The following is a 57671-nucleotide window of genomic DNA, read 5'->3' as shown; positions in this document are numbered from 1 at the left end:
GGGTCGCACGCGATGGCCATGGCGATGACCACGCGCTGCCGCTGACCGCCGGAGAGCTCGTGCGGGTACTGCTTGAGCCGGCGCTCCGGCTCGGGGATGCCGACCATGGCGAGCAGCTCCGCGGCGCGCGCGGTGGCCTGCTTGCCGAACGCGATGCCGTGCAGCTGCAGGCCCTCGGTGAGCTGGTCCCCGATGGTGAGCACGGGGTTGAGCGCGGTCATGGGCTCCTGGAAGACCATGGCCACGTCGTTGCCGCGCATGTTGCGCAGCCCCCTGCCGTCGAGGCCGCCCACCACCTTGTCGCCCACGCGGATGGTGCCGCTGACCCGCGCGTTGCTGGGCAGCAGACCCAGCGCGGTCATCGAGGTGACGGACTTGCCAGAGCCGGACTCGCCCACGAGCGCCACTACCTCGCCGGGGCGCACCTCCAGGTCGATGCCCTTGACCGCGTGCACGTCGCCGAACTCCGTCTTGAACGTGACGCTGAGGCCCTCGAAGGAGAGGACCGCGTCGCCGGCCGCCGCGACGGGACCGGGAGAGCTGATGTCGAGAGTTGTCATGCTCAGTCCTTGGTCCGGTTCTGGCGGGGGTCGAACGCGTCGCGGAGGCCGTCGCCGATGAAGTTCACGCACAGGGCGATGGTCAGGATCATCAGGCCGGGCCACCAGAACAGCCAGGGCCGGGTGGCGAAGGCGGACTGGTACTCGTCGATGAGCGTGCCGAGCGACGTGTCGGGCGCCTGCACGCCGAAGCCGAGGTAGCTCAGCGCGGTCTCGAGGAGGATGGCCCCGGCGATCGCCAGCGTCGCGGACACGATGATCACGCCCACCGAGTTGGGCAGCACGTGCCGGGTGATGATGCGCCACGAGCTCGTACCGACCGCCCGCGCGGCGACCACGAAGTCGCGCTCGCGCAGCGAGAGCACCTCGCCGCGCACCAGGCGGGCCAGGCCGGTCCAGGTGACCAGGCCGAGCACGAGGGCAAGGCCCCAGATCCCCCAACCCGTCGCCGTCTTGCCGAGCACGGCCGCGACGACCAGCAGCGGGATGACGATGAAGACGTCGGTGAGCCGCATGAGGACCGACTCGACCCAGCCGCGGTAGAAGCCGGCCAGCGCCCCGATCAGCGTGCCGACGATGGTGGAGATGATGCCGACGGCGAACGCGATGATCAGCGAGAACTGCGTGCCGCGCATCACGAGGGCGAAGTAGTCCTTGCCGCCCGTGTCCTGGCCGAACGGGTACGCCCAGGTGGGCGCTCCGTCACCGATCTTGTCGTACTGGAGCGTGTAGTCCTTGGGCCACCAGCCCGGGATGGGGCCGGTGCCGATGGAGGTGAACGCCACGACGATGATGAGGCCGAGCACGATCATCGAGGTGAGCGCGGCCTTGTGCCGGAAGAAGCGGCGTGCCACGAGCTGGCCCTGGCTGTACGACTTGTCCTCGCCGGGCAGCGGGTCGGCCGAGCCGCCGGCCGCGAGACCGACCGCGTCGGTGCCGGTCGCCGAGATCTGCGGCTCGTAGTCCTCGCCGCCGGGGGTGCTGTTCCTGATGTCACTCATGTCTGTGTCTCCTGCCGTGGCCCGCGCTCAGCGCCGGATCCGAGGGTCGAGGGCCGCGTAGGCCAGGTCTGCCACCAGGTTCATCAACACGGCAGCAACACCCGTGACGAGGAAGAACGCCATGACCGGCGCGGGGTCGACGGCGTTCAGGCCGTCCTGGAACAGCGCACCCATGCCCTTCCAGCCGAACACCTGCTCCGTGATGACCGCGCCGCCGATGATGCCCGCGAAGTCGAACGCGACGATCGTCGTGATCGGGATCAGCGCGTTGCGGAACGCGTGCTTCACGATGACCTCGCGCTCGGACAGGCCCTTCGACCGCGCGGTGCGCACGTAGTCCTGGTTCAGCGTCTCGAGCATGGACGACCGCGTGTAGCGGGAGTAGCTCGCCACCGAGACCAGAGTGAGCAGGATGGTCGGCAGCAGGATCTGCGTGCCCATGTCGAGCGTCCGCTCCCAGAACTCGCCGGTGAAGTTCGGCGTCTGCGACCCGATGGTCGAGATGGGGCGCGACTTGAGGCTCAGGAAGCTGGCCCAGTGCGAGATGAGGATGTCGACCACGACCATGATGCTGGTGATGGTGCCCGTGATGCCGGCGACGAGCATCGCCTGCTTACGGGCGTGACCGCCCCAGACGGCACCGATCGCCACCGAGACCACCAGGGTGACCACGAACAGCCCGATGAGCAGCGGCCACGACGGCGCCCGCAGCAGCGGAGCGAGGGCGAGGTAGGCGATCGCGCCGACGACGGCGGTGGTCAGCGCCGCGTAGAGCGCCCGCCGGTTGCGGAGCCCGGCGGCCAGCGCGGTGACCAGCACACCCGCGGCGGCCGAGACCAGCAGGACACCGCCGATCCCGAACATCGGGTTGCGCCACCAGTCGAGCGCGTTGAAGATGAAGAGCAGCACCGTGACGAAGGCGAACACCGTCGCTGCAGTGATCAGCCGGCGCTTCCTGGTCCCGCCGAGCACGGCCTGGAGCAGGAACCCCGCCACGATCGCGACGATCACTATGGTCCATGGCGCGTACTGCCCCACTGCCATCCAGTTGTTGTACTGGATGGCCGCGTACTCCTTCAGCAGGGTGGCGGCCCAGAAGACCGGCAGCGAGAAGAAGAGGAACGCGCCGAACGTCACCGTGTAGTCGAAGCCGGAGTACTGACGGATCGCGGTGAGGATACCGAGCGCTACACCGACGACTATGGCGAGCAGCGTGGCCAGGGTGACGAGCCGCAGCGTCGAGGTGGCCGCCTGCTGGGTGAGGCCCAGCACGTCGACGCCGTTGACGTTGACGCCGAGGTCACAGTTACCGGTGAAGCACCCGCCGACGCCGCTGAGCCAGTCCCAGTATCTCGCCCAGTCCGAGTCGTCGAGCCGCATCCGCTCGGTGCGCTCGGCGATGAGCTGCGCGCGGTTCGGGTCGTTCGACTCCCGGAGATCCTTGAGGGGGTCACCTGAGTTGACGGTCAGGACGAACATGAGTAAAGAGGCGCCGAGCAGGACGAGCGCCGAGACGCTGATGCGTCGGAGGATGAACTTGAGCACGGGTTGGCCCTTCGAGGCGGACGCAGCACGGCGTCTGCTGGGGAAAGCGATCAGCGTGTCACTATAGGACACCGGATGAAAATTGCCGTCATCGCCCCAGGTCAGGGATGGAAATAATCCTGGATGGCGGTAGACAGCCCTGCGGGGAAGGGAACAGGAGCTCCCTTCCCCGCAGTCAGTGCGTCAGGCTCGCGTCAGGAGGCACGAACCCACTGCTCGGCGTTCCACAGCACGCCGGTCTGGGAAGCAGAGTTCTGCACGTTCTCCAGACTCGAGCTGTAGGCGATCACGCCCGGGTGTGCGAACAGCGGGATGCCGTAGAGCGTGTCCCACAGCTGCTTCTCGATGATCGGTATCTGCGCGGCGTGCACCTCTTCGTCGACCGACGAGGACAGCGTCTTCCACGCCTCGTCGACGGTCTCGTCGGAGTACCCGCCGTAGTTCTGCGTACCGGGCGTCGAGTAGATGTTCTCGCCCGAGGCGATCTGGCCCGAGCCGGCCCAGGCGAACAGCGCCACCTCGTAGTCGCCGTTCGGCAGCGTCTTGTCGAAGAACTCCGGCGAGGCGGTGTCGACGATGTCGAAGCCCACCTGGTCGCACGAGGACTTGATGGCCTCGACCTCGGCGGCACGACGCGGGTTCGGTGCGGAGTAGCCGATCCGGACCTCCTCGCCCTCCTTGAGGCCGGCTGCGGCGAACTTCTCCTTGGCGGCGTCCAGGTCGACCTCGTCGTACCGGCCGTCGTAGGACTCGGACACGACCGCCTCGTAGTTCTCCTGGAACGGGAAGACCTCGCGGGCGTTCATGACGACGGCCTCGGGGTCGATCGGCTTGATCAGGTCGTCCACGATCTTCTGGCGCGGCACGCAGAGCGCGAACGCCTCACGGGCCTCCAGGCTGTCCGCGAAGATGCCGGACTTGAAGTTGAAGTCCAGGTGCTCCCAGGTCAGGTTCTGGTTGGTGTCCACCTTGACGGCATCGCCGAGCGACTGGAGCTGCGTCACCGTGTCGACGGTGGGTCCGCTCGGGCTGATGACGTCGAGCTCACCGTTGGCGAGTGCCTGGATCTGAGCGTCGGCCCCGACGAAGCGGAACGTGAGGTTCTTCGTGGCCGCGGGGGTGCCCCAGTACTCCGAGTTCGCCTCGAGGGTGATGTACTGGCCTGCCTCCCAACCGTCGGCCTTCAGGTCGTACGGGCCGGTGACGGGAGCGAGCGCCGGGTCCGGAACCTCGCCCGGCTGCGTGATCCAGCCCTTGTTCCAGAACTCGGCCGCCTTCTTCAGGACCGGCAGGTCGAGCTCCTCGATGGCGGTGACGAGCTCCTCGGTGGAGACGCCGGCCTGCTCGGCGACGACGTGCGCCGGGAGGGGCGGGTAGGCCTGGATCTTCCAGTCGGCGTACACGCGCTCGTAGTCGTACGTGAAGGTCTTGGCGTCAGCGGAGTCCGCCTGCGGGCCCTCGGGCACGTAGTCACCGAACGTCAGGCCGTCGATGTGGTTGAAGAGGGCCTTCTCCGTCGCGTCCTTCGTCACCTTGCCGTCCGCGGTGATCGCCCGGGCCGCCCAGTCGAGCGCGTAGTCCGCGTACGTGACCGGCGTGCCGTCCGACCATGTCGCCTCGTCGTTGAGGGTGTACTGGACCTGCAGCGGGTCCTCGGAGATGGCCTCGTAGGTGCCATAGGCCTCGTCGGTGCAGATCGTGCCGTCGGTGCCGAAGTACCAGAAGTTGCTGAACAGCTGGCCATCGACCGCGCTGTTGTACACGGAGTAGGTCTCAGGGGTCAGTCCGTTGTAGCTGAGGAACTCGTCCTCGATCGACATCTTGATCTCGCCGTCGGCGGTCTCGATGTCACCGAGGTCGGGCTTACAGGTCACCTCGGCCGCCGGGGCCGCAGTGGACTCGTCGTCCGCCGGATTGTCGCCGCCCGCCGGGCTGGTGCACGCAGAGAACAGCAACGCGCTCGTGGCGGTCACCGCCACAGCGGCGCTCAGTCGCCTGATCTTCAATGTTCCTCCTCAAGGGGATGCCGGTATCGGACTTCCTGGCGGCGCGCCGCAGCGCGCGCCGGGGTGAGACGTCCGTCACCGTCATGGTTTCCGCTCACGCTACTCACGCGATGGGAGGGTTTGCCCTACTTCGCCGTTTGTTGGACTTGATCGTTACCGACCTGATATCGCCCCGTAGCGGTACCGTCCCCGCGCATCAGAGACGGAAACAGGGCGTTAACACCCCGAACCGGCGTCAGACCCAGCCGTGCGAGCGCGCGACCGCGACGAACGCACCCCGGGTGGCGAGGACCTGCTCCGCGGTGAGGGTCGGCACCCCCGCGAGAAGAACCTCGGTGACCTCGACGGCGAGCTCCCGTTCGGACGGCGCCTCGCCGTCGGGCCGGGAGGCGGCGTCGGGCAGCGGGGGGAGGAAAGCCGGGACGGGCGCGGTGTGAGCTACCGCGGAGACGGCGGACGCCGCCAGCGCCGGGGCGGGCGCTACCAGGGTGACGGTCGAGGCCTTCAGACCCCGGTCGCCGTCCTCCACCGCGAAGTCCACCACTGCGCCGACCGCGAGGTGGCGCTTGTCGAACTCGAGATCGTTGACGTGGATGAACACGTCGTCGCCGCCCGTGTCCGGCGCAACGAACCCGTAGCCGCGAACCTCATCGAACCTGATGACCTTGCCTTGAACCACGACACACACTCCGCCTCGTAAGGATCCCTGCAGATCCGAGTCTAGGACGCTTGTCCAACTCGGGCTGTCCAACGCGCGCCGTGTCGGCCGGGTTTCGGCGCGGATGGGCGAATCGGGTGGCGAGGCGTAACGTCTACCGCGTTTTGTGCGGCACGACCGTCGAGGAGATCACCCCCTGAGCGCCGAGGTCTGGTACGTGAGCTACGGGTCCAACATGGCCCGGGCCCGGCTCGCCTGCTATCTGACCGGCGGACGCCCACCGGGGGCGCGGCGGCACTACCCGGGCGCGCGTGACCGGACCCTCCCGAGCGAGGACCGCGCGGTCCACCTCCCCGGACGCCTCTGGTTCGCGGGCGAGTCGACGGTGTGGGGCGGCGGCATGGCGTTCTACGACCACTACGCCGTCGGCCCGACGGCGGCCCGCGCGTACCGCATCACCACCGCCCAGCTCGCCGACGTCGCCGCGCAGGAGATGCACCGCGCGCCCGCGCCGGACGACCCGCTGGAGGCCGCGCTCCTCGCCGGCATCGAGGGGCGGCACGCCGCGGGGCCCGGCCGGTACGAGACGCTGGTCGCCGTCGGGCGGCTGGACGGGCTGCCGATGCTCACGTTCACCGCGCCGCACGGGTACGCGGAGGTGCCCCATACCGCACCGTCGACCGCCTACCTGGCGATGATCGGGGCGGGGCTGCGCGAGGCGCACGGCTGGTCCGACGCCGAGGTCGCGGCCTATCTGGCCGCCGTGCTCCCCCGGCGACCTTCCCGCGACGAAACCGCTCGCCGGCGTTAGCGTGCCGACATGACGATCCGCACGCTGGAGACCTCTGAGGTGCTGCGGCGCGCGGACGAGATCGCCGACATCTTCCAGCGGGCGTTCGGCTACTCCGACGAACGTCGTGACCACTTCCGGGACACCCGGCTCGCCTACCTCCCGCTGTACGACGGAGCGCTGGCCCTCGGGGCGTTCGAGGGCGCCGACCTCGTGGGGTTCGTGTACGGGTTCGACTACCAGCCTGAGCACTGGTGGCCGCAGCAGGTGGGCCCCGCGCTGGCGCAGGCCGGCCATGCGGCCTGGGCAGAGGACGCGTTCGAGCTCAACGAGCTGGAGATCCTGCCGGAGCACCAGGGCCGGGGGCTCGGGACGGCGCTGCTGAGCGGGCTGTTCGACCGGATCACCCACCGGCACACCCTGCTGTCCACGACCGCCGACCCCGCCGACCGCGCCAAGGTGCTCTACGGCCGGCTCGGGTTCGTCGACCTGGTACCCGGGTTCCGGTACGCGGGCGTCACCGAGCCGGCCAACATCATGGGCCGACGGCGGCCGGGGTGACGCTCAGCGCTCCCAGACGTACGGCGTCGTCGTGGAGACCTTGACGAAGCCGTAGCGCTCGAGGATCGGGCGCGAGTACTCGGTGGAGTCGCTGTGGATCAGCGTCTTGCCCAGCGCGAGGGCCGAGCGCGCGCGGGCCGCCGTCAGCGCGCGGTAGATGCCACGCCCGCGCCACTCGGGCCGGGTGCTGCCGCCCCAGATTCCCGCGACCTCGGTGTCCGCCACCGGCTCCAGCCGGCCCGCGGTGACGATCTGCCCCTCGGCCTCCGCGACCCAGAGCTCCATGCCGTCGCCCAGCGCCTGCCTGCGCAGTATCGCGTTCGCCGTACTGTCGGACACCGGGGCGCCGAAGACCTCGTCCTGCATCGCGCACATCGCGCGGACGTCGGACTCCTCGGTAACCTGGCGCAGGGTGACGCCGTCGGGCAGCGGGACGTCCGCCGCGAGCGCCGCCGCGTCGCCGATCATGATCGACTCCGGGTCCTCCGGGACGAACCCGTGCTCGAGCAGCGCGTCGTGCAGACCCGGGGCGTGGTCGTGGCCGCGGGTCTTCCACTCGACCTTCGTGATGCCGCCGTCAGCACGGAAGTGGGCGATGGCGTCGGCGACGAGCTCGCGCACCTCGGGCCCGTCGGCCCCGCCGAGGTCGCGGTAGGTGACGAAGCCACGTCCGCCCAGGAAGGTCACGAGGCGCAACGGCCCCAGGCGGGTCACCGAGATGGCGCTGGGCGTCTCGGCGTCGGTACGGAGCTGCTCGTCGTACGCCTGGAGCAGGCGGGAGGGGTCGGTCATGGGTACACCGTCCGTTGCCGGGCCGTAGCCCGGCAACGGATTATCGGCTACTCCTTGACCGCGACGCCGCCCTCGGTCACGGCCGGCACGCCGTTCTCCGGGGTGATCGGCGTGTCGTCCGGGTCCGCCTCGGCGGGCGACGCCGAGGTAGCGAGCTCGAACGGCTCGCCGTCGTGCTTCTCGACGCCGGTGTCCACGGTCTCGGCCAGCACCTGGACCGCCAGCTCCTGCTTGAGGACCAGCGGGTCGCGCGAGAGGTCCTTCCACAGGGCGACACAGAGCACGAGCATCACCACGACGAACGGCAGCGCCGAGACGATGGTGATGTTCTTGAGGCCGTTCAGGGCGCTGGCGGGGTCGTCGCCGCCGGCCAGCAGCATCGCCGCGGCCACCGCACCGGTGCTCACGCCCCAGAACACCACCGACCTGCGGCTGGGGTGCTCGGCACCGTTCTCGGAGAGGCCGCCCATGATGATCGACGCGGAGTCCGCACCGGTGACGAAGAAGATCGCGACGAGCACGACCGCCAGGCCCATCAGAGCCAGGCCCACCCAGCCGGGCACCGGCAGCGCGCCGAGCGTCTGGAACAGGATGAGGTCGAAGTTGATGTCGGCCCCTGCCTCGCCGATCGCGGCGAGCGCCGAGCCTGCGTCCTGTGCCTGCTCGGCCCGCTCCTGCAGGCCGATGGCGCCGCCGCCGAAGATCGCGAACCACAGGGTCGAGACGATGGAGGGAACGAGCAGCACGCCGACGACGAACTGGCGCACCGTGCGACCACGCGAGATGCGCGCGATGAACGGGCCGACGAACGGCGTCCAGGACACCCACCAGGCCCAGTAGAAGATCGTCCACGTGCCCATCCAGTCGGACAGGGACTGGTCGCCGGAGGCCGCGGTGCGCGAGGCCATCTCGGGCAGGTTGCCGACGAACGCGCCGAGCGACGCGGGCAGCACGTTGAGGATGAAGAGCGTGGGGCCACCGATGAAGACGATGATCGCGAGCACCAGCGCGAGCCACATGTTGGCGTTGGACAGCCACTGGATGCCGCGCTCGATGCCGGAGACGGCCGAGACGACGAACAGCGCTGTCAGGATCGCGATGATGACCACGAGCCCCGCGGTGCCGATCTTGGCCAGGAAGCCGGAGTGCTGCAGGCCGCCGCCGATCTGCAGGGCGCCGAGGCCCAGCGAGCAGGCGGAGCCGAAGAGCGTCGCGAGGATCGCGAGGATGTTGATGACCCGGCCGCCGACACCGTTGACGGCCTTGTGCCCGAACAGCGACGTGAACATCGAGCTGAACAGCTGGGCGCGACCCAGGCGGTAGGTGCCGTAGGCCATACCGAGGCCGACGATCGCGTACATGGCCCACGGGTACAGCGTCCAGTGGAACAGCGTGGTACCCATGGCGGTGGCCGCGGCCTCGGGGGTGGAGCCCTCGACGGTGCCGGGCGGCGGCGACATGTAGAAGTAGAGCGGCTCACCGACGCCGTAGAACATGAGGCCGATGCCCATCCCGGTCGCGAACATCATCGCGATCCACGAGGAGGTCTTGAACTGCGGCTTCTCGCCGTCCTGGCCCAGGGTGATCTTGCCGAACCGGCCCCCCGCGACGACGAGCACGAAGATGGTGAAGGCGGTGGCGGCGATCACGAACAGCCAGCCGAAGTTCTGGAGCACACCCGCGAGGGCGGCGTCGGACACCGTGCCGAGGCTGTCGGGGCTCACGAAGCCCCACACGATGAAGCCGACGGCGATCAGGCCCGCGACGCCGAAGACGACCTTGTCGGTACCGACACGCTGTTCGGCGGGGCCGCGCCCCGCGCGCTCGACCCGGCGAGCGGCGCGTTGGACCTGGCCCAGCAGGGACTTTGTGGATTCTGAAGTACTCATCACAGCGGCTCCCCTCCCGCCCGGGCTACCGGGCTGTCACACCGGGGCGCCAGAACTCCTTTACATATGACGCGGCGAATACAGAGCGCTTCACGCTAGCATCACATCGAAATTTCACCCGCCCTGGAGGGTGGGCCCCACGGCCGCGCCCGACGTCCCGCCTCCAGCCTCGCTCCGGCCACCCGAACCGGCCACCCGAGATGGCCACCCGAACTGGCCACCCGAGATGGCAGGGCCACCGGGTTCGGGTGGCCGGGCAGCGGGGCGGGGACGCCGGGTCAGGCGGGTTCGCCGACTGCTGGTTCGAGCGGGCCGTGCGCTTCCGCCGAGAGGTCCTGCCAGTCGGCCCACGTCTTGAGGCGGTCCAGCGGGATCCGTCAGTCGTACCGACGTATCAGGCCCGCACAAGGTAACCACCCGTCCCAAGGCAACCACCGACGTCGTCAGCCGGTGCCGCTCAGTCCTTGCGCCCACCGTGCGGCTAGTGGAGATTGAGGCAGAACGGGTGGCCCGCCGGGTCGGCGTAGACCCGCCAGTTGGCCCCAGGGCGCAGCTGGTCGGTGCGCTCCAGCACCGTCGCGCCCAGCTCCAGCACGCGCTGCTCGTCCGCCTCAAGATCGTCGACGTCGAAGTCGAGGTGCATCTGCTGCGGCGACTCCTGTCCGGGCCACTGCGGCGGCCGGTAGCCCTCCACCCGCTGGAAGGCCAACGGCGTGCCGTCGAACCCGCGGAGCTCCACCCAGTCCGGGTCCTGCGCGTCCACCTCGACCTGACCGCCCAGCAGCTCGGCGTAGAACTCGGCGAGCAGGACGGGGTCCGCGCAGTCGATCGCGACGGCCTGCAGCTTGCGGATCATCCCTGGTTCTCCTCACCCTCGTTTCGTACGCGGTCCCATGCTCTGCGATGCCCAACCTATCGGCGGCCGGAACGTGTACGTTGTGCTGGACCGCGACACCGTCGAAGGAGGTGAGACCCATGAACGCAGGACCGATCTGGGTGCTCCCCCTTCTGCGAGGATCGGGCGACTGACGTAGGCGTCGCCGGGAGTGCCCTCCGAGCTGGGCACCCCGAAAGGCAACACCTATGCATTCATCACTCATCTCCGACGCCCACCCCGCGCCCCTCACGTTCGACGTGATCATCGCCGGGTGCGGGCCGACCGGCGCGCTGCTGGCCGCCGAGCTCCGGCTGCACGGCGTGCAGGTGCTCGTCCTGGAGAAGGAGACCGAGCCCGCGTCGTCCGTCCGCATCGTCGGTCTGCACATCCGCAGCCTCGAACAGCTGGCGATGCGCGGACTGCTGGATCGCCTGCTCGAGCACGGGCGACGGCGTCCGGCCGCCGGCTTCTTCGCCGCCATCGACAAGCCGGTGCCCGAGGGCCTGGACAGCGCGCACGCCTTCCTGCTGGGTATCCAGCAGCCGGTGATCGTCCGCCTGCTCGAAGAGCATGCGATCAGCTTGGGTGCGCAGGTCCGGCGCGACTCCGCGGTGGTCGGCCTCGAACAGGACGAGGACGGCGTGACGGTCGAGCTGTCCGACGGCGAACGGCTTCGTGCGCGCCACCTCGTCGGCTGCGACGGCGCGCGCAGCACCGTGCGCAAGCTGCTCGGCGTCGGCTTCCCCGGCGAACCCGCACGGACCGAGACCCTGATGGGCGAGATGCGGGTCGGTGCCCCCCAGGAGGAGATCGCCGCCAAGGTGGCCGAGATCAGCGCTACCACCAGGCAGTTCTGGCTCAGGCCCTTCGGGGAAGGGGCCTATCAGGTGGTCGTCCCCGCCGCGGGAGTCAGCCCGGACCGGACGCAACCACCCACCCTCGAGGACTTCAGGCAACAGCTGCGCGCCGTCGCCGGTACCGACTTCGGCGTGCACTCGCCACGCTGGCTGTCTCGGTTCGGGGACGCCACCCGACTGGCCGAGCACTACCGGGTCGGTCGGGTGCTGCTGGCCGGCGACGCGGCACACATCCATCCGCCCATCGGCGGGCAGGGGCTCAACCTCGGCCTCCAGGACGCGTTCAACCTCGGCTGGAAGCTGGCCGCGCACGTCCGCGGCTGGGCGCCGGATGCCCTGCTGGACACCTATCAGGCCGAGCGCCGTCCGGTCGCGGAGGACGTGCTGGACAACACGCGCGCCCAGCTCGCGCTGCAGTCCACCGAACCGGGCCCGCTGGCCGTGCGGAGGCTGCTCGCGGAGCTGATGGACCTCAACGAGGTGAACCGACGTCTGATCGGGAAGATCGCGGCGATCGACCTCCGGTACGACCTGGGTTCGGAGCATGACCTGGTCGGCCGCCGCCTGCGCGATCTCGACGTGAAGCACGGCCGCCTCTACGAGCTGCTGCGGAACGGTCGCGGTCTGCTGCTGGACCGCACCGAACGCCTGACCGTCGGCGGCTGGTCCGATCGGGTCGACCACATCGCGGATCCGACCGCAGCGCTGGACGCCCCGTGCCTCCTGCTCCGACCCGACGGCTACGTGGCCTGGGTCGGCGACGACCAGCAGGACCTGGACGCCCACCTCGCGCGCTGGTTCGGTAAGGCGGCCGGCTGACTGAGGGCGCCACAGCTCGCCCGCGCCCTGACGGACCGGCAGGGCGCGGGCGAGCTCCTGGACCAGGGCCTCCGCAAGCCCCACCTGTTCTCCGACCCGGCGACGTGGCATCCGTTGACGTGCGCCGAGACCGCCACCTAGCCTCCGGGTGGTTGGTGATGCGCTCGCGCGGGCCGACCCCTTGGCCCTGGACAAAGGAGTTCTGCCATGCGGACAGAGATCACCCGCCGCGCCCTGATCGTCTCAGGCGCCACCGTCGGCGCCTCGGCGCTGCTGGGCACACCGACTGCGAGCGCCGACATGAAGACTGCTGGGAGTGGGCACCGCGAAGCGCTGGTGACACCGATCGCCGAGGTTCTCGACGGCGGCGAGCAGGTGACGTCGCTCGCCGTCTCCTCGCCCGCCCTGCACCGCGCGGAACGGTCGTCGCTCACCTCGTCGACGTTCGCCGTGCACGTCACCGCCACCAACCCGCTCACGGGCGAGGTGGCCTACGCGCGGGATCGTGTGGTCACCGCGGCGTCGTGGTCACGCCGTGGTGAGATCACGCTGGAGCTCGAGCACGGGTGGGGCGTCGACGGCGGCGGCACCCTGCAGTACATGGGTGAGCACGGCCGCAACGTCCTCCTGGATCTCGACTACGCGGTCACGCAGGTCGAGCCGCTGCGCGGGCGGGGTCCGGGCGGCGCCGTAGTGCTCGACTCCTTCCGTCAGGGCCGGGTGTCCGACCCGGAGGTCGACGCGTTCGCCCACCATGCGACGGCGTCGGGCCTGAACTACCGGCTGTTCTCCCCTGCGCGCCGGAGCGGTCGGCGCGGTGCGGCGCTCGTCGTCTGGCTGCACGGCGCCGGCGAGGGCGGCCTGCTGACCGGCGGGTACGACTACTACGACAACGAGGCGCAGCTACGGGCCAACCGGGGCGCGCTCGGCTTCGCCACCCCGGAGGCGCAGGACCTGTTCGGCGGCGCGTACGTGCTCGCGCCGCAGGCGACGTCGGCCTGGATGCTCGACGGCGACGGTTTCGCGCCGCTCGTCCTGGAGGCGATCGCGGAGGTCACCCGGGCGCACCGGATCGACGCGAGCCGGATCCACGTCGTCGGCTGCTCCAACGGCGGGTACATGTCGCTGAAGATGGTCGCCGACTACCCCGAGACGTTCGCGACCTCCGTACCGATCTGCTGCGGCATCGGCGCCCGCGACGGCTCCGACACCTACTTCATATCGGACGACGAGCTCACGGCGATGACGACGCCGACGTGGCTCGTGCACTCGGCCGACGACACGACTCTGGATGCCCAGGCCAACACCGTCTACGCCCACGAACGCATCGGCGGCTCGATCATGAGCCTGTACGACAACGTCACCTGGGACGGGATCACCTATCCCGGGCACTGGTCGTGGATCTACGTCGCGCGCAACGACCCGCACCACGACGGCGCGAGCGTCTGGGAGTGGATGGCGACGACGAAGCGCTGAGCAGCGGCTCAGGGACCTACGGGCGAGTCCTGGCTGAACGTGTTCCACCAGCGGCCGTCGCGTTCGACCCACAGCGAGCTGATAAACATCGACTCCGTCTCGTCCTGGCCGGACGGCTGGTGGTCGGCGCGGTAGCAGAGCAGCACCGAGTCCTCGGAGACCTCGATCAGCCGCGCGTCCACGATGGAGTACGACGTGGTGATCGGGCCGTCCGAGAGCTGTTCGGCGTGCTCTTCCCTGGTCGCGAACCCGGAGGGGTACACGCCGAGGAAGTCCGCGGACAGCAGCTCGAGCTGCGCGTGCGGGTCACCGCTGACCTGCGTGTCCCAGACCCCTGACTCGAGGTCGACGAAGAACTGCGTGGTGTGCGTCGGCATCCGGCCATCCTCACATCTCCGGGGCTGCGACCCACATCAGCTCTCCCGCAGGATCACCTCGACGACCAGCAGGTCACCGGAGTCCGCGCCGTCCACCGCCTCGACGCGGAACACCGTCTCGCCCGGGGCGCCCACCTCGCGTACGGCGTCCGTGAGGTCGTACTCGTGCTCGGCCAGGCCCTGGCCGTCGGCAGGCGCCGTCAGCGTCCGTGACGGACCGACCTCGAGGCCGTTGAGTAGGATCCGGCGTCGGCTGGCGGGGTGGTCGACAAAACGCGTCCGCACCAGGGCCGCGTCGTCCGGGCAGCGGAGGCGGTACTCGAACCACCCTGTCGTGCTGCGCCAGTGCACCCCGCCTTCGCCGCCCGCCCGGGTCCTCTCCCCCATGAACCCGTGGTCCACCTCCGGCTGCTGCTCGCCGGCTGTCACCCTGTCGAAGACGGCCGCTGCGGCGTCGGCGTCGTCGAGGGTCCGGAGCGTGGCCAGGGCGCGGGACGGGTCGGCGTCGGCCGGGAAGTAGATGCTGTAGCGCTCGTCGTGGATGGCGGCGAAGGGCTCCAGCAGGACGGCGCCGGGGACGAGCTCGCCGGACCGCTCCCGGAGCACCGCGAGCTCGAACGTCAGCGTCGACGTGTCGACGGGCGCCACCGCCGACTCCGGAGGCTCGGCAACGACGATGGGGCTCTGCCGCATCGGCACCATCTGGCCGTGGGCGACGTGCGCCATCCGGTCCGGCCCCGCCACGAGCCCCGTGAGCTTGCCGGCGCCCGCGCGTGACGCGAGCACGACGGGGCCGTAGCGGAACGCGACCCAGCCGGACCCGTCGGGCAGTGGCTCCGCGACGAGCCGGGGTGCGAGGCGGATCGTGACCGCCGTCGTCCCGCTCCAGGTCCCCACGATCTCTGCATAACCGTCGACGACGGCGGCGTCGACCGGCTCGTCGTCGACCCTCAGATCCACGAGCTCAGCCCAGGACGGCACGCGGAGGCGCAGCGCGCGCGCCCGAGGCGTCTCAGAGGTGACCTCGATCCTGGCCCGGTCGCGGAACGGCAGCTCGGTCGACAGCTCGACCCGCACACCCTCCTCCGGCCAGTCGAGGACCGACGGCGTGTAGAGCTCGACGCGGAGGTCGGGCCCGTCGTGGGTGTAGACGAGCTCGTTGTACCGCGTGTGGCCCTCAAGGCCCGAGCCGACGCAGCACCACATGGACAGGTGCGGCCTCGAGTACACGCGGTAGTGGGCCGGGCGCATCGGCGTGAAGTAGACGAAGCCGCCGCGCCCGGGGTGGACGGACGAGACCACGTGGTTGAAGAGCGCCCGCTCGGCAAACTCCACGGTGGCGCCGTCGTGCCCGCGGTCGAGCCGCAGGCGCGCCAGCTCCAGCATGTTGTGGGTGTTGCACGTCTCCGGCCCCTCGCGGTCCGTCAGCACGTCGGTGAAGTCCGACGACGGGTGGAAGTGCTCGCGCACGCTGTTCCCGCCGATCGCCAGCGTGCGGCGCTCGACCACCGAGGACCAGAAGGCGTCGGCCGCTGCGGCGAACCGCCCGGTCTTCGGGTCGGCGTCGGGGTCGCCGTCTCGCGCCAGGCCGGCCAGCCGCTGGTAGCCCAGCACCTTGGGGATCTGCGTGTTGGCGTGGAGCCCGTCGAGCGGGTCGCCGCCGTCGGCCAGCGGGTCCAGCAGCTTGCGGTGGGCCAGCCGCCGCCCCTCGGCGACGAGGTCTTCCCGGCCGGTGAGTGCGCCGAGCTCCACGAACGCCTCGTTGAGCCCGCCGAACTCCGCGGTGAGGATCTGCTCGACCTGCTCGTCGGTGAGGGCCTTCGTAACCGACAGCCACCAGTCGGCCCAGCGCGTCGCCATGGTCAGCGCGCGCTCGGACCGCCCGTGGGTCGCCGCGTCGATGAGGCCGGCGAGCGTCTTGTGCAGGTTGTAGACCGGCACCCACCGGCCGTTGAGGCTGAACAGGTCGGCGTCGATGCGCCCCGTGGCGAGCTCCTCGCCCAGGGCCGGCCCGTCCGGTACCCCGCCGACGTAGCCGGTGCCTACCGCGTCCTGGCAGCGCTCGAGCACGTCGAGCAGGTGCTCCATGCGGTCGTGCAGCACGTCCTGGCCGGTCACCGCCCACAGCTTCGCGTGCGCGGACAGGGCGTGACCGCCGATGTGGCCGTCGAGTCCCCCGCTCTCCCAGTCGCCGTACGGCTCGGCCGGGCTGTCGAGTCCCGCCGCGACGAGGAACGGGGCGAGGAGCCGGTCCAGGTCGATGTCGAGCACCGCCTCCAGCGCGCGCTGCTGGGCGGTCGCGAACGGTCCGGGGCCGAGCCGGACGGCCCCGAGCGGGAAGGTCCGGCCGGTGGTCGCGGGCCGTGCGGTACTCATGGACAACGGGGCTCCTTGGAAGATCGCACGGCTCCGTCGCCGTGCTGGGGCGCAGGTTCGCTGAAGTTACCTCAACCGGTCCGCTCATGGATCCAGGCGAGGTGCTCCCGCAGCTCCTGCGGCCCGTGCAGCACGAAGTGGCAGTCCAGCGCGAGCAACCGCCTCGCCAGCCACTCGACGGTGTCGGCCGAGCTCCGCCACCGGGTGTCGTCTCCTTCTGGTGTGATCTCGCCGTCACCGAGGTGATCGCGCAACCGCGCCCGGGCCGTGTCGAACGGCAGTCGTAGGGTCACGTCCGCGCGGTGCGTCGGTGCCATCGCGCGCTCGGCGTGCTCAAGATGAGCGAGCACGTCTTCATCCGGCATGAGTTCCCGCGCTCTCGCGCCGGTGGCACGAGGGGCCGAGATCCGATCCGCCCGGAAGTGACGCCAGTCGTCGCGGTCGAGGTCGAACGCGACGAGATACCACCGCTGGCGGACGGCGACCAGGCGCTGGGGTTCGACGTGCCGAGCACTGACCACGCCGCTGCGATCCTCGTACGCCATGCGCACGCGTTCCCGGTTCGCGGTGGCAGCGGCGAGCACCGTGAGGATGTCGGGATCCACTGACGTCTCAGGCCCTGGCCTGCGGGTCATCGCGGCAGCACCCAGCGTGCGCACCCGATGCCGCAGCCGGGAAGGAAGGGACTGGCTCAGCTTGGTGAGCGCCCGGAGGCCGGCGTCCTCGAGCTCCGGCAGTCCCTGGACGGCGACCGTCCGCAGCCCGAGCGCGACGGCGATGGCCTCGTCGTCCTCCAGGAGCAGCGGCGGCATGGAGGTGCCTGCCACCAGGCGGTAGCCGCCGTGGGCACCGAGGTCGGCGTCGATGGGATAGCCCATCTCACGCAACCTGTCGATGTCCCGGCGCACGGTGCGGTGCGTGACGTCCAGCCGCTCGGCGAGCTCGCTGCCCGACCACGTGCGCGAGGTCTGTAGCAGCGAGAGCAGGGTGAGCAAGCGCGAGGTGGGTCCGGCCATCTTCCGATTCTCTCCTCATCTAGGACCAGAACCGTCCTAGTTGGCTCCTAGCGTTGCCGACATCAGCCAGAAGAGCCCGAGAGGAACCGAACATGTCCCAGCAGCAGACCTCCGCCCCGGCCGGCTACACGAGCGTCGCCCCCTGGGTCGTCACCGACGACACCGGAGCCTTCCTTGACTTCGTCACCCAGGTCCTCGACGGAGAGGAGCTCGGCCGCGTGGCGACCGAGGGCGGCGCGATCGGCCACGGAGAGATCAGGATCGGCGACACCGTCGTGCTGGCCTTCGACCGCGCCCCGGAGTGGCCCATGATGCCGAGCCTCCTGCGGGTGTGGGTGCCGGACGCGGACGCTGTCTTCGAGAAGGCGGTCGCTGCCGGCGCGAAGGTCGTGACCGCGGTCGCTGACAGCGCCTTCGGTCAGCGTGGCGGACGGATCAAGGACCCGTTCGGCAACATCTGGTGGGTCGTGACCCAGGTCGAAGACGTTCCGGAGGACGTGATGTGGGCGCGGCTGCAGGAGCCGGTGTACGCGGAGCAGATGCGGGTGGCACAGGAGACGTTCGACGCGGAGATGACCGGGCGGACTCAGGGGCGGAGTAGTGCGCCGGTGCGCTGAACGTCGTTCGTGCCCACATCCCGCGCGGGATCAGTCCGCGCGGGACGACACGCCTGGGCCTACCGGTGGGCATAGAGAACATATGTCACATGTCTCTTGAGTTCGAGGCGGAGATCGGATGTACTACGCATAACGGCTGAAGCGAGTGAGCCCGAGGGCACCCCCAAACAACGACGTTCGGAGGAACTCAGATGAATCGCACGCCTCGGGGTCTCATGACCGCGCTCGCGGCCATGGCACTGGTATGGGCATCGGCGCTCGTGAGTCCGGCTCCCGCGTCCGCCGCAACCACCACCTACTACGCCTCGCCCGGTGGCACCGGAACCGGCTGCACCTCGAGCGCGCCATGCTCGATCTCGCAGGTCAAGACCGCGGTCAGGCAGAACCAGAGCTCCGCGTCCCCGACCGACGTGGTGGTCGTGCTCGCCGGGGGCCGCTACGAGCTCTCCTCGCCGTTGAGCTTCACGGCTGCCGACGGCGGGCGCACCACGACGACCGTGCGCTGGACGGCCGCCCCGGGTGCGACCCCCGTCCTGACGGGCTCGACGCCCGTCACGGGGTGGAGCTCGCACGACTCGGCGAAGAACATCTGGGTCGCTTCGACGCCCGTCGGGCTGGACACCCGTGACCTCTTCGTCAACGGTGTCGCGTCGCCCCGCGCGTCGGTGACCATCGCTCGCAGCGACATCCAGATGACTGCCACCGGATTCAACATCAGGAACTCGGCGCTCAACTACCTCTCGAACCTGCCGCAGAAGAACCGGCTCGAGCTGCGCTCCATCGGGCACTTCACCGATCGCTACTCGCCGGTCTCGACCATCAACGGCACCACGGCGACGATGACCCAGCCTGCGTGGAACAACAACCTCTGGGGGTACGACACCATGCAGGCCCCGATCTTCGGCGGACACGGGCTGAGCATCGAGAACTCTCTCTCGTTCATCTCCCAGCCGGGTCACTGGTACATCGATCCCTCAGCCGGACGCCTGTATCTGAAGCCCGCGAACGGCGTGAACCCGTCGTCACTGGATGTGCAGCTGCCGCGGCTCGAGAGGCTCATCGACATCAGCGGCAGCTACTCCAGCCCGGTACGAAACCTCAGCTTCGAGGGCCTCCAGTTCTCGGGAACCAGCTGGTTGGCCCCCTCGGGACCGAACGGCTACGCCGTGCAGCAGACCGGGGCATACCTCGCCGGGTCCTATTCGTACTACCCGTCCGACGCCATCACGAGCTGCTCCCAGGGCTGCGCCGCGTTCGAGCGAGCCCGTACGACGTGGAACCAGTCGCCGGCGGCCGTCCAGGTCTCCGCGGCGACGGGAGTCTCGTTCATCGGCAACAAGTTCGTGAACCTCGGCCAGACCGCGCTCGGAATCGGTAACGACGCCAACGCTCACGCGAGCGGTGTGGGTCTGGGCGCGTCCAACATCGACGTCGTCGGGAACGTGTTCACCCAGCTCGGCGGAGGAGCCGTCGTCGCCGGCGGGATCCGGGCCGATGCCCACCACCCCAGCGATCCGGCCATGACCAACTCGGACATCCTCGTCCAGGCCAACACCGTCACGAAGACCTCCTTCACCTACCGGGAGAACTCCGGCTTCCTCTCGACCTATGTCGACAATGCGCGCATCCTGCAGAACGAGGTGTTCGACCTTCCCTACGACGCGATCGACATCGGGTTCGGCTGGGGCATGAACGACGCGGGCGGATCCCGGGACTACGTCGACCGCGGGTACTACCAGTACAACCCCATGTACTCGACCCCGACGACGTTCCGGAACAACGTCGTGGCGAACAACATGGTGCACGACACCAAGAGGATCTTCAGTGACGGTGGCGGCATCTACTCGCTCTCCGCCTCACCGGGCACGGTGATCCGCGAGAACTACATGTACAACCTGCGCAACACGGTCGGGCTGTACCTGGACGAAGGATCGCGGTACATCACCGCGACGAACAACGTGATCCGCGACTCCAGCCCCTGGGTCTTCGCCAACACGGGCGGAACGCGCAACACGAAGGACAACACCGTCGACAACACCTGGCACATGGGTGGGGCCGTACAGGGCGACTTCTCCACGGCAACGAACAACCGCATCACGAACGACCACCCGGTGACCGGTTCGACGTGGCCCGCGGCGGCACAGACGATCATCTGCAACGCGGGTGTGCCTGCTCAGTACCGCACGCCGCTCAACGCACCCGGATGCGCGACGCAGGGCGGCACGCAGATCGTCGGAGGGTCGTCCGGGCGCTGCATGGAGGTCCCCGGTTCGAGCACCAGCAACGGCGCACAGACGCAGCTGTGGGACTGCACCGGCGGAACCAGCCAGAGCTGGACCTACACCGCGAACAAGCAGCTGGTGGTGTACGGCAACAAGTGTCTGGACGCGAGCGGTCAGGGCACCAGCAACGGTACGGCCGCGGTGATCTGGGACTGCAACGGCCAGACCAACCAGCAATGGAACCTCAACACGAACGGCACGATCACCGGCGTCCAGTCCGGGCTGTGCCTCGACGCCAGCGGACAAGGCACCGCCAACGGCACCAAGATCCACTTGTGGGCCTGCCACGGCGGAACCAACCAGCAATGGGCCCGTAGGTGAGGCAGTTCTGAGCTCGTCAGCGTCGCAGTCGGGTCGGCTCGCCCGGCACGGCTGCGACGCGCTCAGATGTTGAAGCGTGCCATGTGGTCCTCCCCGGCGCACCCGCCTCCTGCCGCCTCGCGACTTGTGCGTTATATCGATGACTGTCAACATAGAGACACATCGATGCACCAGGAGGTCGACGATGACGGCTCTCACCCCGGCGAGCGCCCGCGGGCCGGAGTCCCATGCGATCGGCATGGACGCCGCGACCACTGTGGCCCTGACGCTCAAGGCCCTCGCCGAACCCCTCCGCCTGCGGATGCTGTCGGCGATCGCCTCCAGCCCCGAGGGTGAGGTGACGGTCGGTGAGCTCGCGACTCTCACCGACGTCTCCCAGCCCACGGTGTCCCACCATCTCAAGGTCTTGCGAGACGTCGGCCTCCTCACCGCCGACCGGCGCGGCACCTCCGTCTGGTACCGGATCAAGCCCGCCTATCGCGGCGCGGTGAACACCCTCCTGGACAGGTTCGCGCCGGCGGCCATCGACGTGATGGAGACCCCGCACCTGACCGGCCTGCGCAGCGTGGATCCCGCCCTGGACCGCATGGCCGCATCCCTCGCCGAGCGGTTCCCCGGCACACCGTCCCGCGAGTGCGTCCGGGTGGTCCGCGAGTCGTACGCCGCACTGGTGCGCCGCGGCGGCGAGGCCGCCTACCTGGTCCCGCTCACTGAGCACTTCGCGCGGCAGCGGATCATCGACGCAGAGAAGGCCCACGCGCAGGAGACCGGCTCGGTCGGTACCGCACACCTCCCGCAGGTCCTGTTCGTGTGCGTGGCCAACGCCGGACGCTCACAGCTCGCCGCGGCCCTGATGCGGCACTACGCGGGCGATCGTGTCGTCGTCCGCTCTGCCGGATCGGCGCCCGCCGCAGAGGTGCACGCCGGCGTACGCGCGCTGCTGACTGAGCTGGGCGACGCCACCGCGGCTGACGAGGTGGACGACGTGACCCGCTTCTACCCCAAGCCCCTGACCGACGACGCCGTCCGCGCCGCCGACGTCGTCGTCACCATGGGCTGCGGAGACGTGTGCCCGATCCTGCCAGGCAAGCGGTACGAGGACTGGATGGTCGGCGACCCGGCCCTGGCCTCGCCCGCCGGCGTCGCGGCGATCCGCGACGAGCTCGACCAGCGGGTACGCGCCCTGCTCGCCGACCTGGTACCCGAGACCACCTGACCACAGCCCCCATGAACCGGAGAACCTGATGAGCACCACCGAGCCCACCACCGAGTCCAAGCCCTCTGCCCTGTTCGTCTGCGTGCACAACGCGGGCCGCTCCCAGATGGCCGCCGGGTTCCTGCGGACCCTGTCCGGGGGCGCCGTCGAGGTGCGTTCGGCCGGGTCGATGCCCGCCGAGATGATCAACCCGACCGCGGTGGAGGCCATGCTCGAGAAGGGCATCGACATCCGCGCCGAGAAGCCCAAGGTGCTGACCAACGAGGCCGTGGAGGCCTCCGACGTGGTGATCACCATGGGCTGCGGCGACGCCTGCCCGTTCTACCCCGGCAAGCGCTACGAGGACTGGGAGCTGGAGGACCCGGCCGGTCAGGGCATCGAGTCGGTCCGCCCGATCCGCGACGACATCGAGAAGCGCGTCCGGAAGCTGCTGGCCGAGCTGGGTGTGGAGCCCACCGCGTGACGTCCCCCGAGGTGACCGCTCTGGACGCGCATGCCGCCCCAGGGACACCCGCACGCGCTCCGGCGCTATGGCGTCGCGCGGTCGCCGAGGGACTGGGCACGGGCCTGCTGGTCGCGATCGTGGTCGGGTCCGGGATCGCGGCGCAGAGCCTGTCGCCGGACGACGTCGGGCTGCAGCTCCTGGAGAACAGCCTCGCCACGACGCTGGGGCTGGCCGTGCTGATCGCGGTGCTCGGCCCGGTCAGCGGCGCGCACTTCAACCCAGTGGTGACGCTCGTCGACTGGTTCACCGGCCGGCGCGACGGTTCCGGGGTGCGCGCGGGTGACGGTGCCGTCTACATCGCGGTGCAGGTCGGCGGGGCCATCGGCGGAGCGCTGCTGGCCAACGCCATGTTCGACGTCCCGGCAGGCCTGTCGACCACCGAGCGGGCGACCGGCCCGCACCTCCTGGCCGAGGTCGTCGCGACGGCCGGGCTGGTCCTGGTGATCCTCGGTCTGCTGCGATCCGGGCGAGCCGCCTGGATCCCGGCGTCCGTCGGCGCGTACATCGGCGCGGCCTACTGGTTCACCTCTTCGACGTCGTTCGCCAACCCGGCCGTCACGGTCGGGAGGATCTTCAGCGACACGTTCGCCGGGATCGCGCCCGCATCCGTGCTGCCGTTCGTCGGGGCTCAGGTCGTCGGCGGCGCGCTGGGCATGCTGGTCGCCGCAGCCCTGTACCCACGGACACCAGCACGGCAGATCGGCCCTGACCGGCCGAACGTCACCCATCGACCGGAGGTAACCCCGTGAGCACGTCCTCTCCACTGAAGATCGTCGTCGTCGGCTCGGTAGCGGCAGGCACCTCTGCCGCTGCCAAGGCCCGGCGCAACACCGAGACCGCCCGCATCACCGTGTACGAGCGCGACCACGACATCTCCTACTCCGGGTGCGGGCTGCCGTACTTCGTCGGCGGCGAGGTCGAGACCATCGACGAGCTCACCCCGCGCAACGCCGCCTGGTTCAAGGACCGCTACGACGTCGACGTCCGCACGGGCCACGAGGTCGTCACCGTGGACGCCGCGGCACGGACCGTCACCGTGCGCGACCTCGCCACGGGGAACACGTTCGATGACACCTACGACGAGCTGATCCTGGCCACCGGCGTACGCAGCGTGGTCCCGCCCCTGCCCGGAGTGGACCTGCCTGGAGTGTTCAGGGTCCGCACCCCGTCCGACGCGCGAGCGATCCGAGCGTGGGTGGAGGAGCGTCCGGTGCACCGTGCGGTCGTGATCGGCGCCGGATACATCGGGCTGGAGATGACCGAGCAGCTCACCGAGCGCGGCATCGACGTGACCGTGGTCGAGGCGCTCGAGCACGCCATGCCGCGCATGGATGCGGACATGTCCGCGCGGGTGGACGCCGAGCTCCGCAAGCACGACGTCGACCTGCGCCTGGGTGCACGCGTCGCCGCGATCGAGGGCGGCGAGGCCGGAGTGACCGGCGTGCGCGTCGGCTCGGCGGACGACGGCGACACCGTTCCCGCCGACCTGGTGATCGTCTCGGTGGGCGTACGGCCCAATCTGGAGCTCGCCCAGCACGCCGGAGTGACGATCGGCCAGACGGGTGCGATCGCCGTGGACCGGCAGGGGCGCACCGATGTGGCGCACGTGTGGGCGGTCGGGGACGTGGCCGAGTCGTTCAACCTGATCACCGGCGAGCCGGCCTGGGTGCCGCTGGGGTCGACGGCGAACAAGATGGGCCGCATCACCGGTGACGCGATCACAGGCGGCACGCTGGAGCACCGGGGAATCCTCGGCACGTCGATCGTCCGGGTCTTCGACGTGGCGGTGGCCCAGACCGGGCTGACGGAAGACCAGGCACGCGCAGCCGGGTACGACGTCGAGGTGCTGCACAACATCAAGCCGGACCGGCCCGAGTACCTGGGCGGCGAGTCGCTGCTGATCAAGGCTGTCGCCGACCGGGCCTCCGGACGGCTGCTCGGCGCGCAGGCGATCGGCGCGTCCGGGGCGGACAAGCGCATCGACGTCCTCGCCACAGCCATCACCTACGGGGCCGACGTCGCCGACCTGTTCCACCTGGACCTGGCCTACTCCCCCACCTACTCCACGACCAAGGACCCGGTGCACTACACGGGCATGGCGCTGGACAACGCGATCCGCGGCACGGCACGGCTCATCACGCCGGCGGAGCTGCACCGGCACCGGGCCGACGGCGAGAAGGTCCAGGTCGTCGACGTCCGCTCGGCGAAGGATCGGGACAAGGGCTTCGTGGAGGACTCGCTGCACATCCCGCTGGCCGAGCTGCGCGCCCGGGCCGGTGAGCTGGACCCGGCCGCGCTGACCGTGACGTACTGCAACAAGGGCGTGACCGGGAACGCAGGACAGAACATGCTGCGCAACCTCGGCTTCGAGCAGGTCTTCAACCTCTCGGGCGGCAACAAGAACTTCCAGGCCTGGGCCTCGACCCAGCACCCTTCCGCGAAGTAGAGCGCCCGTCCGAGTCTCCCTGCCGGCACCAGGGAGACTCGGACAGACGCTCTTCGCGGAAGCGTTCCGTCACTCGTCGCCGGAGCGGCCGTGCTCGATCCCGGTCGTGAAGCCGACCTTCACCGGCTCGGGCTCGGCCGTCCCGCATCCGGCGGGTGCGCCCAGTCCGAGCGTGACCGCCTGCGGGCCCGACGGCGCAGCGCAGCATCCGCCGCTGGTCGCACCGGCCAGGGCCTCGGCGGAGACCACGCCGTCCGCGTCGGCGGCGAACGCCAGGTCCGAGGAGCAGACGCCGGTCTGCGGCAGGTTCAGCTCGACGGCGTCGGCCGCGGCCCGGTCCCCGGCGAGGGCCGCGACCACGGACCGCACCTGCTCGTACCCCGTGGCCAGCAGGAACGTGGGCGCCCGGCCGTAGGACTTCATGCCCACCAGGTAGAACCCGTCGTCCGGGTGGTTCAGCTCGGACTCGCCGTGCGCGGGCACGGTGCCGCACGAGTGGTGGTTGGGGTCGATGAGCGGGGCGATCTGACGCGGCGCCTCGACGACGGGGTCCAGGTCGAGCCGGACCTCGCGCAGCATGTTCAGGTCGGGCCGGAAGCCGGTCGCGTTGACGATCGTGTCGACGGCCAGGTCGAGCCCGCCGTCGGTGCCGTCCTTGCGTGCCGTGCCCAGCACACGCACGGTGCCTGAGGCCTCGGGCTCCAGGCGTTCGATCGCGACGCGGGTCAGCAGCTCGACGCGCCCACCCTCGACGGCGTCGCGCAGGCGTGTGCCGAGCAGACCGCGGGCGGGCAGCTCGTCGTCGCTACCGCCGCCGTACAGGCGGCGCGCCGAGCCCCCGCGGATGGCCCAGACGATACGCGTGGTCGGCTCGTCCTTGGCCAGCTCGACCAGGCTGAGCAGGGTGTTCGCGGCGGAGTGACCCATGCCGACCACGAGGGTGGCCCGTCCTGCGAACCGCTCCCGGTCGGACCCCAGCACGTCCGGCAGAGCCCCGCTCAGGTGCTCTGCGGCGCGCTCCTCGCCGATCGCGGGCAGGCCCGAGAGCCCGAGCGGGTTGGGCGTGCCGTAGGTACCCGAGGCGTCGATGACCGCGCCGGCGCGGGTCTCGTGAATCTCTCCCCCCGCGGTGTACCGCACCAGGTACGGCCGACGCTCGCGGCCGAGGGACCGGGACCGGTCCGCTCCGTCCCTGGCGACGTCGGAGACCCGCGCGCCGTAGCGGACGTGGTCGCCCAGGACCGCGGCCAGCGGTGCCAGGTAGTCCTCGACCAGGTCGTTGCCGGTGGGCAGCGCGTCCGGGTTCGGCTCGCTCCAGCCGGTCCCGGCGAGCAGACGGCGGGCGGCGGCGTCGATGTCGTACTGCCACGGAGAGAACAGTCGGACGTGGCCCCAGGAGGCGACGGCGGCGGCCGGGCCGTTCCCGGCTTCCAGCACCAGGGGCTCGAGGCCGCGTTCGAGCAGGTGCGCCGCGGCGGCAAGGCCGACCGGCCCGGCGCCGATGACGACGACGGGCAGGTTCTCGCGGGACGTCTCGGTCATGACCGACTCCTCAGATCGAAGGTCTTCGATGGATTAACGAGAGCAACGTATCCACATTCTTCAATGCGTGGCAAGATGGAGTCCATGACCACGACCCTCGCCCTGGCCGACCCGCCGCGCACCGTCCCGGTGTCAGCGTCCGGTGCCTGCTGTGCGCCGCTGGTCCGCGAGGCGGCCGATCCGCAGACCGCCGTCGAGATCGCTCATGTGTTCAAGGCACTGAGCGACCCCACCCGCGTGCGGCTGCTCTCGATCGTCGCCGCGCACGAGGGCGGCGAGGCGTGCGTGTGCGACCTCACCGAACCGGTCGGGCTGTCCCAGCCCACGGTGAGCCACCACCTCAAGCTGCTCGTCGAGGCCGGCCTGCTCACCCGTGAGCAGCGCGGGAAGTGGGGCTACTACTCGGTGGTGCCGGGTGCGTTGAACCGGCTCGGGGTACTGCTCACGGAGGCGACGGTCACCACGCCGGAGCACTGAGCGGGGTCCGTGGGTGTTGACGGACTAAAGATCAGATGATTACGCTCGGATGCGGGCCAGAATCGGTCCGCTGCTGAGGTTGGGGACATATTTGTCTGATCAGACCGCGCCTTGGTCGCCGACCCCCTGCACGTCTCCGACGCAAGCGCACCCATCTGAGGGCTCCGACCGGTCCGACCGCCGTCCGTCTCGAATCGTCCGATCCCACCCCTTGGGGAGTGCAACCCGTGCCACTCGATCTCGACGCCCTGCCCGACCCGGTCGATGTCTCCGACAACCGTGATGAGCTGCGTCGCGTGGATGAGGTCGTCGCACGCGGGCCCTATTCCGCCGACTGGGAATCGCTCCAGGGCTATCAGCCGCCTCGCTGGTACGAGGACGCCAAGTTCGGGATCTTCCTCCACTGGGGCGTCTACTCGGTACCGGCCTACGGCTCCGAGTGGTATCCGCGCACTGCGTACACGGAGGGGTCCCGCGAGTTCGAGCACCACGTCTCGACGTACGGACCGCACCGCGACTTCGGGTACAAGGACTTCATCCCCGACTTCCACATGTCCGGCTTCGACCCGGACGCCTGGGCCGAGCTCTTCCGCGTCGCGGGCGCTCAGTTCGTCGTGCCGGTAGCAGAACATCACGACGGCTTCGCGATGTACGACAGCGCACGCAGCCGGTGGACGGCGGCCCGCATGGGACCGCAGCGCGACGTGTACGGCGATCTCGCCGCCGCGACCCAGCGCGCGGGCATGGTCGTCGGCGCCTCGTCGCACCGCGCCGAGCACTGGTTCTTCCTCAACCCGGGCACTCGGTTCGACTCCGACGTGCTGGACCCGCGGGTCCACGACTTCTACGGGCCGGCTCAGCGCGAGGAGACCGCGCCGAACGAGGCGTTCCTGCAGGACTGGCTGCTGCGCACGGTCGAGATCATCGACCGCTACCGGCCGCAGGTGCTGTGGTTCGACTGGTGGATCGAGCAGCCGGCCTTCGAGCCGTATCTGCGCCGTCTCGCGGCGTACTACTACAACCGCGCCGCCGAATGGGGTGTCGAGGTCGTGATCCAGTACAAGTGGGAGGCGTTCGCGCCGGGCAGCGCGGTGCGCGACATCGAGCGCGGGGCGAAGCCGCGGATCCAGCCCGAGGTCTGGCAGAACGACACGTCGGTCTCACGCAACTCGTGGAGCTGGCATCCCAACCAGGACTACAAGGACCTGCCCGAGGTGGTCGCCGAGCTCGCCGACGTCGTCTCCAAGAACGGTGCGCTGCTGCTGAACTTCTGCCCGAAGGCCGACGGCACGTTCGACGAGCGTGAGGTCGAGCTCGCCCGAGGCCTCGGCCGCTGGCTCGGCGCCTACGGCCAGGCCATCTACGGCACACGGCCCTGGATCGTCGCAGAGGAGGGCCCGACGCGCGTCGCGGAGGGCTCGTTCGTCGACGGGACACCGATCGCCTACACCGAGCACGACATCCGCTTCACCCGCCGCGTCGACCACATGGGCGAGCAGGTCTACGCGATCCTGCTGCGCCGACCCGAGTCAGGGGTTGCACGCGTGCGATCGTGGGGCACCGACCTGGGGCTGCTGACCGATGCGATTGCTGGAGTCGAGGTGCTCGGCCACCCCGAACCTCCCCGCTGGCGGCGCACGGCCGACGCGCTCGAGGTCGAGATCGGCCCTGCCCACGCCGACCTGCCCGGCGTCGCCGTGCGCATCCAGCTGGCGCCTCGCGCGGTGCAGCGACGTCACGACTACATCCATGAGGGAACGATGGCGCCGACGCCGGCGTGACCGGTATCTGTCCACGTCCCGCTGACAGTCGGCCTGAGCGCCCTGCTGAACCAGAGATCCAGTGATCGATGTGCCCGGGCCGACACCGACGTTGTCGGAGAGGACCGAAGGTGCCGTGTTGGTGACGGCCTGCCCGCCAAGCACCGAGTAGGTGCCGACGGTACCGAGGTCGGCCGCGGTACCGATAGCCCAGGCCTGCTGCGGCGCGACCTCGAGGGCGAAGGAGCTCCCAGAGCGAGTGCCGCATTCATGGCAGTGCGGCGGAGCGAGAGTCGCCACACGGGACTGCCGACATGTTTCACTTTATGAATTCTCATCGAGCGCCTCTCCGATCCCCCGGCCTGCGTGCATGCAATCGCACATTGTTGATGCGTCGGACACTGCGCACAGGTTTGCGATTGTGCGCCCCCAACGGGCATTCATCGAAAGTCATTAAATGCGTCCGGGTGATTTCAACAGTTCTGCGCATTACGTCAGAGCACGACAGGGATCAGCCCCAGACGTCCTCGCGTCCGCCACCCGAGTCGGCGTCGAGTTGGTCATCGTCAGCGCGCTGACCTGCACGTAGGCCACTCGGCATCTGTTCACCATCAGAAATCAGACGCCTCGCGCAATCACCAGGACCGGCGTAGATTCTCAGACATTTCCGCCCATTCTGCATCAGCCTTTTAAGAGCGGGTGAAGTATCGGCTGATACGTTTCTTTCGTAGCTCCCGCTCTGGGGGCGGGAGCTACATCACATCGTCCCGAGGCCCTCAGCCAAAGGGCTGGAAAACTCAGAAGGAGCCCGTCATGGAGCATGTCCAGAACCGTGGAAAGAAACGCGCTGCCGTCATTCTCGCGGCAGTGCTCACTCTCACCGGGGCCGGTATCGCCTTCGCGTACTGGACCTCGACCGGTACCGGCACCGGCACCGCCACGACCGGTGAGAGCGTCGCGTTCGAGATCACGAGCGAACCTGGTGTGGGCGAGCTCGCTCCGGGCAGCGCCGGACAGACCGTCGACTTCACCGTGACCAATCCGGGTGAGGGGATCCTGAACCTGACCGCGGTCACCGTCGAGATCGCGGACGAGGACGGGGAGGCCTGGGTGCCGCCCGCCGGCTGCCTGGCCGCCGACTACACGGCCGAAGTGACCACCGCGCCGCCCGCAGGTGACATCGCCCCCGGCGGCTCCGTGGACGGCACGGTCACGGTGACGCTGGAGAACACCACCGAGAACCAGGACGCCTGCCAGGGCGCAGAGGTCCCACTGCTCCTGACCGCTTCCTGACCCATGACCGAGGTCCGGCGGGTACGCGCTTCATCCCCCTGCACGCCCGCCGGGCCTCACCCTCCTGACGCGGCGCAGATCGTTCACTGCTGCCGCGCACGACCAACAGGACGTTGCCATCGACCATGAGCACACTCACCGGCCAGCACCACCACAACCACGGCACGACACGCGCGCACGTCCCGACGACGGTCCTGCTGGTCCTGCTCGCCTCGGTCGGGACCCCGGTGAGCGGGACCGCGCCTGCATCGGCCTACTGGAGCTCCTCGGGTTCGGCGGCGGCCACGTCGGCGACCTCGACGCTCTCGGCACCGGTCGATGTGACCGTCCCGGAGACGGCACCCGCGGAGATCCCTGTCAGCTGGACCGCAGGCTCCGGCGGTGTGCAGCCGGCCGGCTACTACGTCACCCGGAACAATGGCGATACGACCACCCCTGCCTGCGCGAGCAGCCCCACGTCACTGATCGACGGGGACAGCTGCACCGATGCGGACGTTCCGCTCGGCGACCACACATACGTCGTGACCGCCGTCTACGCGTCATGGACGGCGTCCAGCGCGCCCAGCTCGACGGTCACGGTCACGGCCCCCGAGGTGCTGGGCGCCGCGCACAGCTACTCCGCGCCCGCAGCCACCGCTGCCCTCCCGCCCACACTCGGTATCGACGGCGGGCCCGCCGCGACCACCAAGGACACGACGCCCACGATCAGCGGCGTGAGCAACGCACCGGCCTCGAGCCCGGTCAGCGTCGTCGTCGACGGGCAGAGCCTGTCCACGACCGTGACCGCGGGCGGCACCTGGACGGTCAGCGCGACGGAGCTCACCGCGGGTCGGCACGAGGTGGCCGCCAGGGTGCGCGACGCCGACGGGAACGGCGTCGCCGCCACCCAGGACCTCACCGTGGAGGTGAACCCGCCGCCGGTCGACCTCGGGTCCGCCGCCTCGTACTCCGTTCTCGCGGCCACCGGCGTCGTCAGCACCGGAGCCACGACGATGAGCGGCGACCTCGGCGTCAGCCCCGAGACCTCGGTCACCGGCTTATCGCCGGGCACCTACGACGGCAGCCTCCACGCTGGGGCCGCCGCCGCGAGCGCACAGGAGGACCTGCTCACGGCACTGGGGGAGGTGTCCTCGCGAGCGCCGCACACCGAGATCGCCGGTGACCTCGGCGGGCAGACCTTCCATGCTGGAGTGCACCACATGAGCGCCGCACTGGCGCTCACCGGAACCGTCACGCTCGACGCCGAGGACGACCCCGACTCGGTGTTCGTCTTCCTGATCGACGCGGCCTTCGACACCGCCGCCGCCAGCAACGTCTTGCTCGTCAACGGGGCCCAGCCCGCCAACGTCTTCTGGGTCGCCGCCGGGGCCATCGGGACCGGCGCGAACTCGTCGATGTCGGGCGCCCTTCTCTCACGTGGGGCGATCACGCTCGGTGCGGGGACGGCGTTGACCGGGCAAGCGCTCTCGCGGGACACGGTGACCATGGCCGACAGCACACTCACCAGCGTCGCCCCGGCTCCGGTGGTTCGCCGGGCCCCGTCCGAGGAAGCCCGGGACGAGCCTGCCGATCAGCCGGAGCCGAGCTCGTCCGCGCTCCCCGAGGCGCCCGATGTCCCCGTGCCGGCTGAACCGTCGGGTGCGTCGGGTGCCTCAGAGGCACCCGACGGGGTGGTGCCAGAGGAGACGGTGGTGCCGGAGGAGACGGTGGAACCGGAGGAGACGGCGGAACCGGAAGAGACGGCGCCCCCGGACGAACCGGTAGAGGAGTCCGTGCCGCCTGCCGGGCAGGACGAGGAGTCCGCGCTGTCCGACCAGCAGGAGGAGGACTCGCACGAAGAGTCGAGCGAACAGGACGAGGCCGCCGCACGCGACCCGGCCGACAGCAAGACCTATGACGAGGCGACGGTGACACCATGAACTGCGACCCCCTGCCGAGGACCGGCCCTGACGATCTGGTTCTGCTGTTGATCGTCGCGCTTGCCTGCGTCGTCGTCGGAGCCGTGCTCGTGGGCCTGGCGCGCAGGCGGCGCGGGGCACCGGTCACGCTGGCCACCGTTGTCCTCGTCGGCGTGGCGCTCCTGGTCGGCCCCGGAGCCGCCCCACCTGCTCAGGCCGTGTACTGCGTCAACTCGCTCACCGTCACCCAGACCTCCACCATGGCGGGCCTCGCGCCTGGCGTCGCGCCCGTGCCCATCACGGGGCGCGTCGTGAACAACGGGCCCGACAGCACGTACATCGACGTGGTCACCGTCGAGATCACCTCGGTCACCAGCGCGCAGGGTGCGCCCGCCGCGGGCTGTGACGCTTCGGACTACCTGCTTCTGGAGGCCACGATGGCTGTCGGCAAGACCCTCAGGCCCGGTGGCGGCGCGGCACCGTTCAGCGGAGCGTCGATCGGCTTCGCGAACAAGGCCATCAACCAGGACGCCTGCCAGCACGCAACCATCCACCTCCGCTACACCGCCAACCCGGTGTCACGGCAGTAATGAGGACGGTCCTTCGTCGCCACCGGAGAAACTCCGTCCTGCGAGGATTCGGGTGGCGAAAGCGGCCTTGGTCACTGGTAACGCGTGAACTGGAAGGGCTACCAAAGCCGCGGAGCAGGGGTAAGGAGACTGCACGCAAACCCGAGGAGCCGCACATGCCACAGAGAACATTGAGCGTCTGGAAGTTCAGCGATCCGGAAGGCGCCGACACAGCGCTGAAAATGGTCCGGCAGCTCGCGCGCATCAATCTCATCAATATGTATGACGCGGCGACGGTCTACTGGGAACAGGACGAGAAGAAGCCCAGGACTCAACAGCTGTCTTCGCTGACCGGATCGGGAGCACTCGGGGGTTCCTTCTGGGGAATGCTCTTCGGCATGGTCTTCTTCACCCCGTTGGTCGGCGCGGCCATCGGCGCCACAACGGGCGCATCGAGCGGCGCACTGACACCCGTCGGGATCGGGGACGCCTTCATCAACCGCGTCCGGGACGGCGTCACACCGGGTACCTCAGCGCTGTTCATCCTGTCGTCGGACGCGGTGGTGGACCGGATCCGTGACATCTTCGCCGGGCACGAGGCGCCTGAACTGATCTATACCAACCTCAGCGCCGAACGGGAGGCCACACTCCGTGACATATTCGGCAAGAACTGACCTCCTGCTCTGCGACCACCGGGCGCACGCATCGGAAGCCGACGTGCAAACGCCGTGTCGTTAATACCGCCGGCAGTGGAATCAACCACCGCAGCACACGACGAGAAGCGTTGCCGCAGGTAACCGGCATCCGGCCTGGTCGGAGGACCAGACCGAAGCCTGGTGATGTTCAGACGTTGAAGCGGAACTCCACCACGTCACCGTCCTGCATGACGTAGTCCTTGCCCTCGATACGGGCCTTGCCCGCAGCCTTCACCGCAGCGGACGAGCCGGCCTCGACCAGGTCCTCGAACGAGGTGACCTCGGCCTTGATGAAGCCGCGCTCGAAGTCGGTGTGGATCACACCGGCAGCCTGGGGGGCGGTCCAGCCCTTGTGGATGGTCCAGGCGCGCGCTTCCTTCGGACCCGCCGTGAGGTAGGTCTGCAGGCCGAGCGTCTCGAAACCGACCTTCGCGAGCTGGTCCAGGCCGGACTCCGGCTGGCCGGACTCGGCGAGCATCTCGGCGGCCTCCTCGGGCTCGAGCTCCACGAGCTCGGACTCGAACTTCGCGTCCAGGAAGATCGCCTGGGCCGGTGCGACGACCTTGCGCAGGGCCTCCTGGGACGCGGTGTCCGCCAGGCCGGCGTCGTCGGTGTTGAAGACGTAGATGAACGGCTTGGCCGTCATCAGCTGGAGGCTCGCGATCTCGGCCAGGTCCAGACCGGCGTCGGCGGCACCCTGGTACAGGGTCACGCCCTGGTTCAGGATCTCCTCCGCCTTCTTCGCGGCGGCGTACAGGACGGGGTCGCCACGCTTGATCTTGACCTCCTTCTCCATCCTCGGGAGGGCCTTCTCGAGGGTCTGGAGGTCGGCGAGGATCAGCTCGGTGGAGATGGTCTCGATGTCGCCGGGGGCGTCCATCGAACCGTCCACGCGCACCACGTCCGGGTCGTCGAAAGCGCGGGTGACCTGGCAGATCGCGTCGGCCTCGCGGATGTTGGCGAGGAACTTGTTGCCCAGGCCCTCACCCTCGGACGCGCCCTTGACGATGCCCGCGATGTCCACGAAGGACACCGTGGCCGGCAGGATCTTCTGGCTCCCGAAGATCTCAGCGAGCTTGTTGAGCCGCTCGTCGGGCAGCGAGACCACGCCGACGTTGGGCTCGATCGTCGCGAACGGGTAGTTCGCGGCGAGCACCTGGTTGCGGGTCAGAGCGTTGAAGAGGGTGGACTTGCCGACGTTGGGCAGGCCGACGATGCCGATAGTAAGAGCCACGTCGCGAAATTCTACGTGCCGAGCGCCAATCACCGACAGCCGCGTCGTTGCGGGCCGTGGTTGGCCCGTCTACCGGGCCTCGCGTCGGCGCTCCAGCTCGTCGAGATCGCGTGCCACGAACCGGTGGTGTTCCCAGGCTTCGTTGGCGATCACCCCGAGACAGCGCCACACGGGGAGGCTGCGCGTCTCGGGTTCCCACGGTGGCAGCCGGCGAGCCGGTGCCTCGAAGTCCTCCTGCGTCAGGGAGTCGTACTGCGCGCGCACCTGGGCCATCCGATCGGCGTAGGCGGCCTGGACCTCCTGGAACGACGGCGTGGCCGTGATGTCGACGCCGAGCGCACCCACCTCGTCGTCGTACTCGGTGAACGGGAGGCCTATCGGGCTGAACGCGCCGTCGAGGCCCTGGATCCCGTGGCGCACCCAGCCGTCGACGGCGAACACCAGGTGTCGAAGCGTCTGGGCGAGCGACCACTCCCCGTCGACCTGCTGGTCCACCACCCCTGCGGGCATGGCCGCCACCCGGTCGAGCGTGGCCGACCAGGTTCGCATCGCTGCCTCGAACGACTCACGCTGCTCCGCGATAACCTGTGACCGAGCCAGCTCGCGCCCGGGATGCCGGCGGTTCAGCTCGGCCTCGATCAGCGGCAGCACCTCGACGCCGTTGATCTTCAGGTCGCGGATCTGCCCGTCGATGTCCGCGCCGGTCAGATCGACTCCGCGCATCACGACGCGGGGCAGGTACGACTGGTCGAACGCCGCACCCTCCAGGTCACTGAAACGGAACCGGGCGTCGTTCAGGTTCGCCGCGACGAACTCGGCGTGCCGCAGGTCGTCGTCTGCTGTGAATCGCCTCATCGCCCCAGGCTAGGCCGGGTCACTGACACGACAGCTGACCTGGGGCGACACCACTTCGAGGTCAGGGGAACGACTGCACCTGCTGGAGCAGCTCTGGCAGGCGCCTGTCGTACACACGAGCGCCGAACCGCACGGCCAGCACCAGGATCAGGGCGCCGTACAGGATCCCCACGACGATCGAGGCGAGGCCCCACAGCACACCACCCAGCACGAGGGCCGCTATGCCCACCGCGAAGACCGGCAGGGCCAGCGCTGCGGTGACGGCGAACCCGATGCCCTGCGACACGACCGTCGCCATCGCCGCGCCCTGCGGCGACTTCAGGGGGCTCTCGCCCGGCTTCGCGACCGGGTAGACGAGGCGCGCCGACACCGCGCAGGACACGGCGGTACTGACCAGCAGGGCACCGAACGCCAGCCCCAGCAGGGGCAGGGTCAGGTGCCAGGAGTCGGCGACCCAGACCGAGGCCACCACCGTGGCCGCGGCGACCAGAGGGCCGGCGATCAGCATCGGGATCGCGCGGCCCCACCGGTCGGCACGGCCGTCGACGCCCGACGAGACGTGCAGGGCGAACGCCGTGTTGTCGTAGCCGATGTCGTTGGAGATGCTGAAGCCGAGCATCCAGCCCACGAACGGCCCGGTCGCCAGGAGCAGGAAGAAGCTGCCGGTGCTCTGCGACGTGAAGTACATGATGACCGGCAGCAGCGGGATGACGGCGATGGACCCCGAGTAGCGCGGGTCCCGCAGCCAGTAGGTGGCGGTCCGGGCGGTGACCGCCCAGGTGGGCGAGAACGGCACGCGGCCGAACATCCCGAGGCCCTTGGCCTTGCCACCGCTGCCGTCGCCGACGGGCGGGCGCACCAGAGCACGGCCGAGGGCCCGGTCCCAGACCAGCCACGCCAGCCCGACGGTGCCGAGCGCGACCGCGAGGCGGCCCGCCAGGCCTGCCCAGTCGCCGTCGTACGCGGTGCTGCCGAGCGACCACGCCGCACCGAACGGTGTCCAGCCGACGACGGCGGCCGCCTGCTCGAACAACGGGAGGAGCTGCACCCCAGTACTGATGTCGGAGCCTGGCTCGACCGAGACCTCGACGCCGTTGGCGAGCCAGCCGACGAGCGGGCCGATCGTCATGAAGAGCACCAGCGCGACGATCGTCACGACCTCGCGGTAGCGGCGCGACTCCAGGACGGGCGCGAGCAGCGTGGTGATCGCCCGGGATCCGAGGACACATGCGGCGACGCCGAGCACCGCGCCGACGATCGAGACGAGCAGCACTCCCGGCTGCAGGAGCCATGCGAAGGAGACGCCCAGCGCGAGCAGCACCGTCGCGATACCGGGTACCGAGACCAGGCCCGCCACCGCCAGCCCCGCGAGAAGGGTGCGCCGGGGAATCGCGAACGTCGTGAACCGGTGCGGGTCCAGCGTGGCGTCCACACCGAAGGCGAAGATCGGGATGACCCACCAGCCCAAGACGGCCAGCGCCCCGCCGAGGGTGATCGCGAGGCCGGCCCAGGCCGGGTCGCCGAAGAACGCGAGACCCACTACCGCGGCGATCAGGAAGCCGACGACGCCGAGCGCGTAGAGCGCCGCGGCGATCATGCCGATGGTCTGCCAGACGCTCCTGCGGAACGTGTTGCCCATCAGCGTGAGCTTGAGGGTCAGGAACCGCGCAACCATGAGAGCCCCTCCGAGTGCTGGCGGCCGCCGACGAGGTCCACGAACCGGTCTTCCAGGCTCTGCTCGCCGCGCACCTCGTCCACCGTGCCCGCCGCGAGGACGTGCCCCGCCGCCATGACCGCCACGTGGTCACACATGCGCTGCACCAGGTCCATGACGTGGCTGGAGACGATGACGGTGCCGCCCCCCGCCACGTAGCTCTTGAGGATGTCGCGGATGTTCGCGGCGCTCACCGGGTCGACGGCCTCGAACGGCTCGTCCAGTACCAGGGTGCGTGGCGCATGGATCATGGCGCTGCCCAGCGCGATCTTCTTGGTCATGCCGGCGGAGTAGTCGACGACGAACGTGTCCGCGTCAGCGACCAGGTCGAACGCCTTCAAGAGGTCGTTCGTCCGGTCCACCACGGTGTCCTTGTCCATACCGCGCAGCATCCCGGCGTACGTGAGCAGCTGGCGGCCGGTCAGCCGGTCGAACAGGCGCACGCCGTCGGGCAGCACGCCAAGGGTTGCCTTGGCCTCGTCGGGCCGCGCCCACAGGTCCACACCGTGCACCCAGGCACTGCCGAAATCAGGCCGCAGCAGGCCGGTGGCCATCGAGAGCATGGTCGTCTTGCCCGCCCCGTTCGGGCCGACCAGACCGTAGAACGAGCCCGCCGGCACGTCCAGGTCGACGCCGGAGACCGCGATCTTCTGCCCGAACCGCTTCCAGAGCCCGCGCACGCTGAGCGCCGCCGACGGGTCGTGCGGGGGCGGCTCCTGGGCACCTGGGGTCCCGGGGCTGCCTGGAGGGCTCGGGTCGACTGGGGTCGTCATGGCACCCAACGTAGTCGCGCCGTCCGACACGACGGATCCGACGCGAGGATGAGTGCCGGGTGAAGGAGATCCGTCGCCGGGCGGAGAACCGCCCGTCCGGCCATACCGAACGCATACCGGGACGCATATCCGACGATTTCGACCATGCGGGGTGTCACCGTCCCGGAGTGTCAGTGGCACGTGGCAGCCTGTCGCCCATGGACATCGTCGCAACGATTCTGCTGGCCCTCGGCGCTCTCGTCGTCGGCGTGCTGCTGGGGTGGCTCGGCCACGCGCAGCGCGTTGCGCCCGCGCAACGCGACGCGGACCTGGAGGTCGCACGCCTGCGCGCCCAGGCCGAGTCGGCCGAGCAGCGGATCGCCGCCGCACAGCACCGCGCGGACGAGCAGATCGACGCGGCACGGGAGCGCGCCGCCGAGCAGATCGCCGCCGCCCGCTCCGAGCAGGAGCACGCCCGCCGCCAGTTCCAGGCGCTCGCGGGCGACGCGCTGGACGCCAACAGCAAGCGTTTCCTGGAGCTCGCGGAGGAGCGGCTGAAGCGGTCCACGTCGGACGGCGAGCAGGCGCTCGCCAAGCGCGAGGAGGCCGTGAAGTCTCTGGTGGACCCGCTGACGAAGGCCGTGGAGCTGGTACGCAGCGAGGTGCTCCAGGCCGAGAAGGCCCGTATCGAGGGCCAGGGCGCGCTGGTCGAGCAGATGCGCAACGTCGCCGAGGTCTCGACCGACCTGCGCAACGGCACGGCGGACCTGGTCACGGCGCTGCGTTCGTCGCAGACGCGCGGCGCGTGGGGCGAGCTGCAGCTGCGCAAGGTCGTCGAGTCCGCCGGCATGATCAACCGGGTCGACTTCACCGAGCAGGCGCAGGTCACCACGGAGGACGGCGAGGTGCAGCGCCCCGACATGGTCATCAACCTCGCCGGCGGCAAGCGCGTTGTCGTGGACTCCAAGGTCGCCTTCCTGGGCTTCCTGGAGGCCCAGCAGTCCGAGGACGCCGCGTACCGCGAGCAGCGCCTCGACGCGCACGTGCGCCACATGCGCAAGCACGTGGACGACCTGGCAGGCAAGAAGTACTGGAACCAGTTCGAGCCCGCACCCGAGTTCGTCGTGATGTTCGTGCCCGCCGAGGCGTTCCTGTCTGCGGCCCTGGAGCGCGCGCCGGAACTGCTGGAGTACGCGGTGCAGAAGAACGTCATCATCGCGACGCCCACCACGATGCTCGCCCTGCTGCGCACCGTCGCGTACGCGTGGCGCCAGGAGTCGCTGGCAGAGAACGCGCAGAAGGTGCTCACCGTCGGCAAGGAGCTGTACGCACGGCTGGTCACCATGACGCAGCACGTCACGAAGATGGGACGCTCCCTGGAGTCGGCCACCAAGGACTACAACAGGCTTATCGGGTCGCTGGAGCGCAACGTGCTCACGTCGGCCCGCCGCATGGTGGAGCTCGACGTGATCGACGAGAAGGACCGCATCGCGGAGCCGAGGGGCATCGAGGAGGTCCCGCGTCCCATCACCAAGGCAGAGCTGCTGGCGGCGGACGACGGCGATGTCGTCGCGATCGACCGCGCACAGGACACCGAGAGCATCCTGGTGCAGGCGTTGGAGGTCACCGAGCTCGCGACCACCGACAAGCGCGCACTCGAGGCGGTGGAGAAGAAGTCGTCCGACGACGAGGGCACCGCCGCCGTCGGACAGGCGGGCTGAAAGAACCCGGCCGTCGAGAACGGGGTTGTGTTCGCCGCAGGCCTCCTGCGGAACACAACCCCGTTCTCATCTGACGGTGGGACGCCAGCCAGCGGCGTCCCGTGCGGGCCTCAGGCCTGCGGGAGCTCCGGGCGAGCCTCGCGACGCGGACGCTTGGGCTCCTCGCCCGCGGCCTTGAGCCCCGCACGCAGCTCGCGCGGCAGCGAGAACATCAGGTCCTCGGTAGCGGTCCGGACCTCGTCGACCGTGCCGAAGCCGTGGTCGGCGAGGTGCGCGATGACGTCCTCCACGAGGATCTCGGGCACCGAGGCACCCGAGGTCACGCCCACCGTGGTGACGCCCTCGAGCCACTCGTCCTTGATCTCGGTCTTGCGGTCCACGCGGTACGAGGCCTTGGCCCCGGCCTGGAGCGCCACCTCGACGAGCCGCACCGAGTTGGACGAGTTGGCCGAGCCCACGACGATGACGAGATCGCACTCGGGCGCCAGCTTCTTCACCGCCACCTGGCGGTTCTGCGTGGCGTAGCAGATGTCGTCGCTGGGCGGGTCCTGCAGGGACGGGAACTTCTCGCGCAGCCGGCGCACGGTCTCCATGGTCTCGTCGACCGACAGCGTCGTCTGCGAGATCCACACGACCTTTGCCGGGTCGCGGACCACCACCTGGTCCACCTCGTCCGGCGAGTTCACGATCTGCACGTGGTCGGGTGCCTCGCCGGCGGTGCCCTCGACCTCCTCGTGACCGGTGTGCCCGATCAGCAGGATGTCGTAGTCGTCCTTCGCGAACCGGACGGCCTCCTTGTGCACCTTGGTGACCAGGGGGCAGGTCGCGTCGATCGTGTCCAGGCTCCGCGCCACGGCCGAGGCACGCACCGCGGGCGACACCCCGTGCGCGGAGAAGACGAGCCGGCTGCCCTCGGGCACCTCGTCGGTCTCGTTGACGAAGATGGCGCCACGTTCCCGCAGCGTCTCCACCACGTGCTTGTTGTGCACGATCTCCTTGCGCACATAGACCGGTGCGCCATAGGTCTCCAGTGCCTTCTCGACGGCGACGACCGCACGGTCGACGCCCGCGCAATAGCCGCGGGGCGCAGCCAGCAGGACGCGCTTGGTCTTGGTCTCAGCAGGACGCTCAGGGCTCGTGACACTCACACACGCAGTCTAGGGGCGGCGTGCGGAGGGCTTGTGTCGGTGGTGGGTGGCAGGGTTGGACACGTGACGGAACCCACCCAGCGACCACTCCCCGCAGAGATCCCTCTGAAGGCGCTCGACACCACGCCCTCCACCCCCTGGCCGGTGCGTGTGCTCTCGGAGAAGATCAAGGGCTACATCGACAAGATGCCGCCGGTCTGGGTCGAGGGGCAGGTGGTGCAGTTCAACCAGCGCCCCGGTTCCGGGATGCAATGGCTCACACTCCGTGACACCGAGGCCGACGCCTCTCTGCCGGTGACGATCTTCTCCCGGGTCCTCCTCACGCTGCCCCAGCCGCCGGCGGAAGGCGACCACGTGGTCGTGCACGCCAAGCCCGTGTTCTGGACCAAGCGCGGCACGCTGCAGATGCAGGCGAACGAGATCAAGGCCGTCGGCGTCGGCGAGCTGCTCGCCCGGATCGAGGCCCTCAAGAAGGTCCTCGCAGCGGAGGGCCTGTTCGACCTGTCGCGCAAGCGAAAGCTCCCCTTCCTGCCCGCGGTCGTCGGGCTCGTGTGCGGACGCGAGTCCAAGGCCGAGCACGACGTGGTGGTGAACGCCCGGGCCCGCTGGCCCCAGGTGCGGTTCGAGATCCGCGAGGTGGCGGTCCAGGGCGTCAACGCGGTGCGCGAGGTGTCGAACGCGATCGCCGAGCTCGACCAGGACCCCCGCGTCGACGTCATCGTCGTCGCACGGGGCGGCGGCTCCGTCGAGGACCTGCTGCCGTTCAGCAACGAGTCGCTGGTCCGCGCCGTCGCGCAGGCCCGCACTCCCCTGGTCAGCGCGATCGGCCATGAGACCGACGCGCCGCTGCTCGACCTGGTCGCCGACTACCGCGCCTCCACGCCCACCGACGCGGCCAAGCGGATAGTGCCCGACGTGTCGGAGGAGCGCCTTCGACTCACCCAGGCCCGCAGCCGGATGCGCGGCGCCGTCGCGGCGATGATCGACCGCGAGCAGCACGGGCTCGACGGTGTCCGCTCCCGCCCGGTCCTCGCCGTGCCGCACACGATGTTGGAGGCCCGGGAGCGCGACATCGTCCAGTCGCTCCGGCACAGCCGGCACGCGCTGAACACGCTGCTGCTGCGCGCGAGCGGCGAGATCGGGCGGCTCGGAGCCCAGGTGCGTGCGTTGTCGCCGGCATCGACGCTGGAGCGCGGCTACGCCGTCGTACAGCGTGCCGACGGCCACGTGGTGCGGCGGCCCGACGACGTCACGGTCGGCGCCGGCGTGCACGTCCGCCTCGCGGAGGGCGCGCTGGACGCCGAGGTGACCGCCACGGCCCCATAGCGTCGACGACGCAGGCACCGTCGAGCGGCAGGGAAAGAAACCTGAGACTCCCGGCCAGTAGAGGACAGAACCTGTCCTCTTCGCCTGGCACTGTAGGTGTCATGAACCAGGACAGCGCACTCACCCCGTTCCGTATCGACGTCCCGCAGGCCGACATCGACGACCTCCAGGACAGGCTCGCCCGGACCCGCCGGCCCCTCCCCGTGCCGGGCCGGGACGACCGCACCGACTTCAGCCGCGGCATTCCCCAGGCCTACCTGACCGAGCTCGCCGAGTACTGGCGCGACGGTTTCGACTGGCGCGCGCAGGAGGCGAAGCTCAACGAGCACGAGCAGTTCACCACCGTCGTCGACGGCCAGACCTTCCACGTCGTGCACGTGCCCTCGGCCAACCCCGAGGCGACGCCGCTCATCCTGAGCCACGGCTGGCCCGGCTCGTTCGTCGAGTACCAGCGCCTCATCCCGCTGCTGACCGACGAGTTCCACCTCGTCATCCCCTCGCTGCCGGGCTTCGGGTTCTCGACGCCGCTGTCCGGGACCGGCTGGGAGCTGGCGCGCACCGCCGATGCGTACGCCGAGATCATGACGCGCCTCGGCTACGAGCGGTTCGCCGCGCACGGCACCGACATCGGCGCGGGCGTCACCGGCCGGCTCGCCGCCATCTACCCGGAGCGCGTCATCGGTACGCACGCAGGGAGCGACGGCAGGATGCTCGGCATGGTCGGTGACAAGTTCCCGTACCCCGACGGGCTGACCGAGGACGAGATCGCCCAGATCGAGGCGATCCGCGCCGAGGACATCGCCGAGCGTGGCTACTTCGAGATGCAGAACCACCGCCCGGACACCATCGCCGCGGCGCTCACCGACTCGCCCGTCGGCCAGCTCGCGTGGATCGCCGAGAAGTTCCAGACCTGGACCAACCCCCGGCACGCGACCCCCGACGAGGCCGTCGACCGCGACCAGCTGCTCACCAACGTCAGCCTGTACTGGTTCACCCGTGCCGGAGCGTCGAGCGCGCAGTTCTACTACGAGTCGGAGCACTCCAGCCTCGGCTGGGCGGGGGCCTCCGGTGTGCCCGCCGCCTGGGTGGTGTTCGACACCCACCCCCTCATGCGCCGCGCACTCGACCCGTGGAACGCGACAACCCGCTGGACCGACTTCACCGAGGGCGGTCACTTCCCGGCGATGGAGGAGCCCGAGCTGCTCGCGAACGACATCCGAGAGTTCTTCAGCACACTTCGCTGATCAGCTGCGCCTGCTTCTCCGGCTCATCCGGCTGACCCGCTGGGCCTGCTTCTCCGTCCAGCCGTCCCACCCGTTCTGCCAGTCGAACGAACGGACCAGGGCCAGCAGAGCGGCCCCTGCTCGCTCGTCCAGCTCCGGGTCGTGCAGGTAGAGCTCGTTCCACATCACCTTGAACTCCAGGAGCGCCCGGCCGCGTGCACGCCAGATGACGCGGCCGGGCGAGCGTGGCACGTCGGACATGCTGAACACGGCAGCGACCCAGACAAAGGGCAGCAGCGGAGAGAAGAGCCACCACGTGCACCACCAGATGAGCCGGCCCTTGTACCCCACCAGGTCGGGCTCGCCGGGCCGGCTCACCGTCCACCGGGTGCGAAGTCCCTTGCTGAAGGCCTTGGCGCGCTCGATCGTGCACAGGAGCTCGCCCTGCGGACCGAGCACCTGATAGACGGCGACGCCGTTCCCGCAGGAAACGGTGACGACGGTGGCGACCCGCGCCCCACGGTGCTCGTCGGCCCACAGCACGAAGGACCGTGCGCCCGTGCGGCGCGCCGCGAGGTAGGCAGGTATGCCGCCCTGCGGCAGCTCCCGCTCCAGGTGGGCGATCGTGCGGATCTCTCCGGGCACGTGGACGTCGACCTGGTGCCAGACCTCCCCAGTGCCGTCGAGCGGGGCCTGCTCCCCCTGATAGACGGGTTTCGCATTCAGCTTCAGCTTGCGCGTCACGCTGTGTCCCACCGTGGTTCCCCCTTGTGTCGTGCTCCTCGCCGACACGAGGACTGATGGATCGTACTCACTCCTCATCACAGCGTCACCCGTCCTCGGCGAAGGGGATGATCAGGCCCGACGCGCCACGAACACCCACTCCAGACCCGGCCGGTCCGGCGCGTCCAGCACCTCGTCGACCTCGAACCCGGCGGCTGCCAGCGTCGCCTCGGTCTCGTCCCGCTCGCGGAACCGCAGGGTCGAGACCGAGGTGACCACGTCGCCGTCGGGCAGCACACCGGGCGGGAAGCGGTAGGACTGCTGAAAGGTCACGAGCGGGAGCTCCACCTTCAGCAGGTCGTTCCACATCTCCACCTCCCCCACCCCCGGGATGTCGCGGCGGACGGACCTGAGCTCACGGGTCCACCCGAGCCAGGCCTGCCGCGCCGGCACGCGGGTCTCGAACACGAGCACGCCGCCGGGGCGGAGCGCCGAGTGGACCGCCGCGAGCGCCTCGGCCCACTCGGTGTCGGTGGTGAACACCTGCGCGACGTTGCCGGTCATCGTCGCGAGGTCGGCGGCGAGGTCCAGCCCGGCGACGGCGTCGGCCCCGCCCTCGACCCAGGTGACGGCGTCGGCACCGGGCTTGCCTCGGGCCACCTCGAGCGAGGCGGCGGCGGGGTCGACGCCGGTCACGCGCAGGCCGCGCTCGGCCAGCAGGAGGGCGAGCACCCCGGTCCCGCAGCCGACGTCGAGCACGGTGCGGGCGCCGAACCGTTCGGCGAGGTCGGCGTACAGGTCGAGGTCGCTGCGGTCGTCGTCGAAGGAGTCGTAGAGCCGCGCGAGCCGAGGATCCACGAAGATCGGGTCGGGTGTGGTCATGGCAACATGTTTACCCGCCGCGCGACCGAGCCCAAGGGCATACGGTCGGTTACGGTCGATACGGCACCAGAAGGAGAGCCCGATGACAGGTGACGTTGACACCACGCTCGACGACGCGGCGGCGGTGTTCGCCACTGCCCGCAGGCGACTGTTCGGCATCGCGTACCGGATGCTCGGCTCGGCGGCCGAGGCCGAGGACGTCGTGCAGGAGACGTGGGTGCGGTGGCAGACGACCGACCGTTCGGTGGTGGTGAACCCGCAGGCGTTCCTCACCACCGCCACGACGCGGCTGGCGATCAACGTGCTGCAGAGCGCGCGGTCCCGCCGCGAGACCTATGTGGGGCCGTGGCTGCCCGAACCGGTCGACACGAGCGAGGACCCGACGCTCGGCGCGGAGCGGGCGGAGGCCCTGGACGTCGCCCTGCTGGTGCTGCTCGAACGCCTGACCCCCACGGAACGTGCCGCCTACGTGCTGCGTGAGGCGTTCGACTACGCGTATCCGGAGATCGCGCGGATCGTGGGGGTGTCGCCCACCGCCACGCGCCAGCTCGTGAGCCGGGCGCGCAAGCACATCGCATCGGAGCCGCGCAACACGGTGACCAGTACCGAGCGTCGCGCGCTGCTGGAGGCGTTCCTCGCCGCCGCGCGGGTGGGCGACGTCGAGCGGCTGGAGCGGCTGTTCGCCGAGAACGTCGTCACGCGGGCCGACAGCAACGGGACCGCGAAGCATGTCGCACGCGTCGCGGTTCAGGGCAGGCACAAGGTGGCGCGGGTCCTGTCCTCGTTCGCGGAGGTCTTCTGGGCCGGTATCACCACCCGGCCGATAGTGGTCAACGGCGAGGAGGGCATGGCGATGGAGCGGGACGGCGAGCTGGTGGGCATCCTTGCGGTCACCGCGTCGTCCGAGGGTCTGCACGAGCTCATGTGGCAGCTGAACCCGGAGAAGATCGACCCGTTCCGGCGGGCCCGGGCGGGCCGGGCCACGCCGGAGGGTTCGAGCTGACCGTCAGGCCTGGGCCTTCCGCCACTGCTCGTAGCTGATCTCACCCAGCAGCGCCTCGCCGTGCGGTACGAGCTCACCATCCTCGAGCGGCGCGCCGAAGTACGTGGCGCTCGGGTCCGTGCGGACCTCGCGCGGGTCGTCCTTCGACGCCAGGTACGTACGCACGATCTCGTCGAAGCCGAAGACCTCCGGCCCCGCGATGTCGATGGTCCCGTTCAGCGGCGTGCCGACGGCCGTCCGGGCGACGAACCGGGCCACGTCGGCGGAGGCGATCGGCTGGAACCGGACGGGCGCGATGTGCACCACGCCGTCCGCCTCCGCGGTGTCGGCGATCGAGCCGAGGAACTCGAGGAACTGCGTGGACCGCACGATCGACCAGCCGGAGCCCGACGCCTTGACGAGGTCCTCCTGCACGATCTTGGCGCGCATGTAGCCGGCGTCGACGCCCTCGGCACCCACGATCGAGAGGATCACGTGGTGCTGCACCCCAGCCTTCGCCTCGGCCTCGAGCAGGTTGGTGGTGGAGGTCCGGAAGAAGTTGGTGACGTCCTCCTCCGCGAACGAGGGCGAGTTGCTGAGGTCGATCAGCACCTGTGCGCCCTCGAGCACCTCCGGCAGGCCCTCGCCGGTCAGGGTGTTCACGCCGGTCTGCGGTGAGGCCGCGACGGCCTCGTGGCCGTGCTCCCGCAGATTGTTCACGACCTGGCTGCCTACGAGGCCGGTGCCGCCGATGACCACGATCTTCATGGTGTGCTCCCTGTTCATGTCCGGGACGTTCTCGACGAGCCGGACGGCCCGTCATGAGTTCGACCGGGAGACCCACGGATCTGTGACGGGCAGCACCGGGCGCGGTGCGGCGCGCGCCTCTGCCGCCGGGCGCGGGACCGTTACGGTTCGCTGGTGACGACCATCCGACACGTACTCTTCGACGCCGACGGCGTGCTCCAGGAGATCCGAGACGGTTTCTACGCCTCGGCCGCGCCGATGCTCGGTGAGCGCGCCCCCGAGATCCTGACCCTCGCCTCGACCTACGAGCGCCCGCTGCTGGGGGGCGACGACGACTTCCTGCCGGTTCTCGCGGACGTCCTGCGGCAGTACGACGTCGATGTGCCGGCCGCCGACCTGTTCGCGGCCGTCTGGCTGAACATCGCCACGTCACCGGCCTCGCTGGACCTGGTCCGTGGGCTGCGCGACGCCGGATATGGCGTGCACCTCGGCACCAACCAGGTCCGGCGTCGGGCCGAGTACATGCGGGCCAACCTGCCCTACGACGAGCTGTTCGACGTCAAGCTCTACTCCTGCGACCTCGGGGTGGCCAAGCCGGACGCCGCGTTCTTCCAGAAGGCCGCGACCCGGATCGGGGCAGAGCCGGCGGAGATCCTCTTCATCGACGACCACTCCCCCAACGTGACCGGCGCCCGGTCGACCGGGATGGCCGCGGTGCAGTGGCGCCTCAAGGAAGGGCACGACGTCCTGCTGGAACGGCTCGCCGAGCACGGCGTCGCGCCCGCCTGAACCCGCCTACCGTTCCCGCTCGACCCGTCGCTCGTCCCACACGGGCTCCGAGGTCTCGCGCACGACGCCGTCGGACCCGAAGACGAGGTACCGGTCGAACGAGCGCGCGAACCAGCGGTCGTGCGTCACGGCCAGCACCGTCCCGTCGAACGACTCCAGGCCGTCCTGCAGCGCCTCGGCCGACTCGAGGTCGAGGTTGTCGGTCGGCTCGTCGAGCAGGAGCGCCGTCGAGCCGGCGAGCTCGAGCAGCAGGATCTGGAACCGCGCCTGCTGCCCGCCGGACAGCCGGTCGAAGGGCCGGTCAGCCGCCTCGGTGAGCTCGTAGCGCCGCAGCCGTGCCATCGCCTTGCCCTTGTCCTGCGCGTGGTCCTCCCACAGGATGTCGAGCAGCGCCCGGCCGAACAGCTCAGGGTGCGCGTGCGTCTGCGCGAAGTGGCCGGCGACCACCCGCGCCCCGAGCTTCCACGAGCCGGTGTGCGCGACGTCGCCGCCCGCGAGCAGCCGCAGGAAGTGCGACTTGCCGGAGCCGTTCGAGCCCAGCACAGCCACCCGCTCGCCGTAGAAGACCTCCAGGTCGAACGGCTTCATGAGCCCGGTGAGCTCCAGCCCCTCGCAGGTCACGGCCCGCAGCCCCGTGCGCCCGCCCCGCAGGTTCATCGTGATGTCCTGCTCGCGCGGCGGCTCGGGCGGCGGGCCGACCTCCTCGAACTTCCGCAGCCTCGTCTGCGCCGCGTGGTAGCGCGAGGCCATGTCGGGGCTGCTCGCTGCCTGGTTCCGGAGCGTCAGGACCAGCTTCTTGAGCTGGGCATGCTTCTCGTCCCAGCGGCGGCGCAGCTCCTCGAACCGCGCGAACCGCTCGCGCCGGGCGTCGTGGAAGGTGGAGAACCCGCCGCCGTGCACCCAGGCGTCGGCGCCCGCGGGGCTCGGCTCCAGCGACACGATCCGGTCCGCCGACCGCGACAGCAGCTCCCGGTCGTGCGACACGAACAGGATGGTCTTCTTGGTGGCCTTGAGCTGCTCCTCCAGCCAGCGCTTGCCCGGGACGTCCAGGTAGTTGTCCGGCTCGTCGAGCAGCAGCACCTCGTCGGTGCCGCGCAGCAGCGCCTCCAGCACGAGCCGCTTCTGCTCACCGCCCGACATCGTCCGCACCTCGCGGAACTGCACCCGGTCGTACGGCATGCCGAGCGCGGCCATGGTGCAGACGTCCCACAGCGTCTCCGCCTCGTAGCCGCGCACCTCCGCCCAGTCCGAGAGCGCCTGCGCGTACGCCATCTGGGCGGCCTCGTCGTCGACCGTCAGCATCCTGTGCTCGGCCTCGTCGACGGCGCGCGCGACCTCGCGCAGCCGGGGCGCCGACACGGACACCAGCAGATCGCGCACGGTGGTCTCGTCCCGCACGGAGCCGACGAACTGGCGCATGACGCCGAGCCCGCCACTGACTGCCACGGAACCGGCGTGCGGCGCCAGCTCACCGGTGATGATGCGCAGCAGAGTGGTCTTGCCCGCACCGTTCGGACCGACGATCGCCGTCGCACTCCGCTCGCCCACGCGGAAGGAGACGTCCCCCAGCAACGTCCGGCCATCCGGCAGGTGGTATTCGACGTGCGCGACTTCGAGATGGCCCATGGGTCACCATGGTCCGACGTCGAACCCGCCGGAGCCAAACTCATTCCTGTGGACGGACTCCGCAGATGTCGGTGGCGTGCTGTTGACTGTCTCCCGTGAGTACAGATGCTGCGACCGGAACCGATCCGGTGAGGAACGCTCCCGACGTCGCGACGCTCAGCTATGAGCAGGCGCGCGACGAGCTCGTGCAGGTGGTCGGCCGCCTGGAGACCGGCGGCGAGCCGCTGGAGGCGTCGCTCGCGCTCTGGGAGCGCGGCGAGGCCCTGGCCGCACGCTGCCAGGAATGGCTCGACGGCGCCCGCGAGCGCCTCGCCGCCGCGCAGCAGGGGTCGGTCTCGTCGGCCGAGTCGCCGGAGGAGGCCGAGTGAGCCCGTACGTCCTCGCCGTGGGCGAGGCCCTCGTGGACGAGGTGCACCGGCCCGACGGCTCGTCCGCCGAACACCCCGGGGGAAGCATCGCCAACGTCGCGCTCACGCTGGGCCGCCTGAGCCGGGAGGTGCGGCTCGCGACCTGGCTCGGCGCCGATGCACGGGGCGACCTGGTGCGCACGTGGCTCGCCGACTCCGGTGTCACGCTCGTGCCGGGCAGCGACGGGGCGGAGCGCACCAGCGTCGCGGTCGCCAAGCTGGACGAGAGCGGCTCCGCCACCTACGACTTCGATCTGGCGTGGCGCGTCCCCGCCGCGGCTCTGCCAGGTGCTGACACCAGCGCCGAGCCGAGCGCTCAGGTCGGCGGCAGCGCTGCCCTCGCGGTCCACACCGGCTCGATCGCTGCGATCCTCGAACCGGGCGCCACCGAGGTGCGGCAGGTCCTCGAGGCGGCGCGGACGACGTCGACCACCACGTACGACCCGAACGCGCGGCCCGCGATCATGGGCGCTCCCGAGGACGTACGGCCCCGCGTCGAGGCGCTCGTGCAGCTCTCCGACGTGGTGAAGGTGAGCGACGAGGACCTGGGCTGGCTCTACCCCGGCACCGACCCCGTCGCCGTCGCACGCGACTGGCAGCGCGGCACGCCCGCCCTGGTGGTGGTCACGTTCGGCGGCAAGGGCGCGGTAGCGGTGTCCGACGCCGGTGCGGTCGAGGCGGTCGCCCCGCGGGTGGAGGTGGTCGACACCGTGGGTGCCGGCGACTCGTTCATGGGTGCGCTCATCGACGGCCTGTGGGAGCACGACCTGCTCGGCGCCGACCGGCGCGGAGCGCTCAACGCCGTCGATCTCGCGACCGTGCAGCAGGTCCTGGACCGCTGCTGCGCCGTCGCGGCCATCACCGTGTCCCGGGCGGGAGCCAACCCGCCTCGCCGTGAGGAGGTAAGCCGATGACCGCAGTACCGATGAACGAGGCACCAGAGCGGCTCAGCCCGCGTGACGCCTATGCGCTGCTGCGTTCCGGCAACGACCGTTTCGTCGCGGACGCTCCGGCCCACCCGTCGCAGGGTGCCGCCCGGCGCCGGGAGCTGCAGGCCGCGCAGCACCCGCACACGGTGATCTTCGGTTGCTCGGACTCCCGGGTCGCCGCGGAGATCATCTTCGACCAGGGCCTCGGCGACGTCTTCGTGGTCCGCACCGCCGGACACGTCGTGGACACCACGGTGATCGGCTCCATCGAGTACGGGGTCGACGTGCTCGGCGCGTCCCTCGTCGTGGTGCTGGGGCACGACTCCTGCGGTGCCGTGGCCGCCGCCGCGCACACGCTCGCGACGGGTGAGCAGCCCGGCGGGTTCGTGCGTGCCGTGGTGGACCGCGTGATCCCGTCGATCGTCAACATCACCTCGGGTGACCCGGCCAAGGCCATGGACGCCCTGTCCGACCAGAACGTCCTGCGCCGCGAGCACGTGAAGCACACCGTCGGGATGCTGCACAGCTACTCGGCAGGCCTGGCCAAGGCGGTCGAGGAGGGCAGGTGCGCGGTGGTCGGTCTCGAGTACGACCTCGCGGAGGGCAGCGCACGCATGGTCAACGCGATCGGGGACGTCGGCGAGGTGCCGGCGGCCCTGCCCCAGGGCGACTGACGGGAGCGCGGCGGCCGGGGTGACACGAGTCACGTGCTCAGGTGCGTCGGCGGGGCGCGGCTGCGGCACGATAGAACCATGACTGCTGACACCGTCGTCCCGTCCGGCGACACCGAGTTCCGTATCGAGCACGACACCATGGGTGAGGTGCGCGTCCCGAAGAACGCCCTCTACCGCGCCCAGACCCAGCGTGCCGTCGAGAACTTCCCGATCTCCGGCACGCCTCTTGAGCGTTCTCACATCGAGGCCCTTGCCCGCGTGAAGAAGGCCGCCGCCACCGCGAACGCGGAGCTCGGCGTGCTCGACAAGGACATCGCCGAGGCGATCGTCGCCGCCGCTGACGAGGTCGCCTCCGGCAAGTACGACAGCCACTTCCCGATCGACGTCTTCCAGACCGGCTCGGGCACGTCGTCGAACATGAACACCAACGAGGTCCTCGCGACGCTCGCCACCGCCGCGCTCGGCAAGGACGTGCACCCGAACGACCACGTCAACGCGTCGCAGTCGTCGAACGACGTCTTCCCGACCTCGGTGCACGTCGCCGCGACCTCTGGCGTCGTGAACGACCTGGTCCCGGCGCTCACCCACCTGGCGGACGCACTCCAGGCGAAGTCCGTGGAGTACGCGGAGGTCGTGAAGTCCGGTCGCACGCACCTCATGGACGCCACCCCGGTCACGCTGGGCCAGGAGTTCGGCGGGTACGCCGCCGCCGTCCGCTACGGCGTCGAGCGTCTGCAGTCGGCGCTCCCACGCGCCGCGGAGGTGCCGCTGGGCGGTACCGCCGTCGGCACCGGTATCAACACCCCGGCCGGCTTCCCGCAGCGGGTCATCGCGCTGCTCGCCGAGGACACCGGCCTGCCGCTGACCGAGGCCCGCGACCACTTCGAGGCGCAGTCGGCCCGTGACGGCCTGGTCGAGCTGTCGGGTGCGCTGCGCACCATCGCGGTCTCGCTGACGAAGATCTGCAACGACCTGCGCTGGATGGGTTCCGGCCCGAACACGGGCCTGGGCGAGATCGCGCTGCCCGACCTGCAGCCGGGCTCCTCGATCATGCCGGGCAAGGTCAACCCCGTGATCCCCGAGGCCGTGCTCATGGTGTGCGCGCGCGTCATCGGCAACGACGCGACCGTGGCGTGGGCAGGTGCCTCCGGCTCGTTCGAGCTCAACGTGCAGATCCCGGTGATCGCCCAGGGTGTGCTGGAGTCGATCCGCCTGCTGTCGAACTCGTCGCGCGTGCTGGCGGACAAGACCATCGTGGGCATCACCGCGAACGTCGAGCGTGCCCGCGCGCTCGCCGAGTCGTCCCCGTCGATCGTGACGCCGCTGAACCGCGTGATCGGCTACGAGGCCGCCGCGAAGGTGGCGAAGACCGCCGTCAAGGAGGGCATCACCGTGCGGCAGGCAGTGATCGACCTCGGCTTCGTCGAGCGTGGCGAGGTCACCGAGGCGCAGCTCGACACCGCGCTCGACGTGCTGTCGATGACGCGTCCGCCGCAGGCCTGATGTTCGAGACCGCGAAGTAGAGCGCCTGTCCCGCTTCCGCACGGTGTCACCGTGCGGAAGCAGGACAGGCGCTCTACTTCGCGGTCTCGCGCGGCAGGTCAGACAACCGGGGCTTCGACGGGCTCGGCGGCCGGCGCGGCGGCGTCAGCGGTCTTGTCGGCCTCGTTCGACAGCAGGATGAAAGCCGCCGCGGCGACACCCACGGTGGCGACGGTGGCTACCGTGGCCGCGATGGCGACCTGGGTGGCGACGGTCGCGACGCCCCACTCGCTACCGGCGATCTCCTCGGCGCGGTCCTGGGCGGCCTTGCGCTGCTCCTTGCCGACCAGGCCGCCGATGAGGCCCGAGCCGTGCAGCAGGGAGATCAGGGTGGCGGTGCGCTCGTCGGGCTCCGCGCCCTCGACGAGAACCTTCGTCAGGTTGGCGCGCAGCGCGGTCTCGTGGCTCGAGTCCGCGGCCGGCCAGCGGGTGATCGGGAGCATGCGGAAGAGCTTGGTCTCTTCCTTCTCGAGAACGCCGCGCTCGACGAGGGCGGTCAGGAGGTTCTCCTCCGCCTTCTCGGAGATGGCCTCCACGATCTTCCGCGCGGGCGCGTCGGGCGCGTCGAGCGCGGCCTGCAGGGCGGCGTCGAGGGCCACGTGGCCGGTGGGCGCGTTGTCGGTGACGAGGATCGTGGCGTCCCCGGCCTTCTCGCGCTCCTCCTTGGTCGCGCCGGCCTCCGGCGCGCCCCGCATGAGGGTCTTGTTCGCGGCGGCGAGGTCCGCGAGGAGTGCGCCGGCGAGGCGAACACCCAGGTTGTCGACGTTGGCGGTCTTGCCCGTCTCGTCGTCGACGGCGAGCAGCAGGAAGTCTTCAGCAATCAGCATGGCCCTGATGCTATATCCGACAAGCGAGACAACGCCCGTATTGAGACAGCCGCCCTGGAAACAGGTCGCCTAAGGTCGTCAAGATCCTTTGGTTAGCCTTACCTAAGTCTGCTAGTGTCGCTCCTGCACTCGAAGAGGCGTACCGCCGGACTGCGGGGCTGGGGGGTTCCGTCCGGCGGCACGCCTCTTCCGTGCCAGGAGTTACCAGGAGTCAGCAACGCGACAGGCGCCCAGGTCACCGGAGTGACCTGGGCGCCTGTCTTCGTGCAGGAGGGGGTCAGACCTCCAGCCGCTCCAGCATGTCGGTCACCAGCGCCGCCACCGGCGAGCGCTCGGACCGGGTGAGGGTCACGTGCGCGAAGAGCGGGTGGCCCTTGAGCGCCTCGATGACCGCCGCGACGCCGTCGTGCCGCCCCACCCGCAGGTTGTCCCGCTGCGCGACGTCGTGGGTGAGCACCACGCGCGAGCCCTGGCCGATCCGCGAGAGCACCGTGAGCAGGACGTTCCGCTCGAGGGACTGCGCCTCGTCCACGATGACGAACGCATCGTGCAGGGACCGTCCGCGGATGTGCGTGAGCGGCAGCACCTCAAGCATGTCGCGCTCGATGACCTCCTCCACCACCGCGGGCGAGACCAGCGCCCCGAGGGTGTCGAAGACGGCCTGCGCCCACGGGTTCATCTTCTCGGACTCCGACCCGGGGAGGTAGCCCAGCTCCTGCCCGCCCACCGCGTAGAGCGGCCGGAACACGACCACCTTGCGGTGCTTCTGCCGCTCCAGCACGGACTCCAGGCCGGCGCACAGGGCGAGCGCAGACTTGCCCGTGCCGGCCCGGCCGCCGAGCGAGACGATCCCGATGTCCGGGTCGAGCAGCAGGTCGATGGCCACACGCTGCTCCGCCGAGCGCCCGTGGACCCCGAACACCTCCTGGTCGCCGCGGACCAGCTGCACCCGCTTGTCCGCCGTCACGCGGCCGAGCGCGGATCCGCCCGGCGAGTGCACCACCATCCCCGTGTGCACGAGCAGCGGCGAAGCCGCCTCGACCGTCGCCGGGTCCAGTGCCGCGATCTCGACCGAGTCGTTGTCCCAGAGAGCCCCCATCTGCTCGTCGGACAGGTCGATCTCGCGCATCCCGGTCCAGCCCGAGTCCACCGCGAGCTCGGCCTTGTACTCCTCGGCCTGCAGGCCGACGGCGGACGCCTTCACCCGCATCGGCAGGTCCTTGGAGACCACCGTGACGCTGTTGCCCTCGGCCGCGAGGTTGGCGGCCACCGCGAGGATGCGGGTGTCGTTGTCGCCGAGCCGGAAGCCGGCGGGCAGGACCGTCGGGTCCACGTGGTTGAGCTCGACCCGCAGCGTGCCGCCGGAATCCCCCACCGGGACCGGGGCGTCGAGGCGGCCGTGCTGGACGCGCAGCCCGTCCAGCATCCGCAGGGCGCTCCGGGCGAAGTACCCGAGCTCGGCGTGGTGCCGCTTGCCCTCCAGCTCCGTGATCACGACGATCGGGAGTACTACATCGTGCTCCGCGAACCGCAACATCGCCTTGGGATCACTCAACAGCACAGACGTGTCGATGACGAAGGTCCTACGTTCGTCACCTGCCGCGCCGGGAGCGGCGTCGGCACTCTGGTCGGACGGACGGGTGGTGTGTGCGGATTGGCTCACTGCGGTTCTCCCTCCGGCGCCGAGGCGCCGTGACAGCCTCGTCACTACCTGGCGAGTACCGCCTGTCGGCGGAACCGACCCGGACGAACCGGGGCTGGTGGATGGGCCGGATGACCGACTCGGTATGCCGCGTCGTGGCACAGAGCCGGGACCGGCCCTTCTCCACGGAGCGAGCACTCCATAGGTTGGCCTCCCGAAGGGGCGACTGGGTGCCGTCCCTGAATGGGAACCTACGCGCACTGCCATCCCATGACCAGAGCCGCGCCCCGGCGGGTCGCAAGTTGTCACGAACTGTTCACATGTTGGTAATAAGTTGACGATTACCCCAAGAAATCGCAAAACTCGCTGGAAGGCTCGCCGAGGCGTCAGGATGTGACGCATGGATTCCTTCGCCGTCCTGCTCCGCGCCGTCAACGTCGGACCCGGCCTGCGCGTCACGTCCACCGACCTGATCGGCGCAGCCGTCGACGCCGGCCTCGGAGCCGCCCGCGCCCTCCTCAACAGCGGCAACCTCGTGGTCACGCCGGGCACCTCCGGTGCGTCCACCGCAGCCGACGTCGGACACCTGGTTCAGCGCTGCCTCACCGAGCGGCTGGGTCAGGACGTGGCCGCCGTCGCCCTGAGCGCCGAGCAGCTGGAGGCGATAGCTCGAGCCAACCCCTTCGCTGCCGCCGCGCGGGATCATCCCGCGCAGCTCCAGGTGCACGTCCCGTTCGGCGACCTGGACGAGGCGGGGATCGCCCGGCTCGACCTGGCCAACGCGGGCCGCGAGCTGCTCGCGACCGGCGCGGGGGTGCTGTACGTGCACTACGTGGACGGGATCGGCCGGTCCAAGCTCACGTCGAAGGTCGTCGACCAGGCTGCGGGCACGCCGACCACCGCCCGGAACTGGAACACGATCACCAGGCTGCGCGCGGCCTGCGCGGAGCTCGCCTCCGAGTAGGGTGAAGTCCAGGGTGTGCCGGGAAGTCTGGTCGGCGTGGACCGGGTCGACCGGTCCTTCTGTGACGATCCGCAAAGCCGAAAGGACCCGCGTTGAGCTCTGACGCCGTCGCCCCCGCCCGAATCCAGCGGCTCCGAACCTGGGCCGCCCGCGAGACCACGGGCGGAGCGCTCCTGATCGGGGCCGCGCTCCTCGCCCTGCTCTGGGCGAACTCCCCCTGGCGAGACGCCTATCAGGCACTGTCCGCGACGGTGGTCGGTCCCGCTGCGATCGGGCCGCTGCCGCTCCACCTGGACCTGTCCCTCAGCACCTGGGCCGCGGACGGCCTGCTCGCGATCTTCTTCTTCGTGGTCGGTGTCGAGCTGAAGCAGGAGTTCGTCGCCGGCAGCCTCCGCAACCCGAAGGAAGCGGGCGTGCCGATGATCGCGGCGGTCGGCGGCATGGCCGTCCCCGCCCTGATCTATGCCGTCGTCGTCCTGAGCCTGGGTGATCCTGGCGCCCTGCGGGGCTGGGCGATCCCCACCGCCACGGACATCGCGTTCGCGGTGGGTGTGCTCGCCATCTTCGGCCGAGGGCTGCCGACTGCGATCCGGACCTTCCTGCTCACGCTCGCCGTCGTGGACGACCTGCTCGCGATCGTCGTCATCGCGATCTTCTACACCAGCGAGATCCACTGGCTCTCCCTGCTCGGCACGCTGGCCTGCGTCGCGCTCTTCCTGTGGCACGTCCGGTCGCGCAAGCCACGGTGGTTCGTGCTGCTGCCGCTCGCCGTCGTCGCGTGGGCGCTGATGCATGCCTCCGGCGTCCACGCGACCATCTCGGGTGTGCTGCTGGGCTTCACCGTCCCGGCGCTCGCCATGCACGGGGAGGCCACGTCGCGCACCACCCAGTACGAGCACCGGCTCAAGCCGCTCTCCTCCGGCATCGCGCTGCCCGTGTTCGCCTTCTTCGCCGCGGGCGTCTCTCTGGTCGACGGCGACGGGCCGGGCGCCGTGATCGGCCAGCCGGTCGTCGCCGCGATAGCCGGCGGCCTGGTGCTGGGCAAGCTCCTCGGCGTGCTCGGGACGACGGCTCTGATCACCCGGATCACTCCTCTGCGCCTGCCCGACGGCATCGGCGTGCGCGACCTGCTGCCGGTCGGGCTGCTGGCCGGCATCGGGTTCACCGTGTCGCTGCTGATCAGCGAGCTGTCCTTCGGGGACTCGGAGCACACCGACGGAGCGAAGATCGCGATCCTCGGCGCCTCGGTGCTCGCCGCGATCCTCGGCGCGATCTCGCTGCGCTGGGACGCCCGCCGGGCCCGCACGGCCGACATGAACCTCGACGGCCGGCCGGACGAGGTGCGCAGCTACATCGGCGACACGAAGGACCGCGAGTCCCACTGACCACCCCGCCGAAGTAGAACTGTGGCGAAGTAGAACCAGAGCAGACTTTCTCGCTCCAGCTCTACTTCGCCACAGTTCTACTTCGCCCTGGTTCTATCTCGGCATCAGAGCTCGAGGAGGAGCGCCTCGCCCTGGCCTCCGCCACCACACAGGCCGACGGCGGCCCGTCCACCTCCGCGCCGCGCGAGCTCGTGCGCCGCATGCACCGCTATGCGGGCCCCGGACGCCCCGACGGGGTGACCCAGCGCGATCCCGCCGCCGTGCACGTTGACGCGGTCCAGCGGAACTCCCAGCGCCTTCGCCGAGACCCCGACCACCACGGCGAACGCCTCGTTGATCTCCACGACATCGAGATCCT

51 protein-coding genes (2 of these 51 only partly in view) are annotated in these 57671 nt (G+C 70.0%); 27 read left to right on the top strand and 24 right to left on the bottom strand.

Translation table 11 applies throughout. The features are described 5' to 3' along the window. The 5 genes from AB0I32_RS10865 to AB0I32_RS10845 all read right to left on the bottom strand — a co-directional run. Nucleotides 1–560 carry the 5' portion of an ABC transporter ATP-binding protein gene (locus AB0I32_RS10865; protein ID WP_357505688.1) on the bottom strand. The gene continues 1267 nt to the left of window position 1, outside the view, so the window shows 560 of its 1827 coding nt (coding positions 1–560); the start codon lies at nt 558–560; the stop codon falls past the left edge of the window. 2 nt (nt 561–562) lie between these two features. After that, nucleotides 563–1561, bottom strand: coding sequence for an ABC transporter permease (locus AB0I32_RS10860; protein ID WP_357505686.1), 999 nt, complete (start codon nt 1559–1561; stop codon nt 563–565). 27 nt (nt 1562–1588) lie between these two features. Further along, complete coding sequence (locus tag AB0I32_RS10855) at nt 1589–3106, bottom strand: ABC transporter permease subunit (protein ID WP_357505684.1); 1518 nt, start codon at nt 3104–3106, stop codon at nt 1589–1591. Nucleotides 3107–3300: 194 nt separating this feature from the next. Continuing rightward, on the bottom strand, nt 3301–5112 hold the full coding sequence (locus AB0I32_RS10850; protein WP_357505682.1) for an ABC transporter substrate-binding protein: 1812 nt from the start codon (nt 5110–5112) through the stop codon (nt 3301–3303). Nucleotides 5113–5347: 235 nt separating this feature from the next. Continuing rightward, the gene (locus AB0I32_RS10845; protein ID WP_357505680.1) at nt 5348–5791 is read right to left on the bottom strand and encodes a cold shock domain-containing protein; all 444 of its coding nucleotides are present in this window, start codon (nt 5789–5791) and stop codon (nt 5348–5350) included. A gap of 196 nt (nt 5792–5987) precedes the next feature. On the opposite strand from AB0I32_RS10845, the gene AB0I32_RS10840 reads away from it, so the two are divergent. Then, a complete protein-coding gene (locus AB0I32_RS10840) occupies nt 5988–6581 on the top strand; it encodes a histone deacetylase (protein ID WP_357505678.1) in 594 nt (197 codons plus the stop codon). 9 nt (nt 6582–6590) lie between these two features. Then, nucleotides 6591–7121 (top strand): GNAT family N-acetyltransferase, encoded by a 531-nt coding sequence (locus AB0I32_RS10835; RefSeq protein WP_357505676.1) that lies wholly within the window; start codon nt 6591–6593, stop codon nt 7119–7121. A 3-nt stretch (nt 7122–7124) separates the two neighbouring features. Here the strand turns inward: AB0I32_RS10835 and AB0I32_RS10830 are convergent, their stop codons facing one another. From AB0I32_RS10830 to AB0I32_RS10820, 3 genes are all read right to left on the bottom strand, one after another. Continuing rightward, on the bottom strand, nt 7125–7913 hold the full coding sequence (locus AB0I32_RS10830; RefSeq protein WP_357505674.1) for a GNAT family N-acetyltransferase: 789 nt from the start codon (nt 7911–7913) through the stop codon (nt 7125–7127). Between the two features lie 47 nt (nt 7914–7960). Continuing rightward, nucleotides 7961–9802 (bottom strand): BCCT family transporter, encoded by a 1842-nt coding sequence (locus AB0I32_RS10825; protein ID WP_357505672.1) that lies wholly within the window; start codon nt 9800–9802, stop codon nt 7961–7963. Nucleotides 9803–10283: 481 nt separating this feature from the next. Next, nucleotides 10284–10658, bottom strand: a complete 375-nt coding sequence (locus tag AB0I32_RS10820; protein ID WP_357505670.1) for a VOC family protein — start codon at nt 10656–10658, stop codon at nt 10284–10286. 227 nt (nt 10659–10885) lie between these two features. Between AB0I32_RS10820 and rox the strand changes: the two genes are divergently transcribed. Both rox and AB0I32_RS10810 read left to right on the top strand, forming a co-directional pair. Next, nucleotides 10886–12355: a rifampin monooxygenase gene (rox, locus tag AB0I32_RS10815; protein WP_357505668.1), complete on the top strand. Its 1470-nt coding sequence runs from the start codon at nt 10886–10888 to the stop codon at nt 12353–12355. A gap of 207 nt (nt 12356–12562) precedes the next feature. After that, a complete protein-coding gene (locus AB0I32_RS10810) occupies nt 12563–13831 on the top strand; it encodes a prolyl oligopeptidase family serine peptidase (RefSeq protein ID WP_357505666.1) in 1269 nt (422 codons plus the stop codon). Nucleotides 13832–13839: 8 nt separating this feature from the next. On the opposite strand, the gene AB0I32_RS10805 is transcribed toward AB0I32_RS10810, so the two are convergent. The 3 genes from AB0I32_RS10805 to AB0I32_RS10795 all read right to left on the bottom strand — a co-directional run bounded on the left by AB0I32_RS10805 (nt 13840) and on the right by AB0I32_RS10795 (nt 17600). Then, entirely contained in the window at nt 13840–14208 is a 369-nt protein-coding gene (locus AB0I32_RS10805) for a nuclear transport factor 2 family protein (RefSeq protein ID WP_357505664.1), read from the bottom strand. A gap of 36 nt (nt 14209–14244) precedes the next feature. After that, the gene (locus AB0I32_RS10800; protein WP_357505662.1) at nt 14245–16584 is read right to left on the bottom strand and encodes a beta-L-arabinofuranosidase domain-containing protein; all 2340 of its coding nucleotides are present in this window, start codon (nt 16582–16584) and stop codon (nt 14245–14247) included. A gap of 71 nt (nt 16585–16655) precedes the next feature. Then, nucleotides 16656–17600, bottom strand: a complete 945-nt coding sequence (locus AB0I32_RS10795) for a YafY family protein (protein WP_357505660.1) — start codon at nt 17598–17600, stop codon at nt 16656–16658. A gap of 92 nt (nt 17601–17692) precedes the next feature. Here AB0I32_RS10795 and AB0I32_RS10790 point away from each other — a divergent pair, with 92 nt between their 5' ends. From AB0I32_RS10790 to AB0I32_RS10765, 6 genes are all read left to right on the top strand, one after another. After that, nucleotides 17693–18217 (top strand): VOC family protein, encoded by a 525-nt coding sequence (locus tag AB0I32_RS10790; protein ID WP_357505658.1) that lies wholly within the window; start codon nt 17693–17695, stop codon nt 18215–18217. 191 nt (nt 18218–18408) lie between these two features. Next, nucleotides 18409–20820 carry an RICIN domain-containing protein gene (locus tag AB0I32_RS10785; RefSeq protein ID WP_357505656.1) on the top strand — a complete coding sequence of 804 codons (2412 nt, stop codon included), beginning with the start codon at nt 18409–18411 and terminating at the stop codon, nt 20818–20820. Between the two features lie 184 nt (nt 20821–21004). After that, nucleotides 21005–22036: a metalloregulator ArsR/SmtB family transcription factor gene (locus AB0I32_RS10780; RefSeq protein WP_357505654.1), complete on the top strand. Its 1032-nt coding sequence runs from the start codon at nt 21005–21007 to the stop codon at nt 22034–22036. Between the two features lie 28 nt (nt 22037–22064). Beyond that, nucleotides 22065–22499, top strand: coding sequence for an arsenate reductase ArsC (locus AB0I32_RS10775; RefSeq protein WP_357505652.1), 435 nt, complete (start codon nt 22065–22067; stop codon nt 22497–22499). Between the two features lie 20 nt (nt 22500–22519). Next, on the top strand, nt 22520–23290 hold the full coding sequence (locus AB0I32_RS10770; protein WP_357505729.1) for an MIP/aquaporin family protein: 771 nt from the start codon (nt 22520–22522) through the stop codon (nt 23288–23290). Between the two features lie 14 nt (nt 23291–23304). Continuing rightward, nucleotides 23305–24987 (top strand): FAD-dependent oxidoreductase, encoded by a 1683-nt coding sequence (locus AB0I32_RS10765; protein ID WP_357505727.1) that lies wholly within the window; start codon nt 23305–23307, stop codon nt 24985–24987. Between the two features lie 69 nt (nt 24988–25056). Here AB0I32_RS10765 and AB0I32_RS10760 read toward each other — a convergent pair whose 3' ends face one another. Next, on the bottom strand, nt 25057–26529 hold the full coding sequence (locus tag AB0I32_RS10760) for an FAD-dependent oxidoreductase (protein WP_357505650.1): 1473 nt from the start codon (nt 26527–26529) through the stop codon (nt 25057–25059). Between the two features lie 84 nt (nt 26530–26613). Between AB0I32_RS10760 and AB0I32_RS10755 the strand changes: the two genes are divergently transcribed. The 6 genes from AB0I32_RS10755 (at nt 26614) to AB0I32_RS10730 (ending at nt 33200) form a co-directional block, all read left to right on the top strand. Continuing rightward, complete coding sequence (locus tag AB0I32_RS10755; RefSeq protein ID WP_357505648.1) at nt 26614–27006, top strand: metalloregulator ArsR/SmtB family transcription factor; 393 nt, start codon at nt 26614–26616, stop codon at nt 27004–27006. Nucleotides 27007–27233: 227 nt separating this feature from the next. Next, nucleotides 27234–28787 (top strand): alpha-L-fucosidase, encoded by a 1554-nt coding sequence (locus AB0I32_RS10750; protein WP_357505646.1) that lies wholly within the window; start codon nt 27234–27236, stop codon nt 28785–28787. A 792-nt stretch (nt 28788–29579) separates the two neighbouring features. Continuing rightward, complete coding sequence (locus tag AB0I32_RS10745) at nt 29580–30059, top strand: hypothetical protein (RefSeq protein WP_357505643.1); 480 nt, start codon at nt 29580–29582, stop codon at nt 30057–30059. A gap of 125 nt (nt 30060–30184) precedes the next feature. Beyond that, complete coding sequence (locus tag AB0I32_RS10740) at nt 30185–31978, top strand: ice-binding family protein (protein WP_357505641.1); 1794 nt, start codon at nt 30185–30187, stop codon at nt 31976–31978. Next, nucleotides 31975–32547, top strand: a complete 573-nt coding sequence (locus AB0I32_RS10735; RefSeq protein ID WP_357505639.1) for an LPXTG cell wall anchor domain-containing protein — start codon at nt 31975–31977, stop codon at nt 32545–32547. Before AB0I32_RS10740 ends, AB0I32_RS10735 begins: the two co-directional genes overlap by 4 nt. Before the next feature lie 155 nt (nt 32548–32702). Continuing rightward, nucleotides 32703–33200 (top strand): DUF1269 domain-containing protein, encoded by a 498-nt coding sequence (locus AB0I32_RS10730; RefSeq protein ID WP_357505637.1) that lies wholly within the window; start codon nt 32703–32705, stop codon nt 33198–33200. A gap of 169 nt (nt 33201–33369) precedes the next feature. Here the strand turns inward: AB0I32_RS10730 and ychF are convergent, their stop codons facing one another. From ychF to AB0I32_RS10710, 4 genes are all read right to left on the bottom strand, one after another. Continuing rightward, a complete protein-coding gene (ychF, locus tag AB0I32_RS10725; RefSeq protein ID WP_357505635.1) occupies nt 33370–34455 on the bottom strand; it encodes a redox-regulated ATPase YchF in 1086 nt (361 codons plus the stop codon). A gap of 69 nt (nt 34456–34524) precedes the next feature. Next, nucleotides 34525–35310, bottom strand: a complete 786-nt coding sequence (locus tag AB0I32_RS10720) for a DinB family protein (RefSeq protein ID WP_357505633.1) — start codon at nt 35308–35310, stop codon at nt 34525–34527. 61 nt (nt 35311–35371) lie between these two features. Continuing rightward, nucleotides 35372–36985 carry a hypothetical protein gene (locus AB0I32_RS10715; RefSeq protein ID WP_357505631.1) on the bottom strand — a complete coding sequence of 538 codons (1614 nt, stop codon included), beginning with the start codon at nt 36983–36985 and terminating at the stop codon, nt 35372–35374. After that, nucleotides 36967–37797: an ABC transporter ATP-binding protein gene (locus AB0I32_RS10710; protein WP_116673948.1), complete on the bottom strand. Its 831-nt coding sequence runs from the start codon at nt 37795–37797 to the stop codon at nt 36967–36969. Before AB0I32_RS10710 ends, AB0I32_RS10715 begins: the two co-directional genes overlap by 19 nt. 197 nt (nt 37798–37994) lie before the next feature. Here AB0I32_RS10710 and rmuC point away from each other — a divergent pair, with 197 nt between their 5' ends. Further along, a complete protein-coding gene (gene rmuC / locus AB0I32_RS10705; RefSeq protein ID WP_357505629.1) occupies nt 37995–39497 on the top strand; it encodes a DNA recombination protein RmuC in 1503 nt (500 codons plus the stop codon). A 110-nt stretch (nt 39498–39607) separates the two neighbouring features. On the opposite strand, the gene AB0I32_RS10700 is transcribed toward rmuC, so the two are convergent. Continuing rightward, the gene (locus AB0I32_RS10700) at nt 39608–40645 is read right to left on the bottom strand and encodes a 4-hydroxy-3-methylbut-2-enyl diphosphate reductase (protein ID WP_357505627.1); all 1038 of its coding nucleotides are present in this window, start codon (nt 40643–40645) and stop codon (nt 39608–39610) included. Between the two features lie 63 nt (nt 40646–40708). Here AB0I32_RS10700 and xseA point away from each other — a divergent pair, with 63 nt between their 5' ends. Next, nucleotides 40709–41971, top strand: coding sequence for an exodeoxyribonuclease VII large subunit (gene xseA / locus AB0I32_RS10695; RefSeq protein ID WP_357505625.1), 1263 nt, complete (start codon nt 40709–40711; stop codon nt 41969–41971). 101 nt (nt 41972–42072) lie between these two features. Beyond that, nucleotides 42073–43215 carry an epoxide hydrolase family protein gene (locus AB0I32_RS10690; protein ID WP_357505623.1) on the top strand — a complete coding sequence of 381 codons (1143 nt, stop codon included), beginning with the start codon at nt 42073–42075 and terminating at the stop codon, nt 43213–43215. Here AB0I32_RS10690 and AB0I32_RS10685 read toward each other — a convergent pair whose 3' ends face one another. Continuing rightward, complete coding sequence (locus tag AB0I32_RS10685; protein WP_357505621.1) at nt 43216–43938, bottom strand: hypothetical protein; 723 nt, start codon at nt 43936–43938, stop codon at nt 43216–43218. It lies immediately after the preceding gene. 111 nt (nt 43939–44049) lie between these two features. Further along, nucleotides 44050–44799, bottom strand: coding sequence for a class I SAM-dependent methyltransferase (locus tag AB0I32_RS10680; RefSeq protein ID WP_357505619.1), 750 nt, complete (start codon nt 44797–44799; stop codon nt 44050–44052). Between the two features lie 82 nt (nt 44800–44881). On the opposite strand from AB0I32_RS10680, the gene sigJ reads away from it, so the two are divergent. After that, nucleotides 44882–45802 (top strand): RNA polymerase sigma factor SigJ, encoded by a 921-nt coding sequence (sigJ, locus tag AB0I32_RS10675; RefSeq protein ID WP_357505617.1) that lies wholly within the window; start codon nt 44882–44884, stop codon nt 45800–45802. A gap of 3 nt (nt 45803–45805) precedes the next feature. Here the strand turns inward: sigJ and AB0I32_RS10670 are convergent, their stop codons facing one another. Next, complete coding sequence (locus tag AB0I32_RS10670; RefSeq protein WP_357505616.1) at nt 45806–46567, bottom strand: SDR family oxidoreductase; 762 nt, start codon at nt 46565–46567, stop codon at nt 45806–45808. A gap of 135 nt (nt 46568–46702) precedes the next feature. Here AB0I32_RS10670 and AB0I32_RS10665 point away from each other — a divergent pair, with 135 nt between their 5' ends. After that, nucleotides 46703–47317, top strand: a complete 615-nt coding sequence (locus AB0I32_RS10665) for an HAD-IA family hydrolase (protein ID WP_357505614.1) — start codon at nt 46703–46705, stop codon at nt 47315–47317. Between the two features lie 6 nt (nt 47318–47323). Here the strand turns inward: AB0I32_RS10665 and AB0I32_RS10660 are convergent, their stop codons facing one another. Beyond that, complete coding sequence (locus AB0I32_RS10660; protein WP_357505612.1) at nt 47324–48943, bottom strand: ATP-binding cassette domain-containing protein; 1620 nt, start codon at nt 48941–48943, stop codon at nt 47324–47326. An 86-nt stretch (nt 48944–49029) separates the two neighbouring features. Here AB0I32_RS10660 and AB0I32_RS10655 point away from each other — a divergent pair, with 86 nt between their 5' ends. From AB0I32_RS10655 to AB0I32_RS10640, 4 genes are all read left to right on the top strand, one after another. Then, on the top strand, nt 49030–49311 hold the full coding sequence (locus tag AB0I32_RS10655) for an exodeoxyribonuclease VII small subunit (RefSeq protein WP_357505725.1): 282 nt from the start codon (nt 49030–49032) through the stop codon (nt 49309–49311). Then, nucleotides 49308–50264: a carbohydrate kinase gene (locus AB0I32_RS10650; RefSeq protein ID WP_357505610.1), complete on the top strand. Its 957-nt coding sequence runs from the start codon at nt 49308–49310 to the stop codon at nt 50262–50264. Before AB0I32_RS10655 ends, AB0I32_RS10650 begins: the two co-directional genes overlap by 4 nt. Continuing rightward, complete coding sequence (locus AB0I32_RS10645) at nt 50261–50953, top strand: carbonic anhydrase (RefSeq protein WP_357505608.1); 693 nt, start codon at nt 50261–50263, stop codon at nt 50951–50953. Before AB0I32_RS10650 ends, AB0I32_RS10645 begins: the two co-directional genes overlap by 4 nt. A gap of 78 nt (nt 50954–51031) precedes the next feature. Continuing rightward, nucleotides 51032–52456 carry a class II fumarate hydratase gene (locus AB0I32_RS10640; RefSeq protein ID WP_357505606.1) on the top strand — a complete coding sequence of 475 codons (1425 nt, stop codon included), beginning with the start codon at nt 51032–51034 and terminating at the stop codon, nt 52454–52456. Nucleotides 52457–52554: 98 nt separating this feature from the next. On the opposite strand, the gene AB0I32_RS10635 is transcribed toward AB0I32_RS10640, so the two are convergent. Next, nucleotides 52555–53322 carry a GPP34 family phosphoprotein gene (locus AB0I32_RS10635; protein ID WP_357505604.1) on the bottom strand — a complete coding sequence of 256 codons (768 nt, stop codon included), beginning with the start codon at nt 53320–53322 and terminating at the stop codon, nt 52555–52557. Between the two features lie 277 nt (nt 53323–53599). Then, nucleotides 53600–54895, bottom strand: a complete 1296-nt coding sequence (locus AB0I32_RS10630; RefSeq protein WP_357505724.1) for a PhoH family protein — start codon at nt 54893–54895, stop codon at nt 53600–53602. A gap of 469 nt (nt 54896–55364) precedes the next feature. Here AB0I32_RS10630 and AB0I32_RS10625 point away from each other — a divergent pair, with 469 nt between their 5' ends. Both AB0I32_RS10625 and nhaA read left to right on the top strand, forming a co-directional pair. Next, a complete protein-coding gene (locus AB0I32_RS10625) occupies nt 55365–55928 on the top strand; it encodes a DUF1697 domain-containing protein (RefSeq protein ID WP_357505601.1) in 564 nt (187 codons plus the stop codon). 92 nt (nt 55929–56020) lie between these two features. Next, nucleotides 56021–57313, top strand: coding sequence for a Na+/H+ antiporter NhaA (gene nhaA, locus AB0I32_RS10620; protein WP_357505599.1), 1293 nt, complete (start codon nt 56021–56023; stop codon nt 57311–57313). Between the two features lie 104 nt (nt 57314–57417). Here the strand turns inward: nhaA and AB0I32_RS10615 are convergent, their stop codons facing one another. Continuing rightward, nucleotides 57418–57671, bottom strand: the 3' portion of a protein-coding gene (locus AB0I32_RS10615; RefSeq protein ID WP_357505722.1) for an acetyl-CoA C-acyltransferase. 919 nt of this gene lie beyond the right edge of the window; 254 of the gene's 1173 nt are visible here — the last part of the coding sequence; the start codon falls outside the window, past its right edge — the gene reads right to left on this strand; its stop codon occupies nt 57418–57420.

The organism is Promicromonospora sp. NPDC050249, assembly GCF_040656015.1.
GTDB lineage: Bacteria > Actinomycetota > Actinomycetes > Actinomycetales > Cellulomonadaceae > Promicromonospora.
This window is presented reverse-complemented; position numbering and strand designations above follow the sequence as displayed.

Excerpts from the sequence above, each read along its gene's own strand:
- AB0I32_RS10785 (WP_357505656.1), top strand. The coding sequence starts at position 18,409 with ATGAATCGCACGCCTCGGGGTCTCATGACCGCGCTCGCGGCCATGGCA.
- AB0I32_RS10740 (WP_357505641.1), top strand. The coding sequence starts at position 30,185 with ATGAGCACACTCACCGGCCAGCACCACCACAACCACGGCACGACACGC.
- AB0I32_RS10635 (WP_357505604.1), bottom strand. The coding sequence starts at position 53,322 with ATGCTGATTGCTGAAGACTTCCTGCTGCTCGCCGTCGACGACGAGACG.
- AB0I32_RS10710 (WP_116673948.1), bottom strand. The coding sequence starts at position 37,797 with ATGACGACCCCAGTCGACCCGAGCCCTCCAGGCAGCCCCGGGACCCCA.
- AB0I32_RS10805 (WP_357505664.1), bottom strand. The coding sequence starts at position 14,208 with ATGCCGACGCACACCACGCAGTTCTTCGTCGACCTCGAGTCAGGGGTC.
- AB0I32_RS10715 (WP_357505631.1), bottom strand. The coding sequence starts at position 36,985 with ATGGTTGCGCGGTTCCTGACCCTCAAGCTCACGCTGATGGGCAACACG.
- AB0I32_RS10795 (WP_357505660.1), bottom strand. The coding sequence starts at position 17,600 with ATGGCCGGACCCACCTCGCGCTTGCTCACCCTGCTCTCGCTGCTACAG.
- AB0I32_RS10755 (WP_357505648.1), top strand. The coding sequence starts at position 26,614 with ATGACCACGACCCTCGCCCTGGCCGACCCGCCGCGCACCGTCCCGGTG.
- AB0I32_RS10745 (WP_357505643.1), top strand. The coding sequence starts at position 29,580 with ATGGAGCATGTCCAGAACCGTGGAAAGAAACGCGCTGCCGTCATTCTC.
- sigJ (WP_357505617.1), top strand. The coding sequence starts at position 44,882 with ATGACAGGTGACGTTGACACCACGCTCGACGACGCGGCGGCGGTGTTC.
- AB0I32_RS10735 (WP_357505639.1), top strand. The coding sequence starts at position 31,975 with ATGAACTGCGACCCCCTGCCGAGGACCGGCCCTGACGATCTGGTTCTG.
- AB0I32_RS10780 (WP_357505654.1), top strand. The coding sequence starts at position 21,005 with ATGACGGCTCTCACCCCGGCGAGCGCCCGCGGGCCGGAGTCCCATGCG.
- AB0I32_RS10645 (WP_357505608.1), top strand. The coding sequence starts at position 50,261 with ATGACCGCAGTACCGATGAACGAGGCACCAGAGCGGCTCAGCCCGCGT.
- AB0I32_RS10820 (WP_357505670.1), bottom strand. The coding sequence starts at position 10,658 with ATGATCCGCAAGCTGCAGGCCGTCGCGATCGACTGCGCGGACCCCGTC.
- AB0I32_RS10670 (WP_357505616.1), bottom strand. The coding sequence starts at position 46,567 with ATGAACAGGGAGCACACCATGAAGATCGTGGTCATCGGCGGCACCGGC.
- AB0I32_RS10825 (WP_357505672.1), bottom strand. The coding sequence starts at position 9,802 with ATGAGTACTTCAGAATCCACAAAGTCCCTGCTGGGCCAGGTCCAACGC.
- AB0I32_RS10640 (WP_357505606.1), top strand. The coding sequence starts at position 51,032 with ATGACTGCTGACACCGTCGTCCCGTCCGGCGACACCGAGTTCCGTATC.
- AB0I32_RS10790 (WP_357505658.1), top strand. The coding sequence starts at position 17,693 with ATGTCCCAGCAGCAGACCTCCGCCCCGGCCGGCTACACGAGCGTCGCC.
- AB0I32_RS10690 (WP_357505623.1), top strand. The coding sequence starts at position 42,073 with ATGAACCAGGACAGCGCACTCACCCCGTTCCGTATCGACGTCCCGCAG.
- AB0I32_RS10660 (WP_357505612.1), bottom strand. The coding sequence starts at position 48,943 with ATGGGCCATCTCGAAGTCGCGCACGTCGAATACCACCTGCCGGATGGC.
- rmuC (WP_357505629.1), top strand. The coding sequence starts at position 37,995 with ATGGACATCGTCGCAACGATTCTGCTGGCCCTCGGCGCTCTCGTCGTC.
- AB0I32_RS10775 (WP_357505652.1), top strand. The coding sequence starts at position 22,065 with ATGAGCACCACCGAGCCCACCACCGAGTCCAAGCCCTCTGCCCTGTTC.
- AB0I32_RS10830 (WP_357505674.1), bottom strand. The coding sequence starts at position 7,913 with ATGACCGACCCCTCCCGCCTGCTCCAGGCGTACGACGAGCAGCTCCGT.
- AB0I32_RS10800 (WP_357505662.1), bottom strand. The coding sequence starts at position 16,584 with ATGAGTACCGCACGGCCCGCGACCACCGGCCGGACCTTCCCGCTCGGG.
- AB0I32_RS10860 (WP_357505686.1), bottom strand. The coding sequence starts at position 1,561 with ATGAGTGACATCAGGAACAGCACCCCCGGCGGCGAGGACTACGAGCCG.
- AB0I32_RS10835 (WP_357505676.1), top strand. The coding sequence starts at position 6,591 with ATGACGATCCGCACGCTGGAGACCTCTGAGGTGCTGCGGCGCGCGGAC.
- AB0I32_RS10680 (WP_357505619.1), bottom strand. The coding sequence starts at position 44,799 with ATGACCACACCCGACCCGATCTTCGTGGATCCTCGGCTCGCGCGGCTC.
- rox (WP_357505668.1), top strand. The coding sequence starts at position 10,886 with ATGCATTCATCACTCATCTCCGACGCCCACCCCGCGCCCCTCACGTTC.
- AB0I32_RS10810 (WP_357505666.1), top strand. The coding sequence starts at position 12,563 with ATGCGGACAGAGATCACCCGCCGCGCCCTGATCGTCTCAGGCGCCACC.
- AB0I32_RS10720 (WP_357505633.1), bottom strand. The coding sequence starts at position 35,310 with ATGAGGCGATTCACAGCAGACGACGACCTGCGGCACGCCGAGTTCGTC.
- AB0I32_RS10760 (WP_357505650.1), bottom strand. The coding sequence starts at position 26,529 with ATGACCGAGACGTCCCGCGAGAACCTGCCCGTCGTCGTCATCGGCGCC.
- AB0I32_RS10625 (WP_357505601.1), top strand. The coding sequence starts at position 55,365 with ATGGATTCCTTCGCCGTCCTGCTCCGCGCCGTCAACGTCGGACCCGGC.
- AB0I32_RS10730 (WP_357505637.1), top strand. The coding sequence starts at position 32,703 with ATGCCACAGAGAACATTGAGCGTCTGGAAGTTCAGCGATCCGGAAGGC.